The sequence below is a fragment of the Neptunicoccus cionae genome (assembly GCF_002860325.1).
GTDB classification, from domain to species: domain Bacteria; phylum Pseudomonadota; class Alphaproteobacteria; order Rhodobacterales; family Rhodobacteraceae; genus Amylibacter; species Amylibacter lutimaris.
The window spans coordinates 226939-274062 of record NZ_PKOJ01000008.1 but is presented as its reverse complement, the minus strand read 5'-3'; the positions used below and the strand labels follow the sequence as shown (position 1 = coordinate 274062).

The 47124-nt window shown below is 54.3% G+C and carries 40 protein-coding genes (1 of these 40 only partly in view); 19 read left to right on the top strand and 21 right to left on the bottom strand.

What is annotated here, in order from left to right; translation table 11 throughout:
• Positions 1 to 193: 193 nt before the first annotated feature.
• From C0U40_RS17705 to C0U40_RS17680, 6 genes are all read left to right on the top strand, one after another.
• Entirely contained in the window at positions 194 to 613 is a 420-nt protein-coding gene (locus tag C0U40_RS17705) for a DNA-binding protein (RefSeq protein WP_101657128.1), read from the top strand.
• A gap of 105 nt (positions 614 to 718) precedes the next feature.
• Entirely contained in the window at positions 719 to 1741 is a 1023-nt protein-coding gene (locus tag C0U40_RS17700) for a tyrosine-type recombinase/integrase (protein ID WP_101657127.1), read from the top strand.
• Between the two features lie 139 nt (positions 1742 to 1880).
• Positions 1881 to 4178 carry a type ISP restriction/modification enzyme gene (locus tag C0U40_RS17695; protein ID WP_101657126.1) on the top strand — a complete coding sequence of 766 codons (2298 nt, stop codon included), beginning with the start codon at positions 1881 to 1883 and terminating at the stop codon, positions 4176 to 4178.
• 21 nt (positions 4179 to 4199) lie between these two features.
• Entirely contained in the window at positions 4200 to 6077 is a 1878-nt protein-coding gene (locus C0U40_RS17690) for a DUF262 domain-containing protein (RefSeq protein ID WP_101657125.1), read from the top strand.
• Between the two features lie 241 nt (positions 6078 to 6318).
• Positions 6319 to 7434 carry an acyltransferase family protein gene (locus C0U40_RS17685; protein ID WP_101657124.1) on the top strand — a complete coding sequence of 372 codons (1116 nt, stop codon included), beginning with the start codon at positions 6319 to 6321 and terminating at the stop codon, positions 7432 to 7434.
• Positions 7406 to 7777, top strand: a complete 372-nt coding sequence (locus tag C0U40_RS17680) for a thiol-disulfide oxidoreductase DCC family protein (protein WP_101657123.1) — start codon at positions 7406 to 7408, stop codon at positions 7775 to 7777. The genes C0U40_RS17685 and C0U40_RS17680 overlap by 29 nt, the downstream gene beginning before the upstream one ends.
• Positions 7778 to 7780: 3 nt before the next feature.
• On the opposite strand, the gene C0U40_RS17675 is transcribed toward C0U40_RS17680, so the two are convergent.
• Positions 7781 to 9199, bottom strand: a complete 1419-nt coding sequence (locus C0U40_RS17675; protein WP_101657122.1) for a hypothetical protein — start codon at positions 9197 to 9199, stop codon at positions 7781 to 7783.
• 114 nt (positions 9200 to 9313) lie between these two features.
• A complete protein-coding gene (locus C0U40_RS17670; protein WP_145991956.1) occupies positions 9314 to 11128 on the bottom strand; it encodes a hypothetical protein in 1815 nt (604 codons plus the stop codon).
• Positions 11129 to 11604: 476 nt separating this feature from the next.
• Between C0U40_RS17670 and C0U40_RS17665 the strand changes: the two genes are divergently transcribed.
• Entirely contained in the window at positions 11605 to 11958 is a 354-nt protein-coding gene (locus C0U40_RS17665; protein ID WP_101657120.1) for a hypothetical protein, read from the top strand.
• Here C0U40_RS17665 and C0U40_RS17660 read toward each other — a convergent pair.
• Together C0U40_RS17660 and C0U40_RS17655 are read right to left on the bottom strand one after the other, a co-directional pair.
• On the bottom strand, positions 11955 to 12161 hold the full coding sequence (locus tag C0U40_RS17660; RefSeq protein ID WP_101657119.1) for a hypothetical protein: 207 nt from the start codon (positions 12159 to 12161) through the stop codon (positions 11955 to 11957). The two genes, C0U40_RS17665 and C0U40_RS17660, sit on opposite strands and share 4 nt — an antisense overlap.
• 261 nt (positions 12162 to 12422) lie before the next feature.
• Positions 12423 to 13034 (bottom strand): response regulator transcription factor, encoded by a 612-nt coding sequence (locus tag C0U40_RS17655; protein WP_101657150.1) that lies wholly within the window; start codon positions 13032 to 13034, stop codon positions 12423 to 12425.
• Between the two features lie 296 nt (positions 13035 to 13330).
• Here C0U40_RS17655 and C0U40_RS17650 point away from each other — a divergent pair, with 296 nt between their 5' ends.
• Both C0U40_RS17650 and C0U40_RS17645 read left to right on the top strand, forming a co-directional pair.
• Complete coding sequence (locus C0U40_RS17650; protein WP_286135083.1) at positions 13331 to 13855, top strand: molybdopterin-dependent oxidoreductase; 525 nt, start codon at positions 13331 to 13333, stop codon at positions 13853 to 13855.
• A 161-nt stretch (positions 13856 to 14016) separates the two neighbouring features.
• On the top strand, positions 14017 to 16473 hold the full coding sequence (locus C0U40_RS17645; RefSeq protein WP_219619815.1) for a PAS domain-containing hybrid sensor histidine kinase/response regulator: 2457 nt from the start codon (positions 14017 to 14019) through the stop codon (positions 16471 to 16473).
• Between the two features lie 413 nt (positions 16474 to 16886).
• Here the strand turns inward: C0U40_RS17645 and C0U40_RS17640 are convergent, their stop codons facing one another.
• Entirely contained in the window at positions 16887 to 17642 is a 756-nt protein-coding gene (locus tag C0U40_RS17640; protein WP_286135082.1) for an acyl-homoserine-lactone synthase, read from the bottom strand.
• Between the two features lie 570 nt (positions 17643 to 18212).
• Here C0U40_RS17640 and C0U40_RS17635 point away from each other — a divergent pair.
• The 4 genes from C0U40_RS17635 (at position 18213) to C0U40_RS17620 (ending at position 22098) form a co-directional block, all read left to right on the top strand.
• Positions 18213 to 19484, top strand: a complete 1272-nt coding sequence (locus C0U40_RS17635; RefSeq protein WP_180957739.1) for a sensor histidine kinase — start codon at positions 18213 to 18215, stop codon at positions 19482 to 19484.
• A gap of 33 nt (positions 19485 to 19517) precedes the next feature.
• Complete coding sequence (locus C0U40_RS17630; protein ID WP_101657116.1) at positions 19518 to 19934, top strand: response regulator; 417 nt, start codon at positions 19518 to 19520, stop codon at positions 19932 to 19934.
• A gap of 88 nt (positions 19935 to 20022) precedes the next feature.
• The gene (locus tag C0U40_RS17625) at positions 20023 to 21396 is read left to right on the top strand and encodes an NAD-dependent succinate-semialdehyde dehydrogenase (protein ID WP_101657115.1); all 1374 of its coding nucleotides are present in this window, start codon (positions 20023 to 20025) and stop codon (positions 21394 to 21396) included.
• 81 nt (positions 21397 to 21477) lie between these two features.
• The gene (locus C0U40_RS17620) at positions 21478 to 22098 is read left to right on the top strand and encodes an SDR family oxidoreductase (protein ID WP_101657114.1); all 621 of its coding nucleotides are present in this window, start codon (positions 21478 to 21480) and stop codon (positions 22096 to 22098) included.
• 56 nt (positions 22099 to 22154) lie between these two features.
• On the opposite strand, the gene ureG is transcribed toward C0U40_RS17620, so the two are convergent.
• From ureG to C0U40_RS17545, 15 genes are all read right to left on the bottom strand, one after another.
• Positions 22155 to 22766, bottom strand: a complete 612-nt coding sequence (gene ureG / locus C0U40_RS17615; RefSeq protein ID WP_101657113.1) for an urease accessory protein UreG — start codon at positions 22764 to 22766, stop codon at positions 22155 to 22157.
• Positions 22763 to 23410, bottom strand: a complete 648-nt coding sequence (locus C0U40_RS17610; RefSeq protein ID WP_101657112.1) for an urease accessory protein UreF — start codon at positions 23408 to 23410, stop codon at positions 22763 to 22765. The genes ureG and C0U40_RS17610 overlap by 4 nt, the downstream gene beginning before the upstream one ends.
• A complete protein-coding gene (locus tag C0U40_RS17605; protein WP_101657111.1) occupies positions 23400 to 23909 on the bottom strand; it encodes an urease accessory protein UreE in 510 nt (169 codons plus the stop codon). Before C0U40_RS17605 ends, C0U40_RS17610 begins: the two co-directional genes overlap by 11 nt.
• 9 nt (positions 23910 to 23918) lie before the next feature.
• Entirely contained in the window at positions 23919 to 25628 is a 1710-nt protein-coding gene (gene ureC / locus C0U40_RS17600) for an urease subunit alpha (RefSeq protein ID WP_101657110.1), read from the bottom strand.
• Positions 25629 to 25934: an urease subunit beta gene (locus C0U40_RS17595; protein WP_101657109.1), complete on the bottom strand. Its 306-nt coding sequence runs from the start codon at positions 25932 to 25934 to the stop codon at positions 25629 to 25631.
• Between the two features lie 9 nt (positions 25935 to 25943).
• Positions 25944 to 26246 carry an urease subunit gamma gene (locus tag C0U40_RS17590; protein ID WP_101657108.1) on the bottom strand — a complete coding sequence of 101 codons (303 nt, stop codon included), beginning with the start codon at positions 26244 to 26246 and terminating at the stop codon, positions 25944 to 25946.
• 3 nt (positions 26247 to 26249) lie between these two features.
• Entirely contained in the window at positions 26250 to 27014 is a 765-nt protein-coding gene (locus C0U40_RS17585; RefSeq protein ID WP_286135080.1) for an urease accessory protein UreD, read from the bottom strand.
• Positions 27015 to 27331: 317 nt separating this feature from the next.
• Positions 27332 to 27664: a hypothetical protein gene (locus tag C0U40_RS17580; protein WP_101657106.1), complete on the bottom strand. Its 333-nt coding sequence runs from the start codon at positions 27662 to 27664 to the stop codon at positions 27332 to 27334.
• 11 nt (positions 27665 to 27675) lie between these two features.
• Positions 27676 to 28368 (bottom strand): orotate phosphoribosyltransferase, encoded by a 693-nt coding sequence (locus tag C0U40_RS17575; protein WP_101657105.1) that lies wholly within the window; start codon positions 28366 to 28368, stop codon positions 27676 to 27678.
• 43 nt (positions 28369 to 28411) lie between these two features.
• Positions 28412 to 29692 carry a Zn-dependent hydrolase gene (locus tag C0U40_RS17570; RefSeq protein WP_101657104.1) on the bottom strand — a complete coding sequence of 427 codons (1281 nt, stop codon included), beginning with the start codon at positions 29690 to 29692 and terminating at the stop codon, positions 28412 to 28414.
• A complete protein-coding gene (locus tag C0U40_RS17565; RefSeq protein WP_101657103.1) occupies positions 29689 to 30633 on the bottom strand; it encodes a dihydroorotate dehydrogenase in 945 nt (314 codons plus the stop codon). Before C0U40_RS17565 ends, C0U40_RS17570 begins: the two co-directional genes overlap by 4 nt.
• The gene (locus C0U40_RS17560) at positions 30627 to 31472 is read right to left on the bottom strand and encodes a dihydroorotate dehydrogenase electron transfer subunit (RefSeq protein ID WP_101657102.1); all 846 of its coding nucleotides are present in this window, start codon (positions 31470 to 31472) and stop codon (positions 30627 to 30629) included. The genes C0U40_RS17565 and C0U40_RS17560 overlap by 7 nt, the downstream gene beginning before the upstream one ends.
• A 12-nt stretch (positions 31473 to 31484) precedes the next feature.
• A complete protein-coding gene (locus C0U40_RS17555) occupies positions 31485 to 32765 on the bottom strand; it encodes a TRAP transporter large permease (protein WP_101657101.1) in 1281 nt (426 codons plus the stop codon).
• Positions 32762 to 33274: a TRAP transporter small permease gene (locus C0U40_RS17550; protein WP_101657100.1), complete on the bottom strand. Its 513-nt coding sequence runs from the start codon at positions 33272 to 33274 to the stop codon at positions 32762 to 32764. Before C0U40_RS17550 ends, C0U40_RS17555 begins: the two co-directional genes overlap by 4 nt.
• 91 nt (positions 33275 to 33365) lie before the next feature.
• Complete coding sequence (locus C0U40_RS17545; RefSeq protein ID WP_101657099.1) at positions 33366 to 34379, bottom strand: TRAP transporter substrate-binding protein; 1014 nt, start codon at positions 34377 to 34379, stop codon at positions 33366 to 33368.
• 152 nt (positions 34380 to 34531) lie between these two features.
• On the opposite strand from C0U40_RS17545, the gene C0U40_RS17540 reads away from it, so the two are divergent.
• Positions 34532 to 35422, top strand: a complete 891-nt coding sequence (locus tag C0U40_RS17540; protein WP_101657098.1) for a helix-turn-helix domain-containing protein — start codon at positions 34532 to 34534, stop codon at positions 35420 to 35422.
• Positions 35423 to 35437: 15 nt separating this feature from the next.
• Here C0U40_RS17540 and C0U40_RS17535 read toward each other — a convergent pair whose 3' ends face one another.
• Entirely contained in the window at positions 35438 to 36121 is a 684-nt protein-coding gene (locus tag C0U40_RS17535; protein WP_101657097.1) for a TetR/AcrR family transcriptional regulator, read from the bottom strand.
• A 61-nt stretch (positions 36122 to 36182) separates the two neighbouring features.
• On the opposite strand from C0U40_RS17535, the gene C0U40_RS17530 reads away from it, so the two are divergent.
• The 5 genes from C0U40_RS17530 to C0U40_RS17510 form a co-directional block, all read left to right on the top strand.
• Positions 36183 to 37514: a flavin-containing monooxygenase gene (locus C0U40_RS17530; RefSeq protein ID WP_286135079.1), complete on the top strand. Its 1332-nt coding sequence runs from the start codon at positions 36183 to 36185 to the stop codon at positions 37512 to 37514.
• A complete protein-coding gene (locus C0U40_RS17525) occupies positions 37514 to 38416 on the top strand; it encodes a bile acid:sodium symporter family protein (protein WP_101657096.1) in 903 nt (300 codons plus the stop codon). The genes C0U40_RS17530 and C0U40_RS17525 overlap by 1 nt, the downstream gene beginning before the upstream one ends.
• Positions 38413 to 39348: an SDR family oxidoreductase gene (locus tag C0U40_RS17520; protein WP_101657095.1), complete on the top strand. Its 936-nt coding sequence runs from the start codon at positions 38413 to 38415 to the stop codon at positions 39346 to 39348. The genes C0U40_RS17525 and C0U40_RS17520 overlap by 4 nt, the downstream gene beginning before the upstream one ends.
• Entirely contained in the window at positions 39345 to 40109 is a 765-nt protein-coding gene (locus tag C0U40_RS17515; RefSeq protein WP_101657146.1) for an SDR family NAD(P)-dependent oxidoreductase, read from the top strand. The genes C0U40_RS17520 and C0U40_RS17515 overlap by 4 nt, the downstream gene beginning before the upstream one ends.
• 836 nt (positions 40110 to 40945) lie before the next feature.
• On the top strand, positions 40946 to 47124 hold the beginning of the coding sequence (locus C0U40_RS17510; protein ID WP_101657094.1) for a beta strand repeat-containing protein. Its footprint extends 11620 nt past the window's final position; 6179 of the gene's 17799 nt are visible here — the first part of the coding sequence; it begins with the start codon at positions 40946 to 40948; its stop codon lies off the right edge, out of view.

The following is a 47124-nucleotide window of genomic DNA, read 5'->3' as shown; positions in this document are numbered from 1 at the left end:
ATCAGCAGGAGCAGAGAGTAGCTTAATTTACGCCAGATCCTGTCCGACAAATGGGGAGCAGCTCACAATGGCGTCATAAGGGAATAGGGCCAGCTTTCTATAAGTTAGGCCGGAAAATCATTTATCGCGGATCTGATCTCAATGATTGGGCAGAGGCCCGGCGCGTTGAGCCTTCCAAAGGGGAGGTGCTCTAATGGCCAAGCGTATTTCGTCGCGACTTGTCAAAAAGGATCGTCTGTACACCTATGACGAAGCTGGCGATTTACTCGGCATCACTGGCCACACGGTACGGGCGTGGCGCTCGAAGGGGCTGGACGTAATGACAGCCAGTAAACCTCATTTCATTTTGGGCGCTGCACTCATTGCCTATATCGAAAGCAAACAGATCAAACGTTCTTCTAAGGGCGCTTTAGACGAGATGTTTTGCTTCAAGTGTAAGGCGCACAGAAAGCCGCTAGGGGCGATGGTGGACTACATCCCCATAACAGAAGTTCGGGGGAATTTAATGGGGATATGCGGGCACTGTGAGGGGCCGTTACATCGGTTCACCAGTAAAGCCGGCTTGGGCAAATTAAGCGCCATATACGAAATTGCGATCAAGGGCGCATCTTGAGCCTATGCGAACCCCTCAATTCCAGTTGGAAACCGCACTTTCTCCAACCCCGCCTAACAGCCCTAAATCCGGTCACCTGATCCACAAATAAGAAAGGAAACTGCAATGAGAAAAGTTGTTGAAGAAAATGAACGGATGAAACGTAAATATGTGTTCTATCTGGAGCAAGCCGAAGGGCTGGATGTTAAGTCCACGGACAAGGTTCTTGCCGCAATTTTGAAGTTTGAGCAATCTACTGGATTCAAGCCATTCAAGCGGTTTCATGTTGAGCAAGCCGCCAAATTCAAGATTACTCTTTCCCAGGCAAAAAACCAACGTGGGCAGCAATTGAGCCATTCGACAATTGACGCAACCTTAGCCCTAGTACGGAAATTCTTTCATTGGCTCGCTGGGCAAACGGGATACAAAAAGGTTCTGACCTATAGTGATACCCGTTATTTCAATAACAATCGTAAATCGGCACGAATAGCGCATACCGCGAATGAGAAGAAAGCGCCAACGCCAGAAGCCGCATTTCACGCCTTCCAAGCCATGCCCAGCGCCACGGAGTACGACAGGCGCGACAAAGCGTTGTTTGCCTTCTTTATGCTCACAGGCGCGCGCGTGGGGGCTGTGGCTTCCCTTCGGCTCAAACATGTTGATCTCTTTCATGGCAAAGTGTTCCAAGATCCCCGCGAGGTGAATACCAAAGCCGCGAAAGCTATCGACACGACATTCTTCCCGGTGAATCCGGCCTATCTTGAGTGCTTTACGGCATGGATTGAATTTCTGCGTGCTGTGAAGTTCTTTGATCCGACGGATGCGGTGTTTCCTAAGGCTCAAATGGGGCTAGCAGAAACAGGCGGTTTTATCAAAACGGGATTATCCCGTGATCCGTTCTCAACAACAACGCCGCTGAACAAGATCATCCGCAATGCCTTTGCGATGGTGCAGTTGCCGGAGTATACGCCACATGCCTTTCGCACCACGTTAGTCAAAATGGCGAATGATCGGTGCAAAACAGTAGAGGAGTTCAAGGCATGGGGAATGAACATCGGGCATGAAAACATGGCGGTGACGATGGGATCATACCTGCCTATTGATAAGCATCGCAAAGAAGAACTGATTAAGAACTTGAAAACAGCTTAAAGGGGTTTGTTTGTAGCCGCTGGTCTATTTAGAAAGGAAGGACAGTGAGCCGATAAAAAGACTTTCTCTACACGATTGAAAGGCGTTTGCGCTGGGCGATTGGGTTGAGTAGAGTTTGCTCAAATATATTGAGGCTCCAATGCAAAATTCCCTTTCACAAGCGCTTGAAAATATCCGTTTAAACTCCGTTTCTGAATTTGAGAAGGGCGAGTATTTTGAAAGGCTTGTGAAGGTTTTTCTAGAAAACGATAATTTGCACACGCAAACGCTCGACAAAATCTGGCATTTCAAAGATTGGGCTAAGGAATTTGGAAAACCCTCAAATGATACTGGGATTGACCTAGTTGGACGACATGCAGATGGTTTAGGATTTTGCGCAATCCAGTGCAAGTTTTACGCCAGCGATTCCAGTATCAGCAAGAAGCACATTGACTCGTTTGTTTCAGCCGCGTCCACGGCGGATTTTGTCAGTCTGGTCATTGTAGATACTACCCTCAAAGATTTCAGTCCGAACCTAAAAGCAATGCTCGATAATCTTGACCGGGATTGGCATCGCATTGCGTTAACAGATCTTGAAAAGAGTCGGATTGATTGGGCGTCTTATTTTCGCGACCAAACCGTCAGACTAGAAGAACCTAAAAAATTACGCGATCACCAAAGAGAAGCGCTTGAGGCTGTCCGGTCTGGGTTAGCGGAGGCTGATCGGGGTAAGCTGATAATGGCCTGTGGTACAGGCAAAACCTTCACTGGCCTCAAGATTGCTGAGGAACTGGGCGGCAAAGGAGCTATGGTTCTTTATATGGTGCCCTCATTGGCACTGATGTCGCAAACGGTTCGCGAATGGAAAAACGATTGTGATGAAGAGTTCTTGGCCTTCTCTGTGTGTTCCGATGTGAAGGTTGGTAAACGCCAAGGCGACGGTGACGCAATCCAATTCACAGTTCACGACTTGGCGTTTCCAGCAACCACGGATGCAGGCAAAATTGCTGGTCAGATTGCAACTGCTGACCGTGACAAAATGACAGTAGTATTCTCCACCTATCAATCCATTCAAACTATATCGGATGCCCAGAAGTCCCACGGGCTGCCAGAGTTTGATTGGATTATTTGTGATGAGGCGCACCGGACCACAGGCGCAACGATTGAGGGCGAGGATGAAAGCAATTTCGTCCGTATTCACTCGAACGAGCATGTGAAGGGCAAGAAGCGGCTGTATATGACCGCTACGCCTAAAATCTATGGTGAGAACGCCAAGTCAAAAGCCAAGCAACATGACGTTGAGCTGGCATCTATGGATGACGAAACGAAATTCGGCAAAGTTCTGTTTCATCGCGGTTTTTCTTGGGCTGTCGAAAATAACCTTCTGTCGGACTACAAAGTCATCGTTTTGGCGGTGGATGAAGGTCTTATCAGTTCCGGTGTTCAAACCCGCTTGACAGAATCCAGTGAAATGAAACTGGACGACGCGACCAAGATCATCGGGTGTTACAAGGCGCTGACCAAGCACGAACTGATAGGCGAGAAATCGGTCAACCCGCAGCCGATGAAACGCGCATTGGCATTCTGTAAGAACATTGCCGTTTCCAAGATGGTCACGGAAGAGTTTTCCGAAGTCGTTGAGGAATATAGCGCAAGCGATCTGGTGGACGATGGGCGAGGGCCTGTCTTGGATATGCAGTTGCGCCATGTGGATGGTACATACAACAATAGCCAATGCTTTCCCCTCAAACTCTACGAACCTGCCAGTGCCGATGATGGCCTCTTTGCCACCGGCGAAACTGGCTATACCGAACGCGACGGGATAAGCGATGCGGGGCTAAAGCACTTTCAAGACGCCTATGCGGGCGAGCAGATCAGCAAGGAAGACCTGTTCTATTACATCTATGGCCTGCTGCATTCCCCCGACTATCGCGAGCGGTTCAAGAACAACCTGTCCAAAGAACTCCCCCGCATTCCCGCAGTCAAAACCGCTGCCGATTTCTGGGCCTTCTCCAAAGCAGGCAGGGCGCTGGGCGATCTGCATGTGAACTACGGGGCCGTTGAGCCTTACCCGGTGGTGATCAAAGAGGGCGACCTGCGCTTGGCCGACATCCCCAACCCCGAAACCTTCTACCGCGTCGAAAAGATGAAGTTCGGCGGCAAAGGTAAGGTTAAGGACAAAACCACCGTCCAATACAACGCACGTATCACCATGACAGGCATTCCACTCGCCGCCTACGACTACGTCGTCAACGGCAAACCCGCGCTCGAATGGGTGATGGAACGCCAATGCGTGAAAACTGACAAAGCCAGCGGCATCGTAAACGACGCCAACCGCTATGCCATAGAAACAGTAGGCAACCCCGCCTATCCGCTGGAACTGTTTCAACGGGTGATCACAGTAAGCCTAGAAACGATGAAGATCGTGAATGGTTTGCCGAAATTGGATATTGATTAATTTTTTTTTGAAAGTCGAATTATGGAACTAACAACTTTTACAACTAACCCTCGTTCGTTGGAAGACCTGCTTAAAGAAGCCAGAAACGGTAAGCTACAACTGCCTGATTTTCAGAGGTCATGGGTATGGGACGAAGATCGCATTATTGATTTGCTTGCATCAATATCCAGAGCCTTCCCAATTGGCGCAATCATGACACTAAAAACAGGTGGTGAAGTGAACTTCCACCCCCGTCCAATTCAAGGGGTCAATGAGCGAACAGATTTTCAACCGGAAGAATTGTTGTTGGATGGCCAGCAACGCATTACCTCAATCTATCAGGTCGCAATGCGTGGTGAAGTGGTAGAAACGACTACCGTCAAACATAAAAAAATCAAACGGTGGTTCTATGTGGATATCCGTAAAGCAATTGATCCAGATATTGACCAGTCTGAGGCAATTTTTTCGGTACCCGAGGAAAAAAAGTTGAAGGTCAGTGAGAATTGGCCTGAAGGGTTGAATTTGCAGAAAAGGGAAGACGAGTTTTCAAACCTAGTTTTCCCGCTCTGTGAGTTGTTCAACTGGAGCACATGGCAAACGGATTTGATTACCTATCTTAATTCGAACGGCACATTTGCAGAGTTATGGAACGATGTAATTGTTCCGTTCGAAAAGCAATTCGTTAACATTTTCAAAGGTTATGATGTTCCAGTGATCTCGCTTGGAAAGTCCACTAGTAAAGAGGCCGTTTGCACAGTTTTCGAGAAGGTAAACACTGGCGGTAAAGCGCTCGACGCGTTCGAGTTGGTTACTGCAATGTTTGCCGCAGAAGGGCATAAACTTCGTGACGATTGGTACGGCGACGGTAAGGTGAACGCTGGATACGCGGCGCGTATTTCATCTCTTAACTCTATTGGCGAAGAGAAATGGGGGGTGCTTTCTAAAGTAGACAACACTGATTTTCTTCAGGTAATTTCACTCTTTCACACGCGCGATCTGAGGCGTGCAGCAATTAAGGAAGGCAAGCAAGGAAAAGAACTTCCTCAAGTTACTGGCAAAAGGGCAGCATTGCTAAACTTGCCACTGGCGGCCTATCTAAAATACCGAGAAATTGCATTGTTGGGTTTCCAGAGAGCCGCGAAATTTCTCCATATGTTAAACATTTTCTATGTTCGTGATCTTCCATATCAAACCCAGATCATACCCCTTGCTGCAATACTTGCCGATATAGGTAATCGTTGGGAGAGCGTAGCTATACGGGACCAATTGACAGAGTGGTATTGGTGCGGCGTTTTTGGAGAGTTGTACGGTTCGGCGGTGGATACACGAATTGGAACTGACTTTCTAGAAGTCCCCTTGTGGTTTGACGGTGGAGCAAAGCCCAAAACGGTCTTAGATGCCAACTTCCATAAAGACCGATTGTTAACAATGCGAATGAGGCTATCAGCCGCATATAAAGGTGTGAATGCGTTGCTGATGCAGAGTGGTGCAAAGGACTTGCGATCTGGCCAAAAATTTGAGCACACGACTTTCTTTGATGAGGCCGTGGATATTCATCATATTTTTCCTCAAAAGTGGTGTATGGATAATGGAAAAGACAAGAAAGTGTACGATTCAATCGTAAATAAGACCCCATTGTCAGCAAGAACAAATCGCATTATCGGGGGACAGGCACCTTCCAAATATTTGAGAGCTCTGGAAAATGGCTCAGAGAAAGAGCCCAAGGTTTTACCAGATGCATTGGATGCCTATCTAGCAACACATTTGATAGACGCAGCACTGATACGCGCTGATAATTACGAGTCGTTTATCTCGGCGCGACAGAAATCACTTTTACGTCTGATCGAGGTTGCAATGAAAAAGCAGATTGTATCCGAAAGCGAGGATGAAGAGGCTTGGGGGGACCGTGCGAACTTCTAGAAAGAGGCGCACAATTTTCTATCTTGTGGTATTTTATGTGGTATAATTTTTTTGTGTTTATATTTAAGTAAGCAGAATCAAGTATTTGAATTATTTGTTATGCGGACTGTCTGTCCGCCACCCACCCCTTTTTTCTGGTTTCTCTTTCCGATGCAGCCTTCAGTGCGCTTGGGCGGGTTTTGGCGTCACATTTACGCCTGTTTCACGGGGTATAGAGGCGTGAAACGACAGATGAGACTTCATGCGCGATCTGCGGGTACCCTTTCTTGCCTCCTTTGAAGGCCTGCGCGGCTTTGCTGCATTGGGGATATTTGTCTACCATTTCCACCATGTTCGCGCTTTTGATGCGCTGACCTCCAAAGCGCCGGTTTTCTTCGGGCAGGGCTGGATGTTTGTTGATCTGTTCTTTGTGCTGAGTGGCTGGGTCATGGCACATGTCTATTTCGCCAAGCTGTCGCACCGGAAGTGGAGCGATGTAGCCGGATTTATGGTGGCACGTGTTGCGCGGCTTTATCCGCTGCATGTCACTGTGGTTTTAAGCTGGTTTATCATTTTCCACGTCCTGGGCGGTGACGGGCTGGACTCGGGCACGCTTTCCCGTCTGGCGAGCCAGCTGTCCATGACGTTTACATGGGGAGATCTCGCAACACGCCCCTTTGTCGCCCCGACATGGTCGATCAGCGCCGAATTTGCGGCCTACCTGCTGTTTCCCGTGCTGGTTTGGGCCGGTGTCCCTGCAACACGGCTGCGGGCAATTGCGCTGATATTGGGCGGGGTTGCAGGCTATGTCCTGTTGCACTCGGCTTTCGGGACGATCCACGTCATTACCGGAATGGCCCCAGTCAGGGCGATCGCGGGGTTTGTTATCGGCGTGGGGATGTGGAAGCTGGTCGGAGATTCTCAAACCCTCGCCAACGCGCGAATTCTGGAGGCGCTTGCCCTTGTTGTGTTTACCGGTACGGTTCTGACAGGCATGTCTCCGTTCGGGTTCCTCGCGGCTGGAATTCTGCTGGTCTGCGCCGTCTCAACCGACAGGGGGCTGATTGCACAGGTTCTTCAGATGAAAGCGTTCCAGGTTTTAGGTCGCCTCAGCTTTTCGATGTATATGTGGCATTGGTTCGTCATTGTGGCCTTTCAGAACCTTTCCACTTCCTTCTCCGCGACGGAGGGGCTGGTTGTTCTTGCGGGAACTGTTATCGGCGTTTTGATCTGGTTAGAGTTTTCGGTACGGTATATCGAACAACCGATGGGGCGGGCCTTAAAATCACTTCTCAAGCACGTTACATACAAGCCACGCCTGCAATTTCGCGGAATGAAAAGCCTGAACCATGACACAGACGCTCAAAATAGTTTATGACGGGGATTGCCCGTTCTGTGCGCGGTATGTGCGGTTCATCCGGTTGAAGGATACAGTCGGTGATGTCGATCTGATCGATGCCCGTTCGGATGATCCGGCAGTAGAGCAGGTGCGCGCGACTGGCGTGAACCTGAATGACGGAATGGCGCTTATCGACGGGGACCGTATCTATTTTGGTGATGAATGCATCCACCGCCTTGCGCTGATGAGCACACCGTCAGGTCTCTTTAACCGACTTAATGCTGCGGTGTTCCGTTCGCCCGCTCTGTCCCGGCTGCTGTATCCGGTGCTTAAAACAGGACGTGCGATAACTTTGCGCCTGATGGGACGGACCCCGATCTGACGGTTAGTGGGTGCAGGTTTTCGGGCGGGCAAAATCGACCGGCTTGAAGATCAGGAATTTCTGTAAAAAACGGTTTGTCGCGTCGTATGTGTTCACCCAGTCGGTGCCTGTTTCAAACGGTCCGCTGTTAGAAGCAAGCGTGGCGACCATTCCGGGGTTGCGGGAGAGCAACCTGTCCAGTTCATACCGGACGATTGTTTTACCCGCCGGTTCGTATTCAGCATTAAACTGCGGCCCTGACAGACGCAGAAGGGTGAGCGGGTCTTCCTGATAGGTAAAAGTGTTCGGAAGCCGCCCGTGGATCAGGTGGTTCGTCTGTCCCCCTTCAGTATGGAGATTGCTGAACATCGCCATGGAGCCTTCGGTTTTCAGGCCGAGATAGGGGCTCATACCATTGAGGAAGAACAGGGCAGGGAAGATGTAAAGCCAGTTCAGTTTGTAGTCGCTCCGCGTGTTCTGCGGTTTATGCATGGAGAGCATGACAAACGCATAAAAGACGAAGCTGTAGACTGCGAAGTACCACACAAAACCGCTGTGGGTGGGTACCGCTTTGGACAGATCCCACAACATGCCGGAGGTGATCAGATAGCTGGCACCGAAAAGGATCAGGACCATACGGCCGATCCATAACATGCGTGTCTCGCCGCCAGCAAATTGCATGATTTTCCCGACGCCGTAGTCCACAGCCTGTTTGGGCAGGAAAAGCGCATAAAGCACGAGCACTATCGTCGAAAAATCCTTGTAGTAGGCGTAACCTGTAAATCCTATGACGATGTGGAAGGGCAAACCGACCATCATGCCAAACCGTTTCAGGCGGGGAATGAAAAGGGCGACCATCGCAATCGCTTCGACGATGAAGGTCAGGTAGATCGCGCCATAGTGGCCAAGTGCGAAATCTTCCAGATACACATGACCGGCGAGAGTGCGATACAGGACCACGGCGCAACTGACGACAGGGTCCAGAAAATCCGAGTTGATCTTGTGGTAGATGCCGTAAAAATAGAGCCCGGCCAAAATCCAGCGGGCAGGACCGGCTATGGAGGAAAATACGCTTTCCCGCATGTCGCCGTGTCGTGGCGTGCGAAAAACGGTTGTCAGGTAAACGGCGCCGACCACCAGAGCGAAAAAGAAAGCCGTCGTCTGGTTGTTCGATGCCAGTGGAGAATGGAGCAGGTAATAGGCGACGAATGCGGCCGAATTGATTCCGAGAACCTGCCAGAGGCGGGGTATGAGGATTCCGGCAAGGCTTATCCCCATCATGATGTAATGGAAGAACGGCGGCAGACCCGAGGTCGGTTCGATCAGCCCCCAAACCTGCAAGAAGTATAATGACGAGAGCAGGGTAACGATGCCCAAACGGTCGATCGGTTGGGGCGCCGTCAACAGGCGGGGTGGTGACCTAAACGCTGAACCGGTTTGCACTCGTCGTCCTGCTGCACTTGTTCCTTATCTTGCGTGTATCATTCTTTGCTGCTCTTTTGTCCAGAGACCGGCCTTTCCCGTGTTCCTTTTCCACGCTGTCGCGCCTCCTTCTGTTTAGCAGAAGGCGAATTCGTCGGCAGGAGGGCAGGCGACGATGGCTGGAACTTCGGCTATATCTGCGCCGGACGCTGCCCCGAAGCTTCCGAAAGCAGAGGAGAAAGGATCGTCGCCGGGAACAATCCGCGACGGGGCCTCAACTGCGATTGTGGGTTCTGCCTTGGCCGGTTCAACAAAGGTAAATGTGTCTGACAGGGCACCTGCGGCGGCTGCGATGGCAGGGTTGCCAAAGAAACCGGCGTCGTCGCAGTTGGTCCGTGTTGCCTTTGCAGCCGGTGCTACGGTGCCGCTGCCGGTTTCTTCTTCCGGCTCTGTCGGGGTCGGTTCGGAGGTGCCTTTACCGTCTGTAGGGATGATGATCCGGGCTACTTCGAAATCCTGCTCGAAGGTGTAGCTGATTTCTCCGTCGCTTACGGCCAGTTCGATCCGCGACACAACAGGAACTTCGAACAACCGCTCGTATACTGTTCCTTTGAACTCCAGAAACTTTTCGGGGATTTCGGTGCGGATCACATCGGCCCAGACGTATTCTGCCGATGTTTCTTCCTGCAGAGAAACAGTGACGGTCTGACCGGACTTCTTGATGTCGCCTGCTGTCAGAAAGACCACCTGTTCGGTTTTGTCAGCGTAGGTGTAGGATTGATAGTCTTTTGCATCATGATTTTCCGACCAGGATCCGTCTTTGAAGGAACCACCCAGAAGTTTCTTTCCGACCAGGCTGTCGGACAGCAGGCTCAGTGCTTCCCCGCCGTGGCTGGTCGCCTCCAGGGAGCCGTGCTCGCCATGCCAGAAGTAGCTGTTCTCGTGTTTTACAGTGCCCCAGAGCGACAGGGCGTCTGCGCCCAATGCAATAAAGGACGTGAAAGCCTCGATTGTTTCGCCGGCCTGACGGGCGCCAATGCTGTTGGCTTGCAGTTCCGCAATGTTGATATCAGAAACATCGAAAGGGTTTTTGGGATCGTAGGTATGTACCGGTTTGCCCACATTCCACGCTGACAGGTTCTGATCCACATCCCGACCCAAGACAGCGCTCCAGATCTCGTGCGCATTCTCGATTTCAGTAAAGCCGAACGCATCAACGTTGCTTTCCAGATGGTGGGACACGATCTGGTCGATCCGGTCGAGGTTCTTCGGCTCGATTTCTCCGATAATTGTGCGCGGGCTATTCGTTCCGGATTGAATTGCTACGGAAACTTCGATCCCGTCGGGATTGTAGCGGCTGCTCGACGCGATCTCGTCAATGGTTTCAAGCATCGTATTGGCAACCTGACCATAGCTGCCCTTTGAAGAGTATGTCTTGCCCTCCCATCCCATGGCGAAGGTTTCGTTGCCGATTTCAAGGGTCATGTCTGCGGGCAGTTCGCCAAACTCTCCTGCAAATAGTTTGATAAGGAATTTCTTGAGATCCGCCTCGCAGGCCTTCAGGTCGTCAGCGTAACGACGGGTCGGAAGGATCATCGAGAATGGTTGGCCAAGGCTGTTGGCATAGGCCAGCATGTCGGTCAGTCCCTTGCCCTCGTCAGAGCCGTCTACGAGGAACAGGTCCGGGTTTGTCAGGCGGTAATCATCGGTCTCTGCACGGCCTCCATCGGGCCAGCGGATGAAGTTGCCTTCATACCCTGCATTGTCATGGGATTTTTCGAAATTTGAGAGAGTTGTGTAAGTGGTATAGATGTCGCCAAAGTGTTTTTCGGTAACTTTATAATCTGTTGCATTTTTGTAGGACTCAACCTTAACGATTGTGTCCGTTTCTGGAGCAGATTTGGTCTTTGGTAGTTCTGCTGTCTCGAAATCATACATATTGATAGTCATCTGGATGCCCCGCATTTCTCTAAAGGAGTGTGTATTTCCCTTAAAAAATTAGCAGGAGCGTTTGAGAAACGTTACTGAGCAGAGGGTTAAACTGGCCCTACGCCGCATAGTGCGACCTGTACAAAATTGAGGCCAAATGTGTTCGTTTTGAGGCGTGCGCTATCCTTTAGTCTACAAATCTTCAACTTTAGGTAAAAATAAGGCGATAACGTCACGTATCCGGAAACAATCCTGGCCGCTATTGTTTCCGAATCGGCAACCCGTCACAGAATCGCCTCAATTCGTGACCCGTTTCGCGCCACATCGTCGTTCTGTTGGGTTCGTCCGCCGGTTCAGTGCGTCTTATCCTTTCGCACCAGGTTTCTACCCTTTTGAACTTTTGAACTGACGCCGCCTTTTTACTAGCTGTGGAAACAATAGTCTGATCGCCCGCGCGCAAGTAATCCGTCGGGCATCGAGAACACGGCGAGGAAAACATGAACGGACTGGTTGATAAATCGGTATTGGACGAAGCCATTGATATTCTGGGTAACCGCCGGCTGCGGCGCTCTATCCGAAAGGGGTTCCGGAGCCTGAAAGAGGATCTCGACCAGCTTAGCAACCTGGACGGAACGGCAAATGCGGGGTTCTGGGCCAACCGTGTCCATCTGGCTTGTGGACCTTGCGCCGTATTTGGTGCCGCAGCATTGACCGAGGCGATGCGGGAACTGGAAGACGAGTTGCGCAACGACCGCCTGGACAATATCCCGCAGAAGTCCCGGTTGATTTCCCATCTCGCCATAAGCACAGAAAACGAATTGAACCGGTTGACGAAAACAAGCTTTTTTTAAGCTGCTTTTCCTAGCAGCTGGTAAACGCGCTCGGCTTGGTCGAAGCGCGTTTTTTTGTGCCCGATACGGTAATCGATACCGCCGGGAGCAGACTTTGTTTCGATGCGTTGTATAGGGCTGGCAAAGAGATTGCGGGCAGAAAAAGCAGCGGTGCCTGTGTGAGCAGCGCAGGAGGGTGTCGCGCCTTCAGGGGTGCGAGCCATGTAAACGGCGCCGCCACTTTTTCTATCCCCGTAAACACGCCAGCCGCTTGGTGGGGGGCTTGGAATTCGGGGCATAAGCCCCCCACGTGGCTGGCGTACTTCCTTTATACAGCGCGAAAGGCGGAGATAGTTGGTCTCGAAAGTATAGTTTGAGTTTGCAAAAGCATATTACCCGAAAAAATCCGCCCAATTTGAACGAAAAAGCCGTCAGACGCAGTTTGCGTTTAACGGCCTTTCGAATAGCAGAGCATTTCCGGTCGCTCAGATATAACCGGCTTCTTTTGCAATCATGGCAGCATGGGTGCGGTTGCGCGCGTTCAGCTTTTTGCTAAGCGTTTTGACATGAAGCTTTACCGTCACTTCGCGCAGGTCCAGATCGCGCGCGATTTCTTTGTTGGCCTTGCCATCGGACAGACCTTTCAGAACTTCCTTTTCCCGCGGTGACAGGAGTGTGTCGAACTCGTGGGCGGCTTCGTTCCGCTGTGCCATAAAGCTGACGGGGGCGAAGGTTTCACCGGCCGCCATGAACCGAACGGCGTTTAAAAGGGATTTCGCAGCCATTGTTTTTGGCAAAAAGCCGGCTGCACCCGCTTCGAGTGCAGCTTCGGCAACAGATACAGGGGCGGTGCCAGAGATGATACCAACCGGCTTTTGTTCATTGGCGTCTAGTGCCTTGGCCAGTCCGGAAAGACCGCTCATCCCGGGCATTTCAAAATCCAGCAGTACCAGATCGAAAGGACCGTCTTTTTCAATGATTTCTAGGGCTTCCTGTAGATTTGCCGCCGGTGCTACCGTATTTTCAGGATCAGATTGGATATAAGCTGCGATAGTGTCGCGAACCAGGTCATGATCGTCTGCAATCAAAATTTTCATTTGCTTCATTCCACTTTGCGCTGACCTTTTGGAGTATAACTCCGCTATGCCAACTTTTCTATCGTCTCTATCCGATACTATATCGCTCTGCTGTAGGGTCAGAAAGACGCTTGGTATTTCGCCTTTAACCTTTTGAGAATCTCAAAATCAACAATCTAAAAGCCGTTCGATACCAATGCTACCCAAGAACTATCCTTTGGTATAGTCGTCCTATTCTATATTGCACATGTAACCTCAAAAGCCTTGGTTTAAACCTGAGCCTGAGACATCACCTATATGCGAACAGGAGCAAACTCATGAAAAAACCAAGCATTTTAACATCTGCAATCGCCGCGCTGATGTGCGCGCAAATATCTTTCGCATCCACCGCTGCAGCAGAAGAAGCTTTAGCCGCGCCAAGCGGAGAAGTTGTTCTTACAATCAAAGGTGAGATTGAGAAAACCAATACCAGTGATGCGGCTGCTTTCGATCTGGATATGATCCACGCTTTCGAAGCCACGGAATATCAGACGGATACCATCTGGACCGAAGGCGGGCAGGTGTTCAAAGGCGTATTGCTGAGCACTCTGCTGGACTCCATTGGTAGTGACGGCGGCGAAATCAGCGCGATTGCCGCGAATGATTATTCAGTGTCGATCCCGCTGAACGACGACACTTTCGAAGGTGCTCTGGTAGCTTACGAATTGAACGGGAAACAGATGTCGCGCCGTGATAAAGGCCCGCTCTGGATTGTCTATCCTTACGACTCCGACGAAAAATACCGTTCTGAAACTGTCTACAGCCGGAGCATCTGGCAACTTGACCGCATCACAGTGCAGTAAGTGATCCAATGAACTACTTCAGCAGGGCCGGCGGGAAGAACGCGTCGGACGTAAAAAACAGGTCCCGGTTCGTTTTCCGTCTTGTATGGACGATTATCCTCATCGGGGGGATCGGCCTTGTGGTCCTGCTGAGTGCGCAACTCTCTTCAAAAATCAGGGAAATGCGCGAGGTTCCAGAGGACAACGCACAATGGAACCTGTCCCAGATCGAAGTCGCGTTTCTGAAGCTGCGTATTGCAACTGACGGGGTGCTGCTGAAGGGTGAGTCTGCACTTCCGGATTTTCGTAAGTGGTTTGATATCCATTACAGTCGCATCGATCTTGTCAGCACAAGCAAAGATGCGGTGAACATTCATCATGACCCCGATTTGCACCACCTGCACCAAATGCTGCTGGATTTTAATCGCGAAATGGTCGTTTTGGTGGATGGCCCGGATAATATACTGTTGGCGAATATGCCCCTTATCGCAGCAGAAATGGATAAGTTAGCCTATGCCCCGCGCGAATTGTCCGTTGGGGGGGTCGAGCTTAAAGCCGAGCATTCCGATACCAAACGCAAAGAGATTGTTCAGATCCTGCAAACGATCGCGCTGGTTTCAACCTTCGTTGTGATAAGCCTTATCCTAGCATTTCTGTTTGTTTGGTTGCAGCGGCGGCGCTTGAACGTGCAATCCGCCGAAATCCGGAAGGCCGGGAAGTTTCATGAAACCACCCTTCGTGCATCACTGGATGCGATTGTTGTGGTGGACGGCGCGGGCAAGATTACGGATTTCAACGGCTCCGCCGAAAAAGTGTTCGGACTGGCCCGAGAGGACGTGATCGGGCAATCCCTCTCTGATACGATCCTGCCGGAACGGTATCGAAGCGCCCATGAGGCGGGAATGGCCAATTATACGAGTGCGGATAGTTCGGGTATCGTAGATCAGGGGCGTCTGGAACTGGTGGCGGTTCACGCGGACGGTCATGAGTTCCCTGTAGAAGTCTCTATCTCTGAAGCGCATAGCGAAGACGGGCGGATCTTTGTGTCCTACATCCGTGACATCACCGAAGAAAAACAGATCAAGGAAGATTTGCGTAAAGCGCGGGATCAGGCGCTTGAAGCCTATCAGGAAAAATCCCGTTTCCTTGCGGTTATGAGCCACGAGATGCGCACTCCGCTCAATGGCATCATTTCCTCGCTTCACCTGCTGCGGGATGATCCACTGACCGAACGCCAGGAGCGTTTTGTAAATCTCGCAGATCATTCCAGCAACGTGCTGCTCAATCATATCAACGATGTTCTGACGATCGAGCGGCTCGACTCCGGCGAAACCAAATCCGCGAAACAGGTTTTCTCTGTACGGGACGTGGCAGAGGACCTGTTGGATGTAATGCGCCCGCTTGCGGACGAGCAGAACACCAGCTTGGTGCTGGAGTTTGAGTGCGAGGACGCCTGTGTGCTTGGCGAGCAACGCCAGATCGAACAGGTTCTGACCAATCTCCTCAGTAACGCGATTAAATTCACTGCAAGCGGTCAGGTGACTTTGGGCATCAACTCGCGGTGGATGCAGGACAAAATGCTCGAACTGGATTTCTCTGTCACCGATACCGGCGTGGGCATTTCCGAGGAAGATCTGAAAACGGTGTTTGATGATTTCGTGACTGCGGAATCCCCTTACGAGCGTACGACCAAAGGAACAGGGCTCGGGCTTGGGATTGTGCGGCGTCTGGTAGAGTCGATGGGTGGTGAGCTGCACTTTGACAGTATTCTGGGCGAGGGCAGTGTTTTCGGGTTCACGGTTACCCTGCCTGTTCAGGAAGGGGCCCTGCCCACGAAGGAGGAGGCTGCGAAAGGCGCGCAGCCATCGACAGAGAGCGGCTTGAAAATCCTTGTGGTGGAAGACAACCCGATCAACCGCGAACTGTTAGGCGCGATGCTGGAACGGGACGGGCATGTGGTGTCCTTTGCCACAGACGGCTTTGAGGGTGTCCACGTGGCCAGCAAGAACGTCTTTGATGTTATCCTGATGGACATCAGTATGCCCAACATGAACGGGATCAAGGCGACGACGACGATCAAAAGCTCTCAAGGTTTGTCGCGCAATACGCCGATCTATGCCGTGACCGCCCATGCCATGCCAGCCGAGATTGCCGAGTTTGAGAAAGCGGGTATGGAGGGGTGTCTGCTTAAACCGATCCGCGTTGAGAAGCTGCGCGAGATCCTGAACAAAATCTCTCAGGACAGTCAGGCAAGCGTGCCCCCGGTTGAACCACCCGCAACGAAAGATGCCAATGGTATCATTCCGCTGCTCAGCGCCGAGCAGCTTATGAAATTGAGAGAGCTTTTCGGACCCGACACCATGATCGAAAAGGTTCATGCCTTTCTGACAGAAGGTGATGGGCTGATGGAGACCGTTTCTGGCACCACTCTAGAGCAGGACCGCGAAACGTTACAGTCTGCGACCCACAAGTTTAGCGGTTCTTGTGCGATCTTCGGGGCGGCGCTCTTGCGCCAGACCCTGACCGAACTGGAGACAGCGTGTAAGGAAGAAGACGGTAAAGCCGCAGCCGCTTTGCAGGCCAAAGCGCTGGAAGAGTGGACCCGCACCAGAACCGCGCTTGACGCAATATATACTTAAGGGATCAATGTGCTGTCTCTTTCCAAGAGCGGCAGACACCTCCGCTGCGAATAACGCACAAAAAGAAACGACGCTGTCCGGTAATGCCGGAAGCGCCGTTTCCTTGTACGGTGTGAATATTCGTAAGTGTCAGGTGTGTGGCGTTTTCCTATCCTCCCTTTGTCCGTTTCTGGAATTCCCGGTCCTGTCTCCGGTGCATTGACTGTCTTAAGAAGCTGCTCTGATGTTCCTCTTGAGATCATCCTAACGATATTCCTGCAGGCGGGGGGTGCGAAAAGGGATAGGAGTCGGTCACGTCGGGACATGCCGCCTGTTCAAAAGCATAGTATCAGGGGGGGGTAGCCTTAGCGGCATGCCCCTTTGTTCGGTCTTCAGACCGGCGCTGTAAGGAGACTAACAGGAGTAACGGATGCTCAGTTGCCTTTGGAAATGTCCAGTTTCGTCTTGAGCAATGCGACCTGGCACACTTCTCCGGCGATTTCCCGTTTGGGACCAAAGGCGCCGGAGTCGAGATCGAGCCGGCTGCTCCAGCGTTTCCACAGATGCGGTACAATGCCGATTACGAATTTCGCACCTTCTTTGTAGGCGGCGTCCGTAATGGCTTGCAGCAGCTGCTTTCGCACTATCAGACGATCGCGCGCGGGCACGTCATCTGTGACAAAAATTCTGGAGGCTTCCCAGACTTTGGGGCTGACCGGTGCTTCGCAGATCAGCAGGTCGGAAGGGATGTCTTCAAGCAATCCGCGCTGGGCATCGCGAATCATGTAGGTGTAAATTCCGCATTGAGCAGTGGTCGGGGTCAGTCTGACACCGGCCAAAATCTCTCCGTAGCGGTGCAGAACCAACCATCTGCTGAAGGGATTGTCGTATTGATCGAATTCGTAACCGTCGACACTCGGTAGTTCCCAACCGCGTTTTTCGATGAAAACCCGACGTCTGATTTGCAGCAGATCGTGAAACATTTCGCCGTATCTGTGCATATTTCCCATCGAAAGGATGCTCACCCGTATGGCTCCGCGTGTCGGGCCGGTGCTCCGGCGTGGTGACGGGCGGGCGGAGACGGGCAGGGCCTGCTTATCGGCCCCGATCGACAGGTCATGAAAGGATGAAAGGCTAGAAGCTTCAACCGACTGGGAGTTGATCGAAAAGGGGTGACGCAGCGATTTCACTGTATTCTCTTTCGGACGCGGTGACGTTTTAAGTAATGAATACCACAGATTGAATCGCAGGACATGGGATAACTTACAGAATCACAATATTTCGGTGTTTTTTCGCGGCTAAATTTTGAGCAATGTAAAGAAATGACAGTGAATTTCGGAAAGTTCTTGAAATAAATTTTAATTCCGAACTTAATAAAAATTATTGTTTTCATGAAGTTGCGGGATTGCTGCAGTTGTTTCCAATTCTTGACATAAAGTTAACACATTCCCCTGAGATCCCGTGGGACTGGTCACGTGTAGTGTTTTTTTGTCACGCACGAGCGGAGTAGCGAAGTTGCTGCCGCATTTTTATGGAAGTCGGAGAGACCGTGTATACTAATGATGGGTTAAGATTACCCGAATTGAATGGTGCCGTTTCCGGCCCTCTCTCACATCCCTAAAAGGTAATATCCCACGTTGATACATCAAGGCAGCATACTGATCTCGACTGATCCGGCCTCTCTGAAAAAAGTTCAGAGGCGGATGGTTGACTATGTCGGATGTATTTCGGGTTTACTTGTACAACGGCAGACAATCTTTATGGCCACCGCTATTCTTGCGGCGGTTTACTTTGACTTCTGGATTGCTGTCTATTGTCTGACCCTGATCCAGATCACCGAAGTTTTCGATATTTACCTTGCGCGGCGGGTGCAGGAGGACGAAAGAACCGGCTCTTTGCGGAGGGTCGTTATCAATTATTACGGGCTGCTGCTGAACACCGTTCTGAACGCTTCGGCAATTTGCTATTTTATCTTCACAATCGCGCGGCAAGAGGGCAACACGACCCACTTTACGCCGATGTTTTTCCTGTTTGCCGCGGCCCTGTTTGCCGCCATGAACAACCATCAGGTTCTGGCCTATATTGGCGTACGTCTGCTGATCTACACTGTCACTTTTCTGGCAATCCCGATCATTGATATCGTCGAGACAGATGCCGCGATGATGTCGCCGATCTGGCTGGAGATGTTCACGGTTATCTTCGTTCTGTTCTTCATCGTCGACAGTTCGCTGGTCTACATCAAACTTTATCGCAACAACCTTGAACAGATGGAGACACTGAAGGAAGAGAAGGAAAAAGCGACCTCGGCCCTGATCGCCAAATCGCGGTTCCTGTCTACCATCAGTCACGAGTTGCGCACGCCGCTGACCTCTGTAAGCGGCGCAATCGCTTTATTGGACAGCGGCGCTATGGGAGAGCTGTCGGACCATCAGAAACGGACTTTGCAAATCGCACGCAAGAACGCGGCCAACCTAACCGAACTGGTCGGCGATGTGCTGGATGTGCAAAGCCTTGAGGCGGACGAATTGTTGGTCAACATGACTACTGTTTCCTGCCCTGTTGTGCTGAAATCGGTTTATGAAGCCAATTTCGCTGCAGTTGAAAGTCAGGGGCGTAAACTCGTGCTTCAGGACCCTCTGCCGGAACTCAAAATCAGCGTGGACAAGAAACGGCTAGAGCGGATTATGGCGGGGCTGATCTCTAACGCTGTCAAGTTTTCCGGTCCCGATACCACCATTTCGTTAGGATTGGCCGAACGCGGCGACAAGGTTGATCTGACTGTCGCGGACCAAGGCGAAGGTATTCCCGAAGGTCAGGAAGATGCAGTGTTTTCCAGTTTCACGCAACTGGACGGCACAGATGTGCGCAAGGCGGGAGGGACCGGACTTGGCCTGTTCCTTGCCCGCGCCGTTCTTGAAAAAATGGACGGGACGATCCGTTATGACAGCGTCCTGGGCGCCGGTACGACTTTCACTATCACATTCGACAAGATCAAATCACAAAAGGAAGCGGCTGCTGTCGCTGCTGTTTAGGTAGGCGGAGGTTCTTTCCTCCGAGGACATATAATGACTGAGCTTAAAAGAATTCTACACGTAGATGACGAGGACGATATCCGGTTTATCGTCCAGATCACGCTGGAAATTGCGCGGGGATACGAAATTAAATCCTGTGCAAGCGGCAAGGAAGCCATCGAGATTGCACGTAGTTTCAAACCGCAACTTTTACTGCTCGACTTCATGATGCCGGAACTGGATGGAGAGGAAACATGGAAGGGTATCGCAGCCATTGACGGACTGAGCGATATTCCGGCTATCTTCATGACAGCCAAGGCTGAACGGAGCAATACGGACCGTCTTATGGCGGCAGGCGCCGAAGCGGTGATTACAAAGCCGTTCGAGACAAACGACATCGCAGATATGATAGACGACTGCTGGGAACAACACACCCGTAAAGCGGCGTCTTCCACAGGCACAGCAGTCTGACCTGACGTCTTCGTGATCAATTTTCTTCCAGTGACTGGAACTTTCGCGCGTCCCACCTGTTGGGTCTGCAAAGCGAAAGGAACAATCCATGGCGAAAATTACCACGCAGAATCCGGCAACCGGCGAAAAACTCCAATCCTATGACGTAATGAGCGAGGCCGAGGTATTGGAGCGGTTGGAAGCCTCTCACGAAGCCTTTCTCGAATGGCGCAAACTCTCCCACGCCGAACGTGCGCCTTACCTCGAAAAAATTGCTCAAAAGCTGCGGGACAACGCAGACGAGCTGGCCGAACTGATGACAAAAGAGACCGGCAAGCTGTTGAAGGACGGTCACACGGAAATCGAAATCTGTGCAGCGATCTTTGAATACACTGCGAAAAACGGACCCGACATGCTCGCGGATGAGCAGCGGGCCCACGGGGACGGAAAGAAAGGGATCGTGACCTATCAGCCGATCGGGGTGATCTATTCAATCCAGCCGTGGAACTTTCCGCTCTATCAGCCTGTTCGCGTTCTGGCAGCGAACCTTATGGTCGGGAACGGCTGTGTGCTGAAACACGCGAGCATTTGTACGGGCTCCGGGCTGCGATTGCGTGAACTTTGCATAGAGGCAGGATTGCCCGAAGATCTGTTTCAGGTTGTGGTGATTGACCACGATACCTCTGACAAGCTGATCGAGCACCCCAAAGTGCGCGGTGTGACTATGACCGGCAGCGATGGTGCAGGCCGACACATCGGCTCGGTCGCGGCAAAAGCGCTGAAGAAAACCGTGTTGGAGCTTGGGTCAAATGACGCCTACCTAGTGCTGGAGGACGCCGACGTTGAAACCGCTGTGAAGTTTTCGGTTATGGGGCGGCTTTATAACAACGGGGAAACCTGTGTTTCGGCCAAACGCTTCATCGTCACAGACAAGGTTTACGACGCGTTTGTAGATGCGTTTGTAGAGCAGATGAAGGCGATCAGAATGGGCGATCCGACGGATGAGGATACCCAGCTTGGTCCGTTGTCGAGCGAAGACCAGTTCAACACCGTTAAAGGTCAGGTTGAAAAAAGTGTGTCCCTTGGTGCTTCGGTACTTTGCGGGGGCGAGGTGCCTGAGCGCACCGGTGCCTATTACCCCGCCACCGTTCTGGCCGATCTGAAAGAAGGCATGCCAGCGTTTGACGATGAAATCTTCGGGCCGGTCGCCTCTGTCATCCGGGCGAAAGACGACGAGCATGCGATGCAGCTTGCCAATGACAGCCGCTACGGCTTGGGCGGAGGAATCTTCTGCAGGGATGAGGACCGCGCGCTCAGGCTTGCCCGAGAGCATTTTGACACTGGCATGGTGCGGATCAATTCATTTGGCGCCGCCGATCCGAACATGCCTTTCGGTGGCGTGAAGGATTCCGGTTACGGCCGCGAGCATGGCGGTTTCGGAATGAAGGAATTTGTCAACGCCAAGGCAGTCTTCCTGCCCTGATGACGCGATCAGGCCCCCCTTAGAAACGGGTGCTTTCCCATTGCGCAAAGCGCCCATCCAGAAAGAGAAGGAGAATTACAAATGGCTAACAAGAATGTACTCGTTGCAGGCGCAACCGGCAAAACCGGACGGCAGGTTGTCCGCAATCTTATCGAGCGGGGTTACAAGCCGACCGCGCTTGTGCGGGAAACATCTGATACCAGTGTGTTGCCTGAAGGTGCGGAACTGCGTCAGGGGGATCTGACCGACCTGCAGAAAGGCTGCTGTTCCGGCATGGACGCTGTGGTCTTCGCTGCTGGCGCAGGCAGCGGTGCCAGCGCGGAAATGACCGATAAAGTCGACCGTGAGGGTGCTCAAAGTCTGATGGATCAGGCCCGTGAGGAGGGCGTCGAACGGTTTGTTATGCTAAGCTCTATCGGTGCGGATCAGGAAAACCCGCAAGGCGAACTGGCCCACTATCTGAAAGCAAAGCACGCGGCGGACGAGCATCTGAAAGCTTCCGGTCTTGACTATGCGATCCTGCGTCCTGTGGCACTGACAGATGACGGGCGCAGTGCCAAAATTGTTCTGGGTTCGGATGTGGATGCCAGCGCCAATGCTTCCCGTGCAGACGTTGCGCATGTGTTGGCAGAGGCGGTTGAGACAGATATGTTTGTGGGTAAAGAGCTGAATATGCAGTCCACAAACCAGCAATTGTTCTGAATATTCAGGTTAAACCGGAGAGCGGCGGGCGGATGGCGTCCGCCGCTCTCGCCGCATTACAAGCCGCCGCATTGCATGATGAAGTTTAGCACTTCGTCCACGCCTTCGTTCTTGCGCAAGGCGCAAAAGGCAAAAGGACGTTCGCCGCGCATCTTTATACAATCTCGTTCCATCACTTCCAGCGATGCGCCCACATGGGGGGCAAGATCGGTTTTGTTAATAACCAACAGGTCCGATCGGGTGATAGCAGGGCCGCCCTTGCGGGGAATTTCCTCTCCTGCGGCTACGTCGATTACATATAAGGTCAGGTCGGCCAGTTCAGGGCTGAAAGTGGCAGACAGATTGTCGCCGCCGCTTTCGATCAGAACCACTTCCAGATCGTCATGACGCTGCTGCATTTCTGCGATTGCAGCCAGATTGATCGAGGCATCCTCGCGGATCGCAGTATGGGGACAGCCGCCGGTTTCCACGCCGATAATCCGGTCCTGCGGCAGCACTTGCATCCGCATCAGGGCTTCGGCGTCTTCCTGTGTGTAAATGTCATTGGTGATCACCCCGATGGAAACAGCAGGGTGGAGCGCACGGGCGAGAGCGGCTGTCAGTGTGGTTTTGCCAGCGCCAACAGGTCCGCCAATGCCCACACGCAGGGGGCCGTTCAGTACTGTCATGTGCGAAAAATCCTTGGTTGTAGCGTTTCGTGTTGCATGGCTGCGATGTCCGACAGGAATGCCGTGCTTTCCAGATCGTCGAGCCCTGCCTGTTTTGTTCCGGCGGCAACCTCTTGGCAAAGGGGCAACAGTGCGGCGAGGATTGCCTGCCCGTCGGTCTGGCCCAAAGGCATCAGGCGCTGGGCGGCAGACACCAGATTGCCGGTCATGGATTGCACGAACATAACCGCCGTCAGATCAACGTTGAGAGAGAGCCGCGCAGCACTTGCGCCGACAGCAACCGGATAGATCAAACCGGAGGCTTCTCCGCCCCAGACCGCTGCGGACGTTTTGCAGAAGGCCGCGCCTTGCACGCTGGTTTCCAGCCGACGTTCTGCACTGGCAGCAAAGGCCAGCCCTGTGTCGTTTACCTCTGACAGGGCAGCGGGGGTGCTGCACACATAGGCGGCGCGCAGCAGAATGCAGTCATTGCGCCCGCTACCGTGTTGAAGGATGTCTTCCAGCCAGTCCGAAAGATCCCCGCCTGATTTGATCAGACCGCTGTTAATCGCTGCTTCCAGCCCGTGGGAATAGGCGAAAGCGCCAATCGGGAAAGCAGGCGAAAGCCACTGCGCCAGTGTCAGCGCGTCCTGTTCAATGCTCATGGGAATGGGCGTGTGTGGCGGAGTGTGCCCCGTCATGGGCTGTGGCCCCATGCGCATGAGAATGGGTGCGCCCGTGACCATAAGCGCCACCTTCAGGTGTAAAGGGACGGTTCACCCGTGTCAGAGTTGCGCCGAGGTGTTCCAGCATATGCCCGATAACCGGATCATCCTGAATTAACAGGTGGTCACGACCGATCTGACAGGGCGTGTGCCGGTTTCCCACATGCCACGCAAGGCGGATCAGATCCGGGCCAGTCACCTGCAACAAGGCTTCGCAAGCGGCTGTAATGCGGATCAGCCCGCCGTTTGACAGCTCCAGCGCATCCCCGTCGTTCAGGGATGTGGTCTGGGGTAAGTCCACCAGAAACGGAATGCCATTGGCGGTGGTCAGCCGTTTGCGGCGCAAAAAACGGCCCGTGTAATCCAGAACGCAACTGTCCGCCGCTCCGGTCCAGTTCCCCGCTCGGTGAAGGTTTTGTGCTATCGGAAGCGTGCCCATCGTAATCCCCTAGAACATGAAGTAGCGTTGCGCCATCGGCAGGACTTCGGCGGGCTGGCAAGTTAGCAGTTCACCATCCGCGCGGACCTCGTAGGTTTCGGGATGGACTTCGATTTCGGGCAGCGTGGCATTCAGCACCATGTCCGACTTGCCAATGTTGCGGGTGTTTTCAACAGCAACCGTCTGCTTTGACAGGCCAAGCTGGTCGCGCAGTCCGTCAGCCTGCGCCGCACCGGAAATAAAACTGACCGAGGATTGGCCGAGTGCGCCGCCATAACTTGCAAACATCGGACGGGAATAGACCGGTTGCGGTGTCGGGATCGAAGCATTCGGATCGCCCATTTGCGCCACCGCGATACTGCCGCCCAAGAGGACCATTTCGGGTTTCACGCCGAAAAAGGCCGGAGACCACAGGGCAAGGTCCGCCCGTTTGCCTACGGAAATATCCCCGAGCACATGGCCGACCCCTTGGGCAATCGCCGGATTTATCGTGTATTTCGCAATATAGCGGCGCACCCGCAGATTGTCGTTTTCGCCGGTTTCCTCGGCCAGACGCCCCCGCTGCTTTTTCATTTTGTCGGCGGTCTGCCATGTGCGGATCAGCACTTCACCGACACGGCCCATGGCCTGACTGTCGGACGCGATGATGGAAAACGCGCCCATGTCGTGCAGGATGTCTTCGGCTGCGATGGTTTCACGGCGGATACGGCTTTCGGCAAAGGCGATGTCTTCTGGAATAGATTTGTCCAGGTGGTGACAGACCATCAGCATATCCAGATGTTCTTCCAGCGTGTTAACCGTGAAAGGGCGTGTCGGGTTGGTGGAAGAGGGCAACACATTGGCATCGCCGCAAATCTTGATGATGTCCGGTGCATGGCCGCCGCCAGCCCCTTCGGTGTGAAACGCGTGGATCGTCCGCCCCTTGAGCGCACCGACCGTGTGTTCCACAAAGCCTGATTCATTCAGCGTGTCGGTATGGATCATCACCTGCACGTCCATGTCATCCGCCACAGACAGGCAGCAATCAATTGCTGCGGGCGTGGTGCCCCAGTCTTCGTGCAGTTTCAGCGCACAGGCGCCGCCCTTGACCATTTCCACCAGCGCCTCCGGGCGGCTGGCGTTGCCTTTGCCGGACAAGCCGATATTCATGGCGATGCCGTCAAAGGATTGCAGCATCCGCCCGATATGCCATGGGCCGGGGGTGCAGGTTGTGGCCAGCGTGCCCTGTGCCGGACCAGTGCCGCCGCCAAAGCAGGTGGTCACACCGGAATGAAGGGAATCTTCCATCTGTTGCGGGCAGATAAAGTGGATATGGCTGTCCATACCGCCTGCAGTCAGGATGCGGCCTTCGCCTGCGATCACTTCAGTTCCCGGACCCACGATAATATCAACACCGGGTTGCGTATCGGGGTTGCCGGCTTTGCCGATGGCGTGGATTAAACCGTCCTTCAGTGCCACATCCGCCTTGTAAATACCGGAATGATCCACGATCAGCGCATTGGTGATGACCGTGTCCACAGCGCCCTGTGCGCGGGTGGCCTGCGATTGCCCCATCCCGTCGCGGATCACCTTGCCACCGCCGAACTTGACCTCTTCACCATAGGTGGTCAGATCCCGTTCCACCTCGATGATAAGATCCGTGTCAGCCAGTCGCAGTTTATCCCCTGTTGTGGGGCCGTACATTGCCGCATATTGCGCGCGGGAAATTTCTACAGGCATTCAGAGCGCCCCCATAATCTGTTGGTTAAAGCCGTAAACCTTGCGATCACCCCCAAGCGGGATCAGCTGCACTTCCCGCCGCTGGCCGGGTTCGAACCGCACCGCGGTTCCGGCTGCAATATCAAGCCGCATCCCGCGGGCCTGATCACGGTCGAAATCAAGGGCAGGGTTGGTTTCGGCGAAATGATAATGGCTGCCCACCTGCACCGGCCGGTCGCCGGTGTTGGCGACCATCAGCGTCACGGATTTGGCACCGGCGTTCAGGGTAAGCATGCCTTCAGCAGGAAAGAGTTCTCCGGGGATCATGTGGGGCTCCTAACGGATAGGGTTGTGAACAGTGACAAGCTTGGTCCCGTCAGGGAAGGTGGCTTCCACCTGCACTTCGTGGATCATTTCGGGGATGCCTTCCATGCAGTCGGCCCGTGTAACGACCTTGCCGCCAGCCTCCATCATATCGGCCACAGAGCGTCCGTCGCGGGCACCTTCGACAACAGCGTCCGTGATCAGGGCAATCGCCTCAGGATGGTTCAGCTTGACGCCACGGGCAAGCCGCTTTCGGGCCACGTCAGCGGCGAGTGCGACCAGAAGTTTTTCTTTTTCGCGGGGGGTAAGTTGCATGGATCAAAGCCTCCAGGATGCGGGCAAAGGGGATTGGGACAGATGCTCCAACAGGGGCATCAGGCTGCGGCGCAGCATGAAACTGTCTTGTGCGAGCTGGCGGATCACCAGTGTATCGGGTGCAATCAGGCTGGCACCGGCCGTGGCAGGTAACAGATCGCGTACAGCGGCCAGATCAGCGGAAATGTCCGGTGCAACGCATAATACGCTTGCCATTGCGCCTGCCTTGTTGGCAATGGCGGGGCGGGACAGGCGGGCGGCAGCGTCGCCGCTGATCTTCATCGCGTCAAGGTAAAGCGGGCAGCCGTCCCGCGTCACCGAAATGCGATCGTGAAAATGAATGTCGTGCAGAACTTCTTTCATCGCGGCACGCCCGAATACGACGGGTTCCACCATTAACAGGCGGGCGTCGCCGTGCAGGTCTACAGAAAGCCGCCGGTTGAGGGCGCAGCGTTCAAACAGGATCAATTCTTGTGGCAGCCAGTTCATCTGCGCGCCGGACTGAACGGTTATTCGGGTTGTTACCCTGCCGGTTTCGCCCCTTTGTGCACGGTAAGCCCGCTCTGCCGCTTGGGTCGTCAGGCTAAGCGCTGCATTTTCCTCGACAGTGATATCCAGATCATACCTGTCGCCGCCGGTGATGCCTCCGGCTGTGTTCACAAGGATCGTTTCGGCGCCATCGGTCAATTGTCGGGGGAAAACCAGCTTCAGCGCACCGGACTGGCGCAAATCCGCAATGCCAGTGCGGCCTGAAGGGGCGGCGCGCAACGTCAGCTTGGCCGCACCGACAGCGCGGGGCTGGGCCGGACTGACAGGCCGGAGGTTTATGGAGGCAGGACTGTTGATCGGATTTCCTCACGCGGGTGCGGTAAGTTTCGTAGGCTCGAACAAAGCACGATCACAGCGGAGGGCGCAGGGGCAGAGAGGGACTGCATTTTCTGCCCTAAAAACAGGCATATGTATAAAGTTTAATCTAAATTTGTATGGTTTGCACAAAAAAGTAGCGACACGTAGCAGTGCGCAGAAGGTAGGGTTTTTCGCGCATCCGGCGTGAGATTCTGCCGGATGCGCGATGTGAAAATCGTTTATTTGGACAGATCGAGCGGTGTCCGGCCAAGGCTGGCAATCCGGTTGAGAGTCTGAAGGGTTTCCTCTGCACTGCCGTTTTCATAAGCTGCCTTCAGATCGCTCGTCGCCTGTGCAAATTCTTCAAAGGCTTTGTCGATCTGTACCGAGGTTACGGGCAGGCGACCGGTCGAGTCGATAAACCGCTCGCCCAGATCGCAAAGCAATCCGTAGGCAACTGCGCGGTCGGCATCTTCCGTCATCGCCTTTTCAGCCAAAGCGATGGTTTTTGTATAGGCCGCACCGCTTTTGCCGTTGCTGCGCAGGGTTTCCAGAATTTGATCGAACATCATTAGCGTGCTCCTTAAAGGGTCAGATGGGATATGCCGCCGTGTCTGGCGGACCAGTCGAGAGGCGCGTTCAGAAAGCCCTCGACCTCGGTGAGTGTTTTTGTGTCAAAGCGGTTTTGCTTCTTGCTTGCGGCCAGAACATCCCACCATGTGGCAAGGGAATGAAGGGTAATGCCGTCCGCGTCCAGCCTGTCTCGGGTTTGCTGGAAAATGTCGTAGTAAAAGACGACGATGGCGTGGTCCGCCCGTGCTCCGGCGCGGCGCAGCGCGTTACAAAAATTGATCTTGCTGCCCCCATCGGTTGTCAGGTCTTCCACCAGAAGCACCCGTTGTTCTTCCTGAATATCGCCTTCGATCTGCGCATCGCGGCCGAAGCCTTTGGGCTTTTTGCGCACGTAATGCATCGGCAGGCCCATTTCCTTGGCGATCCATGCGGCAAAGGGAATACCAGCAGTTTCACCGCCCGCAACCGCGTCGAACTGTTCAAACCCTACGTCCCGCAAAATCAGCGACACGGAAAACGCCGTCACCATATCGCGCAGCCGCGGATAGGCGATGATCTTGCGGCAGTCGATATAAACCGGGCTGGCAATGCCGGAGGTGAAGGTGAACGGTTTCTCCGCATTAAAATGCACTGCGTCGATTTCCAGCAGCATATTCGCGGTTGTTTCGCTCATCACCTCGCGGGGTGGGAAATGGCTGCTCATCTGTGTTCCTTTACAATCGGTTGCGCTGTGACAGGAGAGGGTTTCAACATGGGGCGCTCTTAACCAGATACTCATAAATGATCGAGACACCAGCGAGAAAATCCTCGATCTCCATCGCTTCGTCCGGATTGTGAGAGCCGTTCTGGTTGCGCACAAAAACCATCGCAGCGGGAACGCCGGCGTTGGAAAATACCGCCGCATCATGGCCGCCGCCCGACGCCATCGTCGTCGGCTCCATGCCAAGGCGCGCCATGGCCTGTTCCAGTTGCTCCACCAGTTCCGGCGTCATCAGGGCAGGGGGGGTGTTGTTCACATCCCCAAGGTCAAAGGACACGCCGCGCTCTGCTGCGATCTTGTCCATTTCTTCGCGCAACAGCATCGCCATCGCTTCCAGCACTTCGCTGTTCTGGCTGCGGATATCAAGGCTGAAGCGGATTTCATCGGCAATGCGCGACATGGCGTGGCGTTCGGGATCGGTCCCGACCACGCCAGAGGTCAGCACCAGATCGTCGCCTTTTTGCACGATGGTCAGCCAGCTTTCATCCAGACGGTGCAACAGGTCGGCCATCGCCAGCACAGGGTCTTTTCGAAACGCGCGGGGCACGGCACCGGAATGGCCTGCCTCCCCGATGCAGCGCACCTGTTTGTGGCGGAAATTGCCGCGAATGCCCGAAACAACAGCTGCAGGTTGGTCCTTTCCGATCAGCAACGGCCCCTGTTCGATATGCAGTTCGATATATTCCAGAATGTCGGCTTTATCCATGAGCGGTTGACCTCGCGAAACCCGCGCCATGTCAATTCCAACATCCGCCATGTGATCCGCAAGGCTTCGCCCGTCGCCTTTATGGGCGGAGGCCAGTTCGTCAGCACCAAGGGTGCCCATCAGCGTTTTGGAGGCGATGTAGCAGGGTCCGAACCACGCGCTTTCCTCGCCCCGCATGGCCAGAACCTTTACAGGGCGGGCAAAACGGGTCCCGTTCCTGCGGGCGCGGAACAGGCACATCAGACCGGCCAGAACGCCCGCCATACCGTCGTAGTTCCCGCCCATCGGCACAGAGTCCACATGGGAGCCGACAATCACGAATTTTTCTGCATCCGCATCTTCGGGTAGGGAAATCAACAGGTTCTGCCCCGCATCGGTTTCCACAACCAGCCCCTCTGCACGGCAGAGATCGGCCAGAAATTCCAGAACTTCGGTCTCTTTGGCGGAGTAGGACGGACGGGACACGCCAAGGCGGTCCCGGCTTATGTTGTAGATGTCGTCGAACCATTGCGTTGCAAGCCGCAACTCGTCCGGGTCGACAGTGAACGGGGCGGTGGTCATGGGGCGGTCTCCATGAAGACGACAGCATCGGCGGCATTCTCATCGCGAACCGATCCGACCAGATCGCTAACGCTGGCGATATTCCGGGTTTCCAGATAGGTTTCCAACTGCCCGAGCAGAGTCACCATAATGTTGGGATTGATAAAGGTTGCGGTGCCGATCTGAACCGCCGTGGCCCCTGCAATCAGGTATTCCACAATGTCTTCTACCGTGGAAATGCCGCCGCAGCCGATAACCGGAATCTGAACCGATTTGGCGCATTGATAGGCCATGCGCAGGGCAATCGGTTTTAGCGAAGGGCCGGACAGACCGCCCATCAGATTGCCGAGTTTCGGTTTGCGGGTATCGATGTCAATCGCCATCGACAGCAGTGTATTGGCCACCACCAGCGCATCGGCGCCTGCCTCTTCCGCGGCAAGGGCGACCTCTATGGTTTCCCCTGTATTGGGGCTGAGCTTGGCCCAAAGCGGCAGGTCAGAGGCGCTGCGCAGCTTTTCCATCACGGTAGTGGTGGTCGATGGACGCATGGCGAAGGCCTTGCCGTCTTCTTCGATGTTAGGACAGGAGATATTCACTTCAATCGCGGCCACACCGGGCACGGAAACCTGCTCGCAGATGCGTGCGAATTCATCGGCGGAATTGGCCGAAATACTGACGACCAAGGGCACGTCATAGGCGTTGTAGAACGGGATCGTATTGTCGATGAAATGCTGCACGCCCTTGGATGGGATGCCGATAGAGTTCAGCATGGAGCCGCGCACTTCGCAGACCCGCGGGGTCGGGTTGCCGCCCCGCTTTTCCGCGGTGATTGTCTTGGTTACATGGGCGCCCAACTGGTGCAGGTCCAGCACTTCGGACAGGTCTTCGGAAAAGGTGCCAGAGGCGGGCATGATCGGATTGGCCAGCGTCAGGCTGCCAATTTGAGTGGAAAGGTTTACCATGCCATCGCCTCCTCTATGCCAAAGACGGGGCCTTCGCGACAGACCCGTTCCTGTGTGATTACGCCCTTGCGGTTAAAGGAACGCACGCAGCATTGGCACATGCCAAGCCCGCAGGCCATTTGCTGTTCCAGTGCGATTTCACCGGGGATGTTGTGGGTCGCACCGATCTCTTGCAGCAGCTTTAGCATCCGGTTCGATCCGCAGGTGTACATGGCATCCACGCCCTGCGCCGCGATGCGACCTTCGATGATTTCGCGCAGGTTTTCCAGACCGGAGGTGCCCTCGGCATCGGTGACAGTAATCACCTCTGCGCCAAGGCTTTTGAAATGGTCGATAGACATCAGGACATCGGCGCTACGGGCCGAACAGATCGCAACCAGCTTGCGGTTCAGGCGTTGCGCTTCTTGTGCTAGCGGCGCCAATGTCGCCAGCCCGACTCCCCGCGCCAGCAACAAAAGGTTCTGCCAGTCGTCGCGGATGCGAAAGCCAACCCCGAGCGGACCAAGCACGTTCAGCCTGTCGCCCTTTGCCAGTGTTGCCAGCGCCCGCGTGCCTTCGCCAGTGACTTTGTACAGGAACTGCAATTCGCCTTTGTCAGCGGAATAACCGTAGATGCTCATCGGGCGGCGCAGGTAGGGTTGCTCGGTGGTGGTGACAGGGCAGAGGATGTGAAAGAACTGTCCCGGCTGGCAGTCCAACACGCATTGCGGCGCATCGAGTGTCAGCAGACGGTACTCGCCATTCACAGCTATGTTCGACTTTACAGAGGTTTCAACTTCGTGAGTTGTCCCGTTCGCCGGAGAAACCTCTCCGGCGGTATGCCGTTGTATCAGTGACATGTTTTGCCTTTCTTAGCCGAAGAGCATCTTCGGGATGAAAAGTGAGATTTGCGGTACGTAGGTGATCACCAGCAGGACGAGGATGTTGACGAAGACGAACGGCCAGACCCCCCTGATGATGTTCAGCACCGGTTTTTGCAGGGTGGAGGAGGCCACGAATATATCCAGACCAAAGGGCGGGGTGATCATGCCCAGACTGATGTTCAGTGTGACGATCATCCCGAAATGCACCGGATCAACGTCAAGGGCCGTGGCCACCGGAAACAGCGGTGGCACAAGGATCAGCAGGGCAGAGTTCGGATCGATGAACATACCGGCAATCAGGAAGCAGACGTTCACCGCCAGCAGGAACTGGATCGGTCCGGCATCAATTGCTGTCAGGAAATCGGTGATCTGGGTCGGCACCTGCGCCAGTGTAACGTAAAAGGAAATCAGCCCGCCCATCGCCAACAGAATAAAGATCACGCAGGTGGAAATCGCGCTTTGTTCGGTGATGCGGAACAGGTCCTTGAAGCCGAAATTCCGGTAGACGACCATTTCCACAAAAATGGCGTAGATAACGCTGACGGCGGCGGCTTCGGTGGGTGTGATGGTGCCGGAATAGATACCGCCAAGGATAATCACCGGCATGCCAAGTGCCCAGGCTGAATCCTTCAGGGCTTGAAACCGTTGTCCCCAAGAGGTCTTCGCATCGGGCTGAATGCCTTTGCGCTTGGCTTCGATCCAGACCATGACGGCAAAGGCCAGTCCCAAAAAGATGCCCACAGCCAGTCCGCCTGCAAACAGACGCGCAATAGAGGTGCCTGTCATCCAGCCATAGATGATGAATGTGATGGAGGGCGGGATCAGCAGGGCGGTTTCCGCACTGGCCACCAAAAGACCAAGGCTGAACTTCTCGGAAAATCCGTTCTTGCGCATCTCGGGATAGACCATCTTGCCCATCGCCGCCACCGTGGCAGGGGCAGAGCCGGAAACCGAGCCAAAGGCCATAGACCCGCCGATCACTGTATGCCCCATACCGCCACGGGTATGGCCGATCATGGCGCGTACAAATCCTGTCAGGTTGCGCGCAATCTGGCCCGATCCCATCAGATGTGCGGCAAAGATAAAGAAGGGGATCGCCAGCAGGGTGGAATGGTCCACGCCGCCAAAGATTTTTTGCACCACTGCCGGATCAGGCAGGTTGCCATAGAACAGTTCCTTGGTGGCAAGTGCAGGGACACCCAGCACCAGAAACATCTCAAAGCCAAGCACCAGAAGAACAATGGCGAGCGCGATAACAATCAGGATCATGCGTCATCCCCTTCGATTACATGCTGGTTTTCGGAAAAGCGGTCGATGACGCCGAAAAAAGACAGGGCGAAGCGTAAAGCGAGCAGGCCGAACCCCGTAACCGGAGCCATATAAACCCAGCCGATGGGGATATTCAGCGTCGGGCTGCGCTGGCCGGTCATCAGCACAAATTCCACAAGGCTCATGCCGAGCCATGCAAGATAAATTGCAAAGAAGAACCCGACCCCGTCGATCAGTTTCAACAGGACAGTGCGGGGCATGCCGGACAATTTGTTGCGCAGGGTGTCGATCCCGACATGACGTCCTTTTTCAAGGGTCAGGCCGAGGGCGATAAAAACCAGAAAGATATTCATGAAACGCACGGCCTCTTCGATCCATGCAAAGCGGCTGGCAAAGGTGCCGCCGATCTCCCGCGCGACGACATTGCCGAAGAACAGAATGACCATGGCAAGGAAGACGCTGACGAGAAAGGTTCGTTCCACAAGTCTGAGTAGGTTTAGGAGTTTCAAATTCGGTCCTCTGGCTGCAACCGGCAAGGCGGATCAGGGGGAAAACGAGATCGGGCCCGACAGTGGCGGGCCCGACCGGAACGCAGAACGCTTACTTGTTTGCGTTGTAGATTTCGATCAGGGCTTCGCCCTCATCACCTGCGCGCTTGATATAGGCGGCAGTGGCTGGCGGTGTCATTTTTTCGGCAAAGGCTGTGCGCTCTTCGGCAGAGGCTTCGCGGATATTGATGTCGCTTTCGCCGATCACTGTCAAAGCTTCCGCAACAGCCGCCGCTTTATGCTCGGTCAGGGCAGGGACAACTTCGTTGAATGTGTCCTGAATGACAGTTTTGTATTCGTCCGGCAGGCTGTTCCACCACATCGGATTGAAAAGAACCATGTCTTCCATCGCGCCGTGCTCGGATATTACAAGATAGTCCTGCACTTCAAAGAACTTCATGCGCTGGATGGTGTCGAGCGGGTTTTCCTGCCCGTCCACAACGCCGGTTTGCAGGGATGTGTACAACTCGCCAAAAGGCAGTGCGATGGCAGAGGCGCCAAGAGCGTTGAACTGTTCGATCAGGATGTTGGAATCCATCACGCGGAACTTCTGGTCGGCAAAGGATGCAATATCATCCAGAGGCGCGTTGGAGGTAAAGTTCTTCATACCGTTTGGCCACCAGGCCACACCCACGACACCACGTTTGTCAAAAGATGCAAGCAACGCATCCCCGAACGGGCCCTCGCGCAGGGCTTGGGCGGCGGCGGCATCAGCGGGCATCAGGTAAGGAATGTCCAGCACAGAGACGACTGGGTTGAATCCGCCGAGGAAGGCCGCCGGTGCAACAGTCGCTTCCAGCGTTCCAAGCTGCACGCCTTCGGTCATCTGGCGCTGGTTGCCCAGTTGGGCCTGCGGGAAAATCTGGAATTCAACAGCGCCGTTGGTGCGCTCCTTAACCAGTTCAGCAACTTTTTCCAGATGCACATGACGGCTTTGCTGGGGGGATTCCAGATGGCCGATACGTGCCGTGAAGTCTTGTGCAAGTGCTGGCGCGGCAGACAAGGCCACAGCCCCGAATGCAAGTGCGCCCAGCGCGCGGCGTGTTATTGTTTTTTTCAACGTCATTGTGTTCTCCACTGTTAATCGTTGCTAAAGGACCGCAGCAATGTATCAAAGTCAAGACAAATCTCAAAAATGAGAAAAATCTAAGTTTTGTCTACACAGATGGCAAAATCTGGACTAAACCCGATGAACCTAACGTGGAAAAAGCCCAGAGTATGACATCTCAATATCAAATGATTTCGGACATTGGCAGACGGTTGAAGTCCTATAGACTCGGTGCCGGGCTGACGCCAGAGGAGGTTGCAGCGGCGACCGGCATCTCTCGGGCGGCGATTTACAGATATGAATCCGGCCAGCCGATCCGCGTTGATGCGCTGGGCAAGATTGCCGATCTTCTGGATGTTTCACTGGCATCCTTGTTCGGGGTGGGGTCGGAGAATATCTCTTCGGCGATCACGTTTTTCGAGCGTCTGCGCCAGATTGAATCAGAGGTGGACCAGATTACAGTGCTGTTCGGGCCTGTACCCTATTTGCTGACCACAGATGCCTACGACGAGATGCTGCCGCAGGTTTTACGGGAAAGCGTGCCAGAGACCGCCGCCAACCGCGACGGGCTGGAAAATACGATTTCGCAGCTTATGGACATCCTGCTGCAGCGCAAACAGCAGTTCCGCGAACGCAAGCCCAATATCATCGGTCTGGTCTCGGCCACAGATCTGGAGCAATTCGTCGCCTCGGGTTTTGTGGGCAACCTGCATGGCGGAGCGCCGGTTCCGGCTGAACGGTTTGAGGTGGCCCGTCAGGAAATTCGCAACATCCAGTCCCTGATCGAAGAACAACCAATCGGGATGCAAATCGGGATCGTACAGGATTCGATGCCCAGTACGATTTTTCAGATTCTGCGCAAAGGCACCAGCGCACAGGTGGCGACGAGTCCGTTCCGGCTGGGGGCTTCCGCCAACGTGCGGATCGGTGTCGCAACGATTACTGCAGCAGAGGAATCCGTAAAACTGCACCAGTCGGTGGCAGAGCGGATCTGGCAACAAAGTCTGAAAGGGCAGGAGGCTACAGAGTTGTTGCAGCGGATTATGGACGTAAAAGCATAGCTTAATCTGCGATGCTTAATCCCGTTCCAGTAATGCCAGAAATCCTCTGCCCGCATATGAATAAAGCCCTGCGATCACGTCCTGATCGTCCGGTCGGTTTTTGCTGTCTGCCAGTGCGGATATGCGCCAGCGTGATGTGACCAGTCCCAGTACCGCCGAAATTGTAAAGACAAATCCCTGCGCCACTGTGGCAGGCGGGGCGGCGGGAAAGCGTTCAGTCAGTGCCATTAGAAATCTTTGTGCTGTGGGATCGAAATACGTCGCCGCCAGTGTGGCCCAGCGTTGATCGGAGGACACTTGCGCCACCAGCCGCGCATAGGCCTGCCAGCCCGTGTCATCCCGCGCAAGTGCCAGAAACGGATCAATAAAGGCGTGCAATACCGCCAGAACCGCTTCCTCTTCGGAAAGGTTTGCAAGGTCAGGCCGGATGCGAGCCAGTTCCGCCAGCCGTTTCTGGGCCAGCGGTTCGGCGCGGCGGGCGACGATGGCTTCAAAGAAATCCGCTTTTGCCCCGCCGTGATGGTTCACGAGTGCGGTTTGGACTCCGGCCAGTTTGGCAATATCCCGGATCGAGGCACCGTCGAATCCCCGCTCTGCAAACAACTGCTCTGCACTGTCAAAAATCCGCTGACGGGTTTCCAGAGACCGTTTGGACGGCGCTCTTTTGCGTTTGATTTCATCCACTTCGATACCTCTCAAGATTTATCTTGCCTTATATTGAACGATTGTTCAATGTTATTCGGGATTGAGGAGGCATATTTTGGCAAAAGACATTACAAAACCGCAGGGCACGCAGAGTTATGCGCTGATCGGGGCAGGGCCGATGGGATTGGCGATGGCGAAAACCCTGAAAGAGCAGGGCATCCCCTTCCACGGGTTTGAGCTGCACAAAGATGTAGGCGGGCTGTGGGACATCGATGCGCCGCTGTCTACCATGTATGATACCGCGCATCTGATTTCCTCCAAGACGATGACGGAATTTGCAGATTACCCGATGGCAGAAGATGTGGCGGAATATCCGTCTCATCGTGATTTGCGGGACTATTTCCGCGGATTTGCGCAGCATTTCGGGCTGTACGACCATTACACTTTCGGTGCCCGCGTAACATCTGCAGAACCGCTTGGCGGTAACGGGGAGGGCTGGCGCATCATTTGGGAGGTGGACGGCGAAGAATACTCTGCCGAATTTGCCGGCGTCCTGATCGCGAACGGCACACTGTCCGAACCCAATATGCCGGAATTTGAAGGGAGCTTTGACGGAGAGTTAATCCACTCCAGCGCCTATCGTTCTCCGACGCAATTTACCGGAAAACGGGTGCTGATCGTCGGGGCGGGCAATTCGGGGTGTGATATTGCGGTGGACGCAATCCATCACGGTAAATCCTGCGAACTGTCCATGCGGCGGGGGTATTATTTCGTGCCGAAGTACGTATTCGGCAAACCGGCAGATACGATGGGCGGCATGATCAAACTGCCCATGTGGTTGAAACGCAAGGTGGACGGGGCGATCCTGAAATGGTTTGTGGGTGATCCGCAGAAATACGGCTTCCCCAAACCGGATTACGAGCTTTACGAAAGCCACCCCATCGTCAATTCCCTGATCCTGTTTCACGCAGGCCACGGTGACATTAAAATCCGTGCCGATATAGACCGGATGGACGGTAATACCGTCCATTTCAAGGACGGTACGCAGGGCGAATACGACATGATCCTTGCTGCGACGGGGTACAAGCTGCACTATCCGTTTATTGACCACGCCTTGCTGAACTGGCGGGGGTCTGCCCCCCATCTTTACCTTAACGCGATGCATCCGGAGCGGGATGACCTGTTTGTGCTTGGCATGGTCGAAGCCTCGGGGTTGGGCTGGCAGGGGCGTCACGAACAGGCCGAGATGATCGCCCGCTACATCGCCGGATTGCAACACGGCAATGATGAAGCGAAATCCCTTCAGCAGAAGAAAGCCAAAGGATTTGAGCGGGCCACTGGCGGGATGAATTACATCGACCTGCCGCGTATGGCCTATTACGTGGATAAGGCAACCTATCGCGGGGCCGTGAACAAGCACATCAAAGCCCTGAAAGAGAGCGCGTGATGCAGGATCTTGACACAATCATGCTGAACTTCAGTCCGGCCAGCCTGATGGCGCTGAATGCCATTCTTGCCGTTGTGATGTTCTCTATCGCACTTGACTTGCGGGTGGATGATTTCCGGCGGGTGCTGGTGGCGCCCAAAGCCCTGATCGTCGGGCTGGTCTCGCAGTTTTTACTGCTGCCTGCGCTGACCTTTCTGCTGGTGCTGGTAACAACGCCGCGCCCGTCGATCGCCCTGGGTTTGATCCTAGTTGCGGCCTGTCCGGGGGGGAATATTTCGAACTTTATCACCCATCGTGCAGGGGGAAATGCGGCCCTTTCTGTGTCGATGACGGCCTTTGCCACGGTGGGGGCGGTGCTGTTGACGCCGCTCAATATCGCGTTCTGGGGCGGGCTCTACGCCCCAACCCGCGCGGTGTTGCAGGCCACGGCCATTGACCCGGTGCAGGTTGCGATCACGGTGACGCTGATGCTGCTGTTACCGCTGGCGCTGGGCATCGCGCTGAACGCCCGCAAACCGGCACTGGCAGGGCGTCTGCGCAAGCCTATGCAACTGGCATCCATGGGAATCTTTGTGGCCTTCATCGTGTTGGCGCTGGCGGCGAACTGGGGCTTTTTCCTGCAATTTGCATGGTTCGTCGCCGGATTGGTCGTGCTTCACAATGCACTGGCGCTGGCGGGCGGGTTTTCCCTTGCCAGTCTCGCGCGGCTCAGCCCGTATGACCGCCGCGCCATTACAATAGAGACCGGCATCCAGAACTCCGGTCTTGGACTTGTGCTGATCTTCGGCTTTTTCGGAGGCTTGGGCGGCATGGCTGTTGTCGCGGCCTTTTGGGGTATCTGGCACGCGATTTCTGGCATCGCGCTCGCCAGTCTGTTCAACCGGACCGAGGCCCAAAGATGAGCCGTATTCTGATTACAGGGGCGGCGGGTGCTGTGGGGCAGGCCCTGCTGGCGGAACTTGACCCTGCGCAGCATCAGGTGATTGCCACGGACCTGCACCAGCCCGCTTTGCCGGAAGGTGTTACCTTTGAAAGGCTTGATGTGACAGGGGATGACCCGGACCGCGTAATCGGTGCGCACCGGCCGGATACGGTGGTGCATCTCGCCTCTATCGTTTCGCCGCCCAAGGGGTCCACGCGGGCGTTTGAATATGATGTGGACGTGAAGGGCACCCGTGCTGTGCTGGCGGCCTGCATCAAACACGATGTGCGGCGAATTGTGGTGACATCCTCCGGTGCGGCCTACGGTTATCACGCGGACAACCCTGTTCCCTTGCGCGAAGGCGATCCCTTGCGCGGCAACGAAGCCTTCCCTTATGCCCATCACAAGCGGCTGGTCGAAGAGATGCTGGCACAGGCGCGGCAGGATCATCCCGCATTGGAGCAGGTCGTCCTCCGGGTCGGCACAGTGCTGGGCGCGGGGCTGGAGAACCAGATTACCGCCCTGTTTCACAAACCGAAACTGTTGATGCTGCGGGGATATGACAGCCCGTTTGTGTTTATCTGGACGCAGGATCTGGCCCGCATTTTGCGGCGGGCTGCAACTGATGGACCATCGGGTATCTTCAACGTGGCAGGGGACGGGGCGGTTGGCATCCCCGAACTGGCGGAACGGCTGGGCAAACCTGTGCGCACAATTCCGGCAGGGCTGGTGCAGTTGGCGCTGGCGGTGGCCAAACCGCTTGGCCTGTCCCGCTATGGGCCGGAACAGGTGCGATTTTTGCAGTTCCGCCCTGTACTGGACAACACCGCGTTGAAACAGAGGTTCGGCTACACACCTGAACTGACCAGTCGGGAGGTGTTCGAGCTATGGAGAAAGGCGGCAAACCTGTGAAAACAGCAGTGATAACCGGCGGCGCCGGAGGCTTGGGGCAGGCCATGACAACCGATTTGTTGCTGCAGGGGTGGCAGGTCTATCTGCTGGATTTGCCAAGCGATCAACTGGAGCGGATGGGCCGGAAGACAGGCGTCACAGCGCTGGCTTGTGATCTGTGCGATGCTGATGCGCTGAACGCGGTGGCGGCGCAAGTTCTGGCACAAAGCCCTTCCATTGATCTTGTGGTTTATAATGCAGGGCTGACCCAGATCGGACCGTTTGAAACACAGGATATGTCGGCCCATCGCAAACTGTTCGAAGTGAATTACTTTGCCGCCGTGTCTTGTGCTGCGCTGTTTTTGCACGCGGTACGGCAGGCAAAAGGCACCCATCTGGCCATGTCTTCGGTGGCCGGATTCTCGCCCCTGACGCAGCGCACGGCCTATGCCGCCAGCAAACATGCGCTGGAAGGGTTCTTCAAATCGCTACGCTCCGAAGAGCGGGCCCATGGCGTGAAAGTGCAAATCGCTGCGCCGTCCTTTGTTGGCACCAATATCGGCCGCGCAGAACCGCAATCCGGCGGGCTGGCCCGACCGGGGTCGGCCACAGATGCGGTGGATGTCATGACGCCGGAACAGGCCAGCGTGGAAATCCTGCGCGGACTGTCAAAAGGGCAAGAGATGATCCCCGTAGGGCGGGTGGCGCGATTGGCATGGTGGCTGAACCGCATCGCGCCGCGGCACTATCAAAAGCTGATGGAGCGCAATGTTGGCCTGTGAGCGGGTGTTACACTGGTGTCATTTATTGCCTCACATCCCGGCGTGACCCGACCTGAAATTCCCCGAGTTCGACAGTTTGCGGGCAGGGAGAGTCGGGCCGGAATTGTCTCATATTAATTCTATTAAGTAGGTTCGATTTGTACAAGTTTAGCAATTTAAAGTAGATTTACGAAAATCGTTGCATCTGCAGGGGCGGAGTCTTCGTCGTATTCGTCGCTAAAGACCTTGATTAACCGAATTATAAAACTTGATAGGTAAAAGGAACTTTGCGTCACAGAGTGGAGGTGGTTGCTTCAATCCGCGCCAGGAGGTGTTCAAATGATTCAACAATTGAAACGGATCTCAAAGAGATATTATGCTAACGGATTGTATTTATTGTATTATGTTGAAAATTTGTGATGGATTTTTCTGTTGCCGATTGTCAAGTTTGATCCGTAAGATGTGTCGGAAAAACTTCGAAAACAGGCTGAAACTTTGTGGCGAGACTTTGTCGAAACCATGGCGGTCAAAAAACCGTGGCAAGAAAAATTTTCCTAAATTGCACAAAATATTTTGGCGGATAGTCACACAAAAGACGGTGATTGCCAAAGCGTGATGTGCTAATAGTGTAATAAGGGAGTGAAATTTTAGGCGTGAGATGCCGGTGGGGCTTTTTTAATTTTTGGTTCGTTTTAACGTGGATTTGCATAGCGACTGACTCGTATTTTCAGAGTCGTAGATCAATCCACCTATCCAGATAAGCCTTAACGGTTTCTTTACAATTTTTATGGAGCTCTTTTTGAGCGGGTGCGGGGTCGTACTCGTCATTATTTTTTTGAATACTAACGAGGTTTATCATGGCAGTCGTAACAATCACCGTCGCAGATTTTCTTTCAGCTGGCTCCGCATACAGTCCAACGGATGATGTCGTTCTTGTCGATACCGCAGCAAACATTGCAGGTCTGACACCTGCACAAGTTGCCGATCTCTCTGCTTTCAACGTCGATACAATCGATGCATCGGATGACGGTTTGTACCTTTCGGTCGCGCAACTGAACAATCTCGGAGGCGTGGCGCTGACCGCCGGAGACACGCCGGCATTGCGGGACACCCGAGCCTCCATCGAAGCCTTAACAGGTACACAGCTCGCGAATTTTGCAGCGCTCGGGGTCATGGTCCTTGATGCTTCTGACGATTTCCTCGTGCTTGATATCGATCAGGTGACGAACCTTGGTGGCATGACTTTCGCTGCCGGGGATACGGTTGTTCTGTCCGATACCGGTGCAAATATTTCCGGATTGAGTGCCGGGCTGATTGGTACACTTGCCGCTGCAGGGCTGTCCTCAATAACCGCTACAGATGTCAACCTGACGTTCTCTACAGCCCAGTTTCTGGCCCTTGGCGCGATTTCTCTTGAAGTTGACAACAACATTACTGTTTCCGACACAGGGGCCAACATCAGCGCGATGAGCGTGGTACAGATCAGTTCCCTGTCCAGCAAGAACATCGACACGCTCTCTGCGAGTGACGGAAGCCTTGCTCTGACTGTTGCACAATTCAATGCCCTCGGATCGGTTGCGCTGGTCGAAGGAAATACTGTTACCCTGCAGGATACCTCTGCCAATCTTGCTGCGCTCACTGCTGGCGAAATTTCGGCACTGGCGGGCGCAGGTGTAGACGTTCTTCTTGCGACGAATGGTTCGCTTGCCCTGAATGTTGCGCAATATCAGGCGCTTGGAACTGTTCTTCTGACAGAGGCGAACATAGTAACCCTTGCGGATTCAGGCGCGACGATTGCGGCCCTTTCCGCTGGCGAAATCGGCGATCTGGCCACAGATTTGATCGATGCGATTGATGCTCTGGATAACACGCTGGATCTGTCCGTAGCTCAGTATTCGGCGCTTGGTGGTGTTACGCTCACCGACGGGGATACTGTCACTCTGGTTGATACAGGCAGCGCTCTGGCTGGTCTGGATTCCACTGCGATTGGTGGACTTGCGGCGGCCAACGTTGATGCTCTTGATGCGTCCGACAACATGCTGGTTCTGTCCCTTGCCCAAGTCAATGCCTTGAACGGGGTAACGCTGGCTTCTGACGATCTGGTCACAGTATTGGACACTACGGCCAGTCTGGAGGCTCTGGTGCCTGCGGATTTCACGGCGCTGGTGTCTTTGAATGTAGATGAAATTTCTTCCACGACCGGTATTCTTTCCCTGACGGTCGATCAGCTGGCGGCCTTCGGAACGCTGAAAGTTGCCGCCAGCGACACAGCCACGCTTTCTGATGCCGGCGCTGCGATTGGAGGGATGCTTGCGGCAGATATTGCCGCACTTTCTGTCAAAGGCATTGATTCCATTAATGTTTCCGATGACGCTCTGTCCCTTAATGTGGAACAGGCGCTTGCTTTGGGTTCCGTCGGATTCGACGCCTCGGATGTTGTGACTATTGTGGACAGTGCCGCGAACCTGCAAACGCTTACAGCGGCGAACATTACGGCGCTGGCTGCTTTGGGCATTGATGCTCTGGCTTCCACGGACGGAACGCTGTCTCTGGATGTGGCGCAATATTCAGCGCTGGCGGCGTCCAGCATGTCCCTGACAACCAGCGATACCGTGACATTGCTGGACGCGGGAAGCGCCATTGCGGGGCTGGACAGCAGCGCCTTCGCGCAGTTGGACACCAACGGAATTGACGTTATCGACGCCAACGATGACGCACTGTCCCTGACTGTCGCCCAGTACGAAGCACTCGGTCCTGTGACATTGACAGAGGGCGATATCGTAACGCTGGCGGACACCGGCACGGAACTGAGCGCGCTGACTTCAACTGAAATCGGGAATCTTGCAGGGGACGGGATTGACATTCTTGATGCTACGGTTGGCGGTCTGACACTGAACCTTGATAAGTTCAATGCGCTGGGCACGGTTGCCCTGACCGAAGCCGACGAGGTGACAGTCGAAACGACCTTTGCTCAAGCTATTGACTTTCTTTTCTTTACGCCTGCGAAAATCGCCGAAATGGCGGCCGCGCATGTGGATTTCCTGTTCTCGACAGATACCAATCTGCAATTGAATGCTGCGCAGGCCGTTCAGATGGGCGCCATGGCGATCGCGGAGTCCAATCAGGGTATTCTCGGGGATACAGCCGCCAATATCGAAGCCCTGTCAGCCACTGAAATTGCTGCGCTGGCCGCGCGGAATTTTGACCTGATTTCTGCGGAGGGTAATCCTCTGGCCCTGACTGTCGAACAGATTCAGGCCCTGAACGGCGTTTCGCTGTTTGGCGGGGATCTTGTGACCGTGACGGACACCGCCCTAAACATTCAGGCTCTGGACAGCACGGCGATTTCGGGCCTTGCCGGATTGCTGGTCGACGGGATCAAATCTACGGACGGAACGCTGACACTGACCGCAGCGCAATTCTCTGCGCTTGGCACTGTGACGCTGGATGCAGCAGACACGGTTACTCTGTCTGACACAGGTGTAAACCTTGCAGCACTGGATATTGCTGCACTTGATGGCAAGAACGTTGACGTTCTGTCTGCCAGCGATACAGACCTGAATCTGACCGCAGCTCAGGCTACGGCGCTTGGAAATGTGACGATTGACTCTGCGACTAATGCCACAGTGGTTGATACGGGCACCAACATCCAAGGCATGAGCGAGACAGTGATAAGTGCTCTGGCTGCCTCCGGGATTGATGCGATTGATTCCAGTACAAATGCGTTCGCATTCTCGCTGGCGCAGTACAACGCGTTGGGTACTGTCGCTTTGACAGGGGCCGATACTGTTACCATCACAGACGCGAAGGCGACCCTTGAAGCACTGAATGCAACCCAGATCACCGCGCTGGATGCGGCAGGTATTGATATTCTGAACACAACAGAAGACGCAATCACCCTGACCGTTTCGCAGGCGACTGCGCTGGCGGATATCACGCTGGCCGTTGAAGATGATGCTGCTGTCGAGGACAGCGGTGCAACTATCGGCGCATTGAGCAACACGGCAATCGAAGCCCTTGATGACGCGGGTATCGACCGGATTGATGCGACTGACAACGTTTTGACGTTGAGCGTGGCACAATACCTTGCCCTTAGCGGTATCGAACTGACCCAAGCCGATGTCATTACCCTTGCTGACACCAATGAAAATATCGCGCTTCTGGACGCAACTGCATTTGACGGGTTGAAGGCCGCTGGAATTGATTCAATTGATGTAACGGACGGTACGTTGACCCTGTCTGTTGCCCAGTTCAGAAATTTGAATGGTGTACTGCTGACGGATAGCGACACTGTCGTGCTCTCGGATACCGCAGCCAATCTGGAATCCCTTACATCTACGGAAATCGGCAATCTGGCCGGCCTTTTCGTTGACAAGCTTGATGCAGGAACCGACCCGATTAATCTGGACGTAGCGCAGGCTACGGCCTTGGGTTCCGTTACTGTGGAAACAGCAGGTAGTACAAAGGTCGTTGATTCTGCTGTGAATATTCAGGGAATGACCACGACGCAGATCTCCGCTCTGGCGGGGGCCGGATTTGACGAGATCAGCGCCACAGACACAAACGTCACACTGTCCGGTTTGCAGGTCGCAGCGCTTGGTACTGTCGTTATGGACAGCGACAACTACGTCACCCTGCAAGACACCAACGACTATCTGTCCGGCCTGACCTCTGTCGAGGTGGCCGAACTGGCCGCATCCGGCATCGATGAAATCGACTCTTCGGACAATTTCCTGATCCTGTCCCTTGCGGCCTACCGCGCACTTGGCACGGTGTCTTTGAACAGTGGTGATTCCAATACCATAAACGACACAGGTGCCGCACTTTCAGGTCTGACGCTCTCTGAAATCTCCGGACTTTCCGGCGCGTTCGTGCACATACTAGCCAGCAAATCCGGTGTATTCGCGCTCAGTGTCGAGAAATTGAACGCATTGGGCGCTGTTGCGGTCACAGAAACGAGCAATTTTGTTCTGACCGACAGCCAAGCCAATATTGAAGCTTTGACAGATACGTACATTGGCGGGCTTGCAGCCCTTGAAGTCGACTCGATCGACTCTCTGGATAATGTGCTGAACCTGACAGTGGCACAGGCCAATGCCTTGGGAGCCGTGACGCTTACAGCAGGTGACATGGTTACAGTTGTCGACACTGCAACGGCAATTGACGGACTAACCGAAGCGAATATCCTTGCTCTGGATGCTGCCGGTGTTGACAAAATCGACGCCGGAGGCGGTGCTTTTGCTCTGACGCTTGCCGAATACAATGCGCTCGGCAATGTGGCGCTTAAGCAGGCCGATGATGTGACGCTGGCAGACAGTTCCGCCAATCTGGCCGCGCTGGATGCCGCCGCGATTGGCGGATTGTCCGCTGACGGTATTGACACAATTGATGTTTCAGACAATGCGCTGACACTTTCCGTGGCCGAAGCACTGGCCCTGGGTACGGTGACGTTTGCTGCGGACGATGTGGTGACAGTTCTGGACACAGCAGCCGCGATTCAAGGACTGACAGCGCTACAGATCGAGGCATTTGACACGGCTGGCATTGATATTCTTGACAGCACCGAAGGTGCATTCAACCTCACTGTTGCGCAGGTCAGAGCGCTCGGGGGCATCGTAGCTGCCGGTTCCGACACCGTGACCCTTCTGGACATCGGTGGGAACATCGCCAGCCTGTCCAGCACTGAAATTGCAGCCCTTGCAGGTGCAGGCATCGACAGGATTGACGCGTCCAACGTGGTTCTGTCCCTGTCCGTGGCCCAACTGCACGCGCTTGGCACTGTAACGCTTACGTCTTCGGATTCCATCAGCCTGTCGGATACCAGCGCAAATATCGCCGCGCTGAGTGTTGCGCAGATTTCTGCGCTTTCGGGTCTGAAAGTGGATCTGATCAACGCGACAGATGATGTTCTGGAGCTTTCGCTCGCCCAATTCAACGCAATTGGCACCGTGGGGATCAACTCCGGTGACAATATGACAATTCTGGATACCGGCGCAAATCTTGCGGGACTTACCCCGGCACAGATCGGTACGCTGGAAGGGAAGGGCGTTGATACCTTCAAAGCGTCTGACGGGATCCTTGATCTGACGGTTGCACAGTTCAACGTCTTGGGCGGTGTGGATCTGGTTGCAGAAAATACTGTGACCTTAAAAGATACTGGTGCGGCTCTTGCCAGCCTGAACGCGAGCAATATCGCCGGTCTGGAGGCTGCCTATGTGGATGCCCTTGATGCAACAGACAATGTTCTGGATCTGACGGTTGATCAGGCCACAGCGCTGGGTGCGGTGACGATTGCGGCCGACGATCTGGTCACAATCAAAGACACTGGAGCGGCGATTGCCGCGATGACTTCTTCGGAGATAGGCGCTCTGTCCGCTTCTGGTATCGACGCCATAGACGCCAGCGACGACGTTTTCTCCATGACCGTTGAGCAGGCGACTTCTCTGAACGGTGTGCTTATCGATGCCAGTGATACAGCGACGATATTTGATACGGGTGCTGCAATCGCCGGAATGTCGCAAGCCCAGATTGCGGCACTTGAGACGTCCGGCTTCACCAGCATTGACGCGAGCGATGACGCGCTAAGCCTGTCTCTGGCGCAGATCGGTGCGCTGGGTACGGTCACTCTGACCGAAACAGATACTGTTACTGTCGTTGATACCGCTACGGCTCTCGCTGCCTTGACCCTTACAGATATTGCCAACCTCAAAACAGCGCAGGTGGATATCCTGAAATCGAGCGACGGAACGCTTGCACTGACCGTCGAGCAATTCAATGCGTTGGCACCAATCGAGCTAACAGACACCGACATAGTGACGTTGACAGACACAGCCGCAAATCTCGAGGCGCTTTCGGTAACCGAGATTCAGGCACTGGGAACTGCTGGAATTGATGCACTGGATGCAACAGACAATGTGTTGTCCCTGTCGGTTGACAAATTGAACGCTCTGGGAGCAGTCGAACTGACGGATGCGGACGAAGTGACGCTTCTGGACAATGGGGCGACTCTTGGCGCTCTGACGGCAGGTGCAATCGC

Coding starts and splice junctions, on each gene's coding strand:
- C0U40_RS17575 (WP_101657105.1), bottom strand. CDS start 28,368: ATGAGCAGCCATTTCCCACCCCGCGAGGTGATGAGCGAAACAACCGCG.
- C0U40_RS17590 (WP_101657108.1), bottom strand. CDS start 26,246: ATGCAACTTACCCCCCGCGAAAAAGAAAAACTTCTGGTCGCACTCGCC.
- C0U40_RS17595 (WP_101657109.1), bottom strand. CDS start 25,934: ATGATCCCCGGAGAACTCTTTCCTGCTGAAGGCATGCTTACCCTGAAC.
- C0U40_RS17650 (WP_286135083.1), top strand. CDS start 13,331: ATGAAAAAACCAAGCATTTTAACATCTGCAATCGCCGCGCTGATGTGC.
- C0U40_RS17645 (WP_219619815.1), top strand. CDS start 14,017: ATGCGCGAGGTTCCAGAGGACAACGCACAATGGAACCTGTCCCAGATC.
- C0U40_RS17685 (WP_101657124.1), top strand. CDS start 6,319: ATGCGCGATCTGCGGGTACCCTTTCTTGCCTCCTTTGAAGGCCTGCGC.
- C0U40_RS17705 (WP_101657128.1), top strand. CDS start 194: ATGGCCAAGCGTATTTCGTCGCGACTTGTCAAAAAGGATCGTCTGTAC.
- C0U40_RS17630 (WP_101657116.1), top strand. CDS start 19,518: ATGACTGAGCTTAAAAGAATTCTACACGTAGATGACGAGGACGATATC.
- C0U40_RS17635 (WP_180957739.1), top strand. CDS start 18,213: ATGGCCACCGCTATTCTTGCGGCGGTTTACTTTGACTTCTGGATTGCT.
- ureG (WP_101657113.1), bottom strand. CDS start 22,766: ATGACAGTACTGAACGGCCCCCTGCGTGTGGGCATTGGCGGACCTGTT.
- C0U40_RS17565 (WP_101657103.1), bottom strand. CDS start 30,633: ATGGTAAACCTTTCCACTCAAATTGGCAGCCTGACGCTGGCCAATCCG.
- C0U40_RS17690 (WP_101657125.1), top strand. CDS start 4,200: ATGGAACTAACAACTTTTACAACTAACCCTCGTTCGTTGGAAGACCTG.
- C0U40_RS17580 (WP_101657106.1), bottom strand. CDS start 27,664: ATGATGTTCGATCAAATTCTGGAAACCCTGCGCAGCAACGGCAAAAGC.
- C0U40_RS17525 (WP_101657096.1), top strand. CDS start 37,514: ATGCAGGATCTTGACACAATCATGCTGAACTTCAGTCCGGCCAGCCTG.
- C0U40_RS17610 (WP_101657112.1), bottom strand. CDS start 23,410: ATGAGCATTGAACAGGACGCGCTGACACTGGCGCAGTGGCTTTCGCCT.
- C0U40_RS17665 (WP_101657120.1), top strand. CDS start 11,605: ATGAACGGACTGGTTGATAAATCGGTATTGGACGAAGCCATTGATATT.
- C0U40_RS17605 (WP_101657111.1), bottom strand. CDS start 23,909: ATGGGCACGCTTCCGATAGCACAAAACCTTCACCGAGCGGGGAACTGG.
- C0U40_RS17655 (WP_101657150.1), bottom strand. CDS start 13,034: ATGAAAATTTTGATTGCAGACGATCATGACCTGGTTCGCGACACTATC.
- C0U40_RS17560 (WP_101657102.1), bottom strand. CDS start 31,472: ATGTCACTGATACAACGGCATACCGCCGGAGAGGTTTCTCCGGCGAAC.
- C0U40_RS17620 (WP_101657114.1), top strand. CDS start 21,478: ATGGCTAACAAGAATGTACTCGTTGCAGGCGCAACCGGCAAAACCGGA.
- C0U40_RS17695 (WP_101657126.1), top strand. CDS start 1,881: ATGCAAAATTCCCTTTCACAAGCGCTTGAAAATATCCGTTTAAACTCC.
- C0U40_RS17520 (WP_101657095.1), top strand. CDS start 38,413: ATGAGCCGTATTCTGATTACAGGGGCGGCGGGTGCTGTGGGGCAGGCC.
- C0U40_RS17660 (WP_101657119.1), bottom strand. CDS start 12,161: ATGGCTCGCACCCCTGAAGGCGCGACACCCTCCTGCGCTGCTCACACA.
- C0U40_RS17700 (WP_101657127.1), top strand. CDS start 719: ATGAGAAAAGTTGTTGAAGAAAATGAACGGATGAAACGTAAATATGTG.
- C0U40_RS17545 (WP_101657099.1), bottom strand. CDS start 34,379: ATGACGTTGAAAAAAACAATAACACGCCGCGCGCTGGGCGCACTTGCA.
- C0U40_RS17625 (WP_101657115.1), top strand. CDS start 20,023: ATGGCGAAAATTACCACGCAGAATCCGGCAACCGGCGAAAAACTCCAA.
- C0U40_RS17570 (WP_101657104.1), bottom strand. CDS start 29,692: ATGACCACCGCCCCGTTCACTGTCGACCCGGACGAGTTGCGGCTTGCA.
- C0U40_RS17555 (WP_101657101.1), bottom strand. CDS start 32,765: ATGATCCTGATTGTTATCGCGCTCGCCATTGTTCTTCTGGTGCTTGGC.
- ureC (WP_101657110.1), bottom strand. CDS start 25,628: ATGCCTGTAGAAATTTCCCGCGCGCAATATGCGGCAATGTACGGCCCC.
- C0U40_RS17540 (WP_101657098.1), top strand. CDS start 34,532: ATGACATCTCAATATCAAATGATTTCGGACATTGGCAGACGGTTGAAG.
- C0U40_RS17680 (WP_101657123.1), top strand. CDS start 7,406: ATGACACAGACGCTCAAAATAGTTTATGACGGGGATTGCCCGTTCTGT.
- C0U40_RS17670 (WP_145991956.1), bottom strand. CDS start 11,128: ATGACTATCAATATGTATGATTTCGAGACAGCAGAACTACCAAAGACC.